Raw genomic sequence first — 54,607 nt, 5'->3', positions numbered from 1 at the left:
GCCATTGAGGCCAGCGGTGCCGGTCTGCGGCGCACCGCTGGACGCGGTTTCCACGTAGAGGTTGTCGCCCTTGGGCTGGAGGCCGGCGGGGTTGACGAAGTCGGCCAGCTGGATCGTGCCGATGTTCTGCGCGGCGGCCGAGCCCTGCACGGTGACGCTCACGGTGCCGTCGGTGCCGATGGTCACGGTGGAGGCATTGGCGGGAATAGTGATGGACGGCTCCAGCGGGTAACCGTCGTTGGTGACCATCTGGCCGTCCTGGTCGCGCTTGAGCGAGCCATCACGGGTGTAGCCGACCGTGCCGTCGGGCAAGGTCACCTGGAGGAAGCCGCGGCCGTCGATGCGCACGTCCAGCGGGTTGTCGGTCTGCTGCACGCCGCCCTGCTCGAACATCTTCTGGGTGCCCACCACGCGCACACCAGTGCCGATCATGAAGCCCGTGGGCGACTGCGTCTGCTCGGTGGTCTGGGCGCCGGCCTGTCCACGGTTCTGATAGGACAGGTCTTCGAACTCGGCGCGGGCGCGCTTGAAGCCCGTGGTGTTGGTGTTGGCCAGGTTGTTGGAGACGACGTCCATCTTCGTCTGCTGAGCGTCGAGGCCGGTCTTGGCGATCCAGAGGGACGTGAACATCGTTGACTCCTGCGCGTTGGCGCTCTACATACCGGTGACGGTTTTGCGTCGCCTGGTGGGGGTTAACCCACCTGTAGCAATTTCGATGCCGACTGGGCGTTTTCGTCCGCCGTCTTGATCGATCGGACCTGCATTTCGAATTCGCGGGACAGGGAAATCATCTTCACCAGCACGTCGGAGGGGTTGACGTTGCTGGATTCCAGGGTGCCGTTGACCACCTTGACGTTGGCGTCGGCCGGCGCCTGGGAGCCGTCTTTCATGTGCATCAGGCCGTCGCTGGCATAGGTCAGCTGGTCGTTGCCCGGGTTGACCAGCTTGATCCGGTCCGTGGTGGCCACCGTGGCCGGGCTTTCACCCAGCGGCACGACGGAAATCGTGCCGTCCGAGCCGATCTTCACGCTGGTGGACTGCGGGATGGTGATCGGGCCGCCGCCGCCGAGGACGGCATTGCCGCGCATGTCCGTCAACAATCCGTCGGCGTCCACGCGGAGGTTGCCCGCCCGCGTGTAGCCTTCAGTGCCGTCCGGGGTCTGCACGGCGATCCAGCCGTCGCCCTGCACCGAGATGTCGAGGTCGTTGCCGGTGTGCATCTGCTGGCCGGCCGTGGTGTCCCAGCCCGTGCCCTGGGCGACGCCGTTGATCCGCGTCTGCAGGCCGTCGCCCTTCACGGGCATGCTCTGGAACGCCGACAGCTCGGCCTTGAAGCCGGCCGTGTTGGCATTGGCCAGGTTGTGCGCCACTTCGGCCTGGGCCCGCATGATCTGCGAGGCCCCGGTCATGGCGACATAGACGGAACGATCCATGGCTTAGGCCCCCGCTTAGTTGCGGATGTTGATGATGGTCTGAGTCAACGTGTTGTCGGTCGAGATGACCTGGGCGTTGGCCTGGTAGTTGCGCTGCGCCTTGATCATGTTGACCAGCTGGGCGGTGAGGTCGGCCGTGTTGGACGCCTCGAGCGAGCCGGCCTGCACCGAGCCCACGTCACCGGAGCCCGCCACGCCGCGGATCGGCTGGCCGGAATCGACCGAGGCCACCCAGTTGGTGTCGTTCTGCTGGCGCAGGCCCTGGTTGTTGGCGAACGTGGCGATGGCCAGCTGGCCCATCGGCGTGGACACGCCGTTGGTGTAGACCGCCGAGACCGTGCCGTCCTTGGACACGTCGATCTTGGAGAACTTGCCGGCGGCGAAGCCGTCGTTGGTGATCGCCGAGGTGGAGTACGAGCTGCCGAACTGGGTGACCTTGGTCATGTCGACCGACAGGTTGATCGGCGCCGCGCCGGCGTTGGGCGTGGCCGCACCGAAGTTCAGCTTGCCGTTGGCCGGCGTGGTCAGCGAACCGCCCGAGCTGAAGGTCAACGGCTGCGCGGTACCGACCTGGGTGCCGTCCAGGGTCATGTAGGCGTTCCACGAGTTGGGCGTGGTCGCGTCCTTGACGTAATAGACGTTGGTGGTATGCGTCGCGCCCAGCGAGTCGTACGACTGGAAGGTCGACACATAGTTGTAGCTCTGGTCGTTCGTGGGATCGAAGGCAGCGGTCTTGACCGTGTCCGACGAGGACAGGTTGGCCGTCAGGCCCACGGTGCCGGATGCCTTGGCCGCGCTGGTACCCGTGGTGATCTTCAGGTCCTTCAGGGCACTGATGTCGAAGCCGCCGGTGGCGGTCGGCGGGTAGACCTGCAGGTTCTGGCCGGTGGCGTTGACGATGTTGCCGTTGTCGTCCGGATGGAAGTTGCCCGCGCGCGAGTACGAGTAGCCGGAGGCATCGCGCAGCGTGAAGAAGCCCGCGCCACTCAGGGCGAAATCGTACGAGTTGCCGGTCTGGGTGACATTGCCGTCGCCGAACTGCTGGGCGATGTTGGTCAGGCGAACGCCGCTGCCGGCCGCGGTGGCGGAGAGGTTTTCACCGGCCACCGAGTAGACCTGCGAGAACTCGGCGCGCGAGCCCTTGTAGCCGACGGTGTTGACGTTGGCGATGTTGTTGGCGGTGACTTCCAGGTCGGAAGACGCCGCGTTGATGCCGCTGAGGGCGATATCGAAAGGCATGGTGGGTATTCCTTGCTGGAGTTACAGGATTTGTGCGATCTGGCTGAGCAGGGCACCGCCGTAGCCGGCCACCTGCACGTAGGTACCGTCGGTGCCCGAAGCGCCGACGCCTTCCACCTTTCCGCGAACGAAGGTATTGATCGCGGTGCCGCCGGAAGTGGCGGACATCTGGTACACGCCGTCGGCCAGCTGCGTGCCGTCGTCGGATTTGCCGTCCCAGGCGAAGGTCTGCAGGCCGGCATCCGGCTGCCCCATCGGGATGTTGCGCACCACGTTGCCGGAGGCGTCCTTGATCTGGACGTTCACGTAGGTGCCGGAGCTGCCCACGTTGACCGCGCCGCTCATGGCGCTTCCCTCGAGCTTGGCCGCCGTGGAGGGCACCAGCGCATCCTTGCCGACCAGCGACGCCGCACGGACGAACTGGTCGCCGGTGAGGTTGGTGGACAGCGAATCGAACGAGCCCTGCAACTGCTGCGTGGCGGCCACCTGCGAGAACTGCGCCATCTGCGCGACCATCTGCGTGGAATCCATCGGCTTGGTCGGGTCCTGGTTGGTCATCTGGGTGACCATCAGCTTCAGGAAATCCGACTGGTTGAGGGTCTGCTCCTTCAGCTGGCTGGACGAGGACGCGGCGGAGGTGGACGCGGTCGAGGACGACGACGTGGAGGCAGTACCGGTAAGGGAATCGACCATGGGAGGGTGCCTTATTTGCCGAGGTCCAGCGTCTTCTGCATGAGCTGCTTGGCGCTGTTCATGACTTCGACGTTGTTCTGGTAGGAGCGCGACGCGGAGATCATGTTGACCAGCTCGTCGACCGGGTTGACGTTGCTTGAATAGACATAGCCGTTGGCGTCCGCGAGCGGATTGGCCGGCTCGTAGCGCGACTGCACGGGAGCCTGGCTTTCGGTGACGCCGAGCGTGCGCACGCCGCCGTTTTCCGTCTGCCCGTCCACCTGCTGCTGCACGGCGGCAAACGTGGGTTGCTTCGCGCGGTACGCGGTGGCCTCGCTGCCCGACAGGCTGTCGGCGTTGGCCATGTTGCTGGCGGTGGTATTGAGCCGGGCGGACTGGGCGGCCATGCCCGAACCGGCCACATCGAAGATCTTCAGCAGGCTCATGAGGCGGTCCCGGTGATGGCGAGGCGCATGGTGTGGATCTGCGCGTTGATGAAGCTGAGCGACGCCTGGTAATGGATGGCGTTGGCGGCGAACTGCGCCTGCTCGACCTGGGTGTCGACGGTGTTGCCGTCCATGGACGGCTGCGTCTCGGCGCGATAGGCCATCTTGTTGGCTTCGCCCAGCGCCACGGCGGGGTTGCCGCCGATGTGGCCGGACTCGGTCGCCGTCATCGGCAGCGTGGTGCCGTCGGTGGCACCCGTGGCGGCGCTCATGGCCTTCTTGAAGTCGAGGTCGCGAGCGAGGAAGCCCGGCGTATCGGCGTTGGCGAGGTTGGAGGAAATGACCTCGGCACGGCGCTGCCACAGGCCAAGGGCCTGGGCGTGTACGCCGAACAGCTTGTCGGATGAATCGATCATGGGCTTTCCCCTCGGTGATCCTGGCCCGAGGGGTTGAGCAAGACGCGTGCCACGCGGCAGGCTTCACGAAAAACGGCGCCGTAGCGCCGTTTTCGGGGTGATGCAGGGGAGCGACCAAGGGCTGCGCCGGAATTCCGACGCGGCGCGATGGCCTCCGTGTCAGGTCAACGTCAGGCCGGGAGCAGTTCCAGTACCGCCGTGGCCAGCACGTCCGGCTGGAACTTGGCGATGAAGCGGTCGGCACCCACGCGCTCGACCATCGCCTCGTTGAATACGCCGCTGAGCGAGCTGTGCAGCAGGACCTTGTAATGGCGCAGGCCCGGCTCCTCGCGGATGGCGCGGGTGAGCGCGTAACCGTCCATGAGCGGCATCTCGATGTCCGACACGACCAGCGCGACACGATCGGCCGCCGGGCCGGCCGCCAGCTCGCGCAGTTTCTCCAGGCCTTCCTTGCCGTCCTTCGCCACCACGCATTCCAGGTCCATCTTGCGGAACAGGTCGACGATCTGGGTGCGGGCGACCAGGGAATCGTCCACCACCAGCACGCGGCGGCTGCCGACCTGCTGTACGTGGGCGGCCTGCTGGACGCGTTCCGAGAGCTCCACGGCGCGAGGGTCCACGCTGGCCAGCACCTGCTCTACATCGACCACGGCAAGCAGGTCGCCGTCGAGGCGGGTCACCGCGTTCACCCGCGCCCCATAGCCCAGGGCCGGCGGCGGCGCGGCCATGTTCGAGCCGTCGATATGAACGATGCGATCCACGTCGGAGACGAGGAAGCCCTGCACGGAACGGTTGAACTCCGTGACGATCAGGTGCGCACTGGCGACGTCGGCCAGCGGCGGGTAGCCCATGGCCGCGGCCAGGTCGACCACCGGAATGGTCTGGCCGCGGTAGTCGAAGCTGCCCGAAACCAGCTCGTGCATGCTGGGCATGCGCTCCAGACGCGGGCGGCGCAGTACCTCGCGCACCTTGAACACGTTGATGCCGAACGCCTGGCGGTCGCCCAGGCGGAACAGCAGCATGGCCACGCGGTTGTGTCCGGCCAGGCGGGTAAAGGTTTCGACGGTGTCGAGCAGCGGGCGGGCCATGTCGTGCCTGGGCTTGCGAAAGGGGGTGTCGCGGAGCGTATCGGCGGCGGGGCGGTTTGCTTGAGCCGTGTGGGGCTTTGGAGCGAGAGCCTTGGCGTCTTGGAGCAGGAGCATGCTGGCTTCGGACAAGAGCCGGCGGGTAGCCCCCTCGGGGCCACGCCTGCGGCGACCCGTCAAGGAAGGGCCGCTCCGCGGCCGTATATCGATTGCCCTACGGGCCGGGTCGGGCTCCGAACGGGGATTTTCGATTCGCCATCCATGGCTCAGCGAAAATGGCCGGCCGTCCTGGCCGGCCCCGCTACGCGGCCTTGTCCGTTCGAACCCCTCGCCTGCGGCTACCGGCCCCGAGGGGGCTACCCGCCGGCTCTTCCCCAGACTGAGGCAGGTTGTTACGCGAGCGACCGCAGACGTGCAGGGTGTGGCGTCGCCGCTTCGTTGGCTTTTCGCGCACATCGTGCGCTCCTACCCCAGGGGTAGTGCCGGTTGTGGCATATGCAACGCCTGATCTGCCGTCCGGGTAGGAGCGCACGCACGTGCGCGAACCCTCAACGTATCTAAGGCGACCGATGCCATGCGCAACAGGCAGGCGAGCGTTCCCAGCAACGAAGCGAAACCTGGCTCTGTGCTCGCCCACACGCCACCTCAGTCGTCGAAAGAGCCGGCGGGTGCCACCCTCGGGGTCGGTAGCCGCAGGCGAGGGGTTCGAACGGACAAGGCCCGAAGGGGGCCGGCCAGGACGGCCGGCCGTTTCCGCTGAGACAGGAGGTCGAATCGGAAACCCCCGTTCGAAGCCCGACCCGGCCCGTAGGGCAATCAATAAACGGCCGCGGAGCGGCCCTTCCCTAGCGGGTCGCCGCAGGCGTGGCCCCGAGGGTGGCACCCGCCGGCTCTTGCTCCAAGACGCTAAGGGTCAAAGGTGGCACGCGGATTGCTTGGCTCAAGAACGACGGCTCCTGGACGATTACTAGGGGCGACCATCCGACCAAGCGAAAGCGAAATCATGACCCTCCTCTGGAGCCAGCACGTACGCCTCCTCGCCAACGCCGCCGCTACGGGCGACGCCGCACGAGTCAGCGCCCTCTCCGCCCAGTACCCGGCGGCCGCCAGCGCGCTCGGCGCCTTGCTCAGGCCTGCCGAGGTGCCGCGAACGCCGCCGGCCACCACCATCCAGGCGATCGAGCAGCAGGGCATGGTGCTGACCAACGCGCAGGCGCTGGGCGTCAGCCTGCAAGATCTGGTGGGCAACCTCGAGGGCGCACGCGACACCGCCGGTCGATTGACGGAGGCCAGCGCCAGGATTTCGACGGCGATCGACCACGCGCACGGCAGTGTCGCGGGCATGGCCGAGTCCGGTAACCAGGGCCAGGCCACCGCAGGCGACCTCGACGGCCAGCTGCGCCTGCTGCGTAGCGCCCTGTCGGGCATGAGCCGCAACCACGCCCAGTTCTCCGAATACTTCACGGCAATCCGCAAGCTGACCGCCGCGGTGCAGGACATCGCCCACCAGACCAACCTCGTGGCCCTCAATGCCGCCATCGAAGCGGCGCGTGCCGGTGAAGCCGGCCGCGGCTTTGCCGTCGTGGCCGACGAGGTGAAGCAGCTGGCCGAGAAGACCACGCAGGCCACCGCCGAGATCGACCAGGTTACGCAGACCGTCGGCGAGTTTTCCGGCCAGCTGGACGACGCCGTGCAGAACAGCCTGCGCCGGCTGGACCAGACCCAATCCGGTATCGCCGGGATGCAGGCCTCGCTGGGGCGCGTCGATGCCGCCGTGCGCGGTGCGCAGGGCAGCCTCGATGCCGCTCGCGAGGGCATGGGCGCACTGAACACTCGCGTCGCCGCCATCCAGACGTCGCAGACGTCGCTGGGTCGCATCGGTAACGAGGCACGTCGCCAGGCCGATGCCGGGGCGCGTGCCGCCGTGCTGGCGCATCGCCTCAGCCTCGCCCGCCTCGAGACCGATGGCGCCCTCGACGCCGCCGGACTCAGCCAGATGATCCGAGAAGCCTGCCAGGGCCTCCGCTATGCGGTGGAACTGGCGTCGCGCGACCCGGCCGGCCTCGATCGCCGCTGGCTGGATACCACGCCGCTGATGCGCTGCATCGACCAGCTCCGTGTGCGCCGCCCGGATGTATCGATCGATGGGATCCGCGGCGCCGGCGAGCGCTTCACCTCGATGGCCTCGCAGTTCGCCATCACGCTGGGCGAAGGTCGCCATGCCGACGCCAGCCACATGGTTGCCGGGCTCAACAAGGAACTGGATACCGTGATCCAGGGCCTGTCCGCTGCCCTCGCGGAGCGCGCTGCGTGATCCGTCGCGCCCTGCCCTGCGGGATCGCCCTGGCGACCCTGTGCGGCTGGCCGCTCGCCGCGGCGGCGGCGCAGTCGATCGACGCGGTGAGCCAGGCCGCGGTGACCTGGCTGCAGACCCACCGCGCGCTGCCCGGCACCCGCATGGTGCTGGAGGCCGCGCCGCTGGACAGCCGGCTGCGCCTGGCCGACTGCCCATCACCCCTGGATGCGTCCCTGCCGGGCAATCGCCCGTTGAACGCGCGCGTCAGTGTCACCGTGCGCTGCCCGATGCCGGGTGGCTGGACGGTGAGGGTGCCCGTGATGGTCAAGCTCTTCGCCCCGGTACTCGTCAGCAGCCATCCGCTGGCACGCGGCGACGGGCTGGGCGCTACCGATGTCCATACGGAAGAACGCGACGTCGCTACGCTGGCCTATGGCTATATCGCCGACCTGGAGCAGGCCGGTGGACGGGCCCTGGCGCGCCCGGTCAACGCCGGCACCGTGCTGACGCCGGGCATGCTGGCCGGCCGCCAGGCCGTACGCATCGGCGACGCCGTCAGTATGGAGGCCAGCGTCGAGGGCGTGGTCATCCGTGCCGAGGGCGTGGCCATGGGGGCCGGGGACACCGGCTCGCGGCTGAAGGTGCGCAACGCCTCGTCGGGCAAGGTGCTGGATGCCGTGGTGCGGGGCCCGGGCCTGGTCGCGGTGCTACCCTGAGCAAAAGCCCGACCGCGTCACATTTCCGACACCGCGCCAGTTAAAGTTCTCCGACGGACCGCCGATAAGGATCTTGAGGGACAACAGATCCGAGGAAAAACCATGACCAACACCATTAAGCCAGGTATTCCTAACCAGCAGCCGGCGGTGCAGCTCCGCACCCAGAACGCCGCCACGGGTTCGGCCGCCCCGACGCAGAACGCCAGCCCGGTTCGTCCGAGCGGTGACAGCGTCAGGATCACGGACTCGGCCAAGGCGCTGGATGCCGCCAGTCGCGGCGACGGCATCGACGCCAAGCGCGTCGACGAGATCCGCTCGCGTCTCGCCGAGGGCAGCTACAAGCCCGACGCCCAGGCCATCGCCAGCAAGTTTCTTGCGATGGAAGGCCAGATCGGAGGCGCCGGCAGCGCATGAGCCCGACGTCCGCCTCCGACTTCGACGTGGCGCTAGGCGCCGTCATGGGCGACCTCGCCCGTGACGTCGATGCGCTGCACGCCAGCCTGATCGATGAGCGCATGGCGCTCGACCAGGCGAACATGCCCGCGTTGGAAGTCGCCGGACGGACCAAGAGCCGCCTGCTGGACCACATCGAGAAACTCGATGTCGAGCGCCGCCAGATCAGCGACGCCGCCGGTATCGACAGCCTGCACGACCCCCGCTGGTCGCCGACCATCGAGCGCCTGCTCGAGTGCCGTCGGCTCAACGACGTCAACGGCCGCATCGTGGCACAGCGCATGGCCCATGTTCGCCAGGCCCTGGCCCTGCTGGCCGGCGATGCGCCCGGCGGCTCGACCTACGGCCCCACCGGCGCGACAAAAGTAAGACTCCGTTCCGGGATGCTGGCCCAGGCCTGACACCCCGGCACACGCGATACCGCGGGTTCACCACACGGCGTACGAGACAGTCATGGCAGCATCCCCCCAGCCGATAGCGGTGAACGACGATGGCATCCTGCCTATCGTCCGCGTGCCCATTCTGGACAAGAAGCAGTCGCTGTTCGCCTACGAGCTGATCTTCCCGCGGCCTGCCGGCACCGACATCGAGACGGCTGCCATCGCGCATACGCAGGCCACGCTCAGCGCCATCGCCGACGGCAGCCTCAAGCGCCTGGTGCGCGACAACCGCGCCTTCCTGCACATGTCGCGCTCGCTGCTGCTGGAGCATGCCGACATCCTGCGTCACAACGCGCGCCTGGGTGCCAGTATCGGCGCCGATGTGGGCAGCGACGACGCCCTGCTGACCAAGCTGCGTGAGCTGAAAAGCCACGGCTGCCTGTTCATGCTCGAGGATTTCAACCTCCCCGCCGACCCGGAACACCGTGCCGGCGTGGATGCCCTGCTGCGTATCGTCCAGTTCGCCAAGATCGCGGTGGACCACCGACACCCGGTGGCAGCGCGGGCGCACATGGACTACGTGCATGCGTTCGGCGTCAAGGTCATCGTCACCGGAGTCGACACCCACGAGAACTTCGTCGACTACGCCGAACAGGACGTCGACGGTTTCCAGGGCAAGTACCTGCTTCGTCCGGAGCGGGTGGACATGCCGCGACTGACGCCCAGCAAGCTGGGTGTGCTGCGCCTGATGGGCGCCTTGCAAGACCCGGAAAACGGCCCCGTCGAGATGGGCAAGATCGTCCGCGACGATGCCATCCTCAGCTACAAGCTGCTGGGCTGCGTCAACTCCGCCTACTTCGCCCTGCCCCGCCAGCTGAAATCGGTGGAACAGGCCGCCGTGTTCTTCGGCGTCAACCGCATGCGCAACTGGATCTTCACCATGGCCGTTTCGGGCATGGACGAGCGTCCGCCCGAGCTGCTGCGACTGGCCCTGGTGCGCGCGCACATGTGCGAAAAACTGGCCCGAAGCATCAAGCCCGAATTGCAGGAGATGGCCTTTACCGCCGGCCTGTTCTCGCTGCTGGATACCTTGATGAACGCGTCGATGGCCTATGTACTGGAGCACCTGCCCCTGGCCATCGAGATTCGCGAGGCGCTGCTGGACGGTACCGGGCCCTTTGCCACCATCCTCGACCAGGTGCGCCACTGGGAACAGGGCGAGGTGGAAAGCGAAGACGCGCTACGCGAGCAGCATGTGACCGCCATGGCCACCATGTATGTCGAGGCGACCAGCTGGGCGGATCACGTCTACGCGTTCGCGGACGGCTCGGCCACCGCCGAGGCCTGATCGCCGGCTCAGAGCGTCGCCGGCGCGATCACGTGGATGACGACGTACTGCCAGATCAGCATCGCCGCCATGGCGATAATCACCAGCAGGGTCAGCCCCGCACCGATGGCACGCCCCGCCGAGACGCCCGGGGTCTGCGAGAGCCCGATCGCATGCAGTACGCGGGCGATCACCAGCACGATGCCGAACACGTGCAACAGCATCGGCAGGGTCTGGTTGAGCTCCAGCACCAGCAGCAGGATCAAGGCCAGCGGCACGTACTCGGCGGCGTTGCCATGGGCGCGCGCCGCACACGCCACCGCGCGGTTGCCACCGTCGCCCAGGCCGATGCTGGTGCGTCGGCGCAGCCCTATCACCCGAATGGCGAGTCCCATCATCAGCAGCGCAATCAGCGCCGCATACAGTCCCGTGATACGCATGCCGTGTCTTCCTAGGTCAGTTCGGTACCGGTGAGGTTCGTTGCTGCACGCGCCAGATGGCCAGCCCCGCCCCCAGCACGGCGACGAGCAACCATACGCTGGCAGCCATCGCGTCGCCAGCCATCCACATCACACCGGCCACGGACGCGACGATGACGGCCCCGATACCGACGGCGAACAGCACGTCACGGCGCAGGCGGCTGGTGCAGGCGAGCAGCAGCGCACCCAGCGAGGCGGCAAGGAAGGCGGCCAGGCGCACCCAGGTCACGCCACCGGGCGCCTGCGGCAGCACGGGCATGACATCGAGCAGGCTGCGAACGCCTACCTGCACGTCGAACCCGGCGTCTCCCTCCCGTACCGGCGTGCCGGGGACCAGGGTGTCGCCATCGATGCGGGCCAGCACGGTCATCGATTGCACGGGCACGGCTTCCCAGGTGATGCGCAGGTCGCCCAGGCGTGGGTTATCGGGCCTGGCGCTGGTCACCAGCGCATGGCCGGCACGCTGGAAGGTGGCAGCGAAGTTGGCCGGCAGCTTCTTCTCGTCCGGCGTGACATCCACGCGACCGGGGAACGCCCGAAGGATGGGCGTGGACAGCCGGAAATGACCGAGCCTGACCTCGCCCGCCTCGAACTGGCGCCCCTGGATCGGGAAGGCGCCCGGGTTGACGTGCCCCGCGGGCTTGGCGAACGCCGAGGCGTCGATCGGGCGATCGACCCAATCCACCTCGTAGTGCGTGACGCCACCGACGGTGATCTCGCGCCACTGGTACATCTCCACATGGCGCACCAGCACAGTGGACTCGACGCGCACGTTGAAGTCAGGGTCGCGCGGTGCATCGATGATCTTCGGGACGCCGGTCACGCGGCTCAGCGCGCCGTATTGCCCTGCGGAGGGTCGCCCGTTCGCGCCCAGGTCGAGCACCGCCGGGCCACCATGGCGGGCGACGGCGGTGCCGTAATCCATGACACGCCGTTCGTTCCAGGCGATCAGACCCAGCCCGACCAGGAGCAACGCCGCACCGGCCAGCCGCGACGCCCAGGCCAAGCCGGTGTGTTTCATCGTGTGTCTGGACCGCATCCCGATTCCCGTATCGCACCCGCCTGGCTATCGACGCCGGCAAGTCTCTCCAGCATATCGGCCGCGAGGTAGCGGCCTTTATCGTCTTTTACAGGCGTGGCTGCGGCGCAGTGTTCGTCGTGAGTGAAAAACAGCTTCACCCCGCGCGCGATCTTGTCGTCGAGGAAGGCCTTCTTCTCGTCGATCAGTTTCTCGGGCCAGCGGTCGTAGCCCATCGTCACCGGCACGTGCACCCACGCCGTACCCGGGATCAGGTCGGCGCAGAAGGCCAGGCCGCCCACTTCGGCCAGCATCAGTCCCGGCGTGTGTCCTTCGGAAAACTCGAAGCGCACGGCCTCGCCCAGCGAGGTCGTAGCGCCCGGTTCCACCAGCTCGAGCCGGCCGCTCTCGTCGAGCAACCGCACGATGTCCGGAATGAACGAGGCACGATCGCGCGGATGCGGATCGATCGCACGGGCCCAGTGCGCGGCACCGACGAGGAAGCGCGCGTTGGGAAACAGCAGCCGTGCCGGCTCACCATCCGCCCAGGGCGCCAGCAGCCCGCCGGCATGATCGAAATGGAGGTGCGACAGCACCACCACGTCGATGTCCTCGTGGCGAAAGCCTGCCTCCGCCAGCGATTCCAGCAACACGTGCCGGTCTTCCATCACGCCATAACGCTCGCGCATGGCGGGCTCGAAGAACGCACCGATGCCCGTCTCGAACAACACGTTGCGGCCATCCAGCCCAGCCGCGAGCAGGCAGCGGCAAGCGAGGCGGATGCGGTTGTGCTCGTCGGGCTCGGCCCAGCGCGACCACAGCGCGCGAGGGGCGTTGCCGAACATGGCGCCGCCGTCCAGCTTCTGCGAATTGCCCATCAGCGACCACAGCTTCATGCGTGCTCCTATTGCACCTTGCCCAGGCCGGACGGACGCCGCGGATCGCTGGCGGCATCGAGCTTGCCGGTGCGGTGGTCCCAGGTCACCACGTTCATGAACCCCCACGGCGAGCGGTTCTTCAGCACATGGCCCATGTCGGTCAGTGTGTTCGTGGTGGCATCGTCGAACACACCGGCTTCCACGTCCACGCGATCGGGCAGGTACTGGTGGTGATAGCGCTTTTGCGCGGCAATCTCGGACGCGCTCTTGCCGTCGACGAAAGCGAGGATGCCTTCCAGCACCTGGGTGATGATGGTGGAGCCGCCGGGCGAGCCGATGACCGCCGTGCGGTCCGTGCCGAACACGAAGCTGGGCGACATCGACGAGAGCATGCGCTTGCCGGGGGCCGGTGCATTGGCCAGTGCGCCGCGCAGGCCGAATGCGTTCGGCTGTCCTGGCACCAGCGCGAAATCGTCCATCTCGTCGTTGAGCACCACACCGGTGCCGCCTGCGACGAAGGCCGAGCCGAACTCGAGATTGACGGTGAGCGTGGAGGCCACCATGTTGCCGTCGGCATCGATCACCGAGAAATGCGTGGTGTGCATGCCCGGCTCCGGCGCCATGGAGGTGGGCAGCAGGTCGGAGGGGGTGGCCTTGTCCGGGGAGATCGTCGCGCGCAGGCCGTCGGCGTAATACGGCGACAGCAGCATGTCGAGCGGCATCTTCACGAAGTCCGGATCGCCCAGGTACTCGTTGTGGTCACGGAACGCCCGGCGCATGGCCTCGATGGTGAGGTGCGTGGCGTGCGCCATGTCGAGCTTGGTCAGGTCGAAGCCGGAAAGGATGTTCAGCACCTCGGCGATGGCCACGCCGCCGGAGGACGGCGGCGGCGCCGTGACGATACGGAACCCCTTGTAGTTCACCGTGAGGGGCTGGCGCTCCTTGACCTTGTAGGCGTCCAGGTCGGCCGCTGTCCAGTTGCCACCCGCCGCACGCGACGACGACACCAGCAGCTTCGCGGTCTCGCCCTTGTAGAAGCCGTCGTGGCCCTTGGTGGCAAGGCGCTCGAGCGTGTTGGCGAGGTCGGGCTGGCGCAATGTCCAACCCGGCGACGGCACCGACCCGCCTGGCAGGTAGATCGCCGCGGAAGACGGGTAACGCGACAGCACCGCCTGGCGATCCTCGATGGCACCGAGGAAGCGCGCATCCGGCTGGAAGCCTTCCCGCGCGATGCGGATGGCCGGCGCCAGCGACGTGGACAACGGCAGCTTGCCGTAGTGTTCGGCCATCCACACCAGGCCGGCCGGCTCACCGGGAATGCCTGACGACAGCGGGCCGTTGGTCGAAGTGTCGCGGTTGGGCTTGCCGTCGGTACCGACGTAGGCCTTCATGTCCACGGCCTTGGGCGCGGCCTCGCGCGCATCGATGAACACGTCGCGGTTGTCCGACGCGCGATGCAGCAGCGCCATGAAGCCGCCGCCGATGCCGGAGCTCTGCTGCTCCACCACGGCCAGCGTAGCCGAGACCGCCACGGCAGCGTCGAAGGCGTTGCCACCCTTGCCCAGCACTTCGAAGCCGGCGTTGGTGGCGAGGAAATTGGCGCTGGCGATAGCCGCGTGACCGGGGCCGCGCGAGGCCGTGGCGGTGTCCCTGGCGGCGGACGTACCGGCACCGAGGACAAGGACGAGGCTCGCGACGAGCACGCGCCATGACGGAGCATGGACCATGGATGTTGTCTCCGGACAGGAAAATTCTCTGCCCACGAGGGTACCGCATGGCGCCCTGGCGGGTCTCAGGAAGCGGCCCTGGCCATCAGGTGTTCGTACTTAAGCCGCAGCTGGTCCTCGGTTTCCACGCGATCCGGGTCGTGGGGAATGCACTCCACCGGGCACACTTCCACGCACTGCGGGTTATCGAAGTGGCCGACGCATTCGGTGCAGAGGTCCGGGTCGATCACGTAGTACTGCTCGCCCAAGGAGATGGCCTTGTTGGGGCACACGGGCTCGCAGACGTCGCAGTTGACGCAGGTGTCGAGGATGATCAGGGACATGGTGGCATTTTACCCCCATAACGGAAGAAGGCGCCGCGGGTGCGGCGCCTTCTTCATCACGGACCGGTAGGCGGGCCGTTTTACATCTGCACGAAGCGGACGGTGGCACCGGTCGGGTTCAGGGCGTCGGTGACACGCTGCTGGTCGGCCTGGTCGCCGATGAACAGCACGATGACGTTCTTGAACGAGCCCGCATTGGCACCCTTGAACGCTTCGACGATCAGGTCGGCGGTCTTGGTCGACTCCGGGCCGCCGAACACCAGCATGTTGCCCGGCGTTACGCCGCGGGCCACGGTGCCCTGTACGTTCTCGAGCTGGCGGGCGCGGCCGTCCTGGCCGTTCTGGTCGTCACCGGCCGGCACGAAGTACGGGAACGGACGGTCGGCCGTCATGCCTTCCATGTTCTTGCGCACGATCTGGCCGAAGTACTGGCTCCAGGCCTTGGTATCGGTCGGGTTGGAAGGCTTGGCGACGGCGGCTTCCTGCTGCGTGGCTGCCTGGTCGGCGTCTTCCGACTTGTTGCAGGCGGAAAGGGCCAGGGCGGCGGTCAGGGCCACGGACGCGGCGAGGACGAACTTACGCATGATGATCACCTTTGGTTTCAAGAGTTGCGCCAGCGCTGGCGCATGGCCTGCTGCACCGCCGGATGCACGAAGCCGGAAATATCGCCACCCAGGCGACCGATTTCACGCACGAGCGAGGAGGAAATGAAGCTGTACTGCTCAGCCGGGGTCAGGAACAGCGTCTCGGCCTGGGGAATCAGGTGACGGTTCATGCTGGCCAGCTGGAATTCGTATTCGAAGTCGGACACGGCACGCAGCCCGCGCAGGATCACGCCGGCACCGATTTCCGTGACGAAGTGGGCCAGCAGGCAGTCGAAACCGCGCACCTCCACGTTCGGCAGGTCGGCCAGGGCCAGCCGCGCCAGGGCGATACGCTCGCCCAGGCTGAAGCCCGGGCCCTTGTTGCGGCTTTCCGCCACCGCGACCACGATGCGGTCGAACAGCGGGGCAGCACGCGACACCAGGTCGGCGTGACCGTTCGTGATGGGGTCGAACGTGCCGGGATAGACGGCAAGTCGCGGATTGGCCGGCGCAGGAGTCATGGACACTAAGGTCAGGGAAATCGCGGGCTAGCTTAACGGATCGGCCGGGGCGCGGCGATAGAGGGCGTAGGCGACTTCACCGGCATGGCCCTGGCGGTGCGGACGCCATGTGTCGGGCAACGTGAAGGAGGCCTCGCGCGGGGCCTCGACATAAATCCATGCCGTGGGGGTCAGCCAGCCGCCGGCCTCCAGCAGGGCCGCCGTATCCGCCCAGGCGGCCAGCGCGAACGGGGGGTCCAGGAACACCACGTCGAACGGGGTGGCCGGGCCCTTCAGCCGGCGAGCCACGTCGTCGCCGATCACCTCCCCCGCTGTCTTCAGGCGCGACAGGTTGTCCCGCAGCGCCGCGGCCAGACGCGTGTCGCGCTCGACGAAGGTCACCGCCGCCGCGCCGCGCGACAGGGCCTCGATGCCCAGCGCGCCCGTACCGGCGAAGGCATCCAGGCAGCGCGACCCGGCAAGCACAGGCTGCAGCCAGTTGAACAGGGTTTCGCGCACACGCTCGGCGGTAGGCCGCAGCCCGGGCAGTTCGGGGACGGCCAGGCGGGAGTTGCGCAGGGTTCCGCCGATGATGCGGATGCGGCCGGTGGCGGTCATCGCTCAGCGGCCAGTGTGGGCGGGAGTGCTAGCATTCGCCCATTGTCTTTGAATCCCTCGCGCAATGCTCAAGTTCTGGAAAAAGAAGCCCGCCGACCCCGCCCCGACGGACGCCCCGGCCACGGACGACCGAGTCGATCGCACCGCCGATCCGGCCGCTACCGACCTGGGCACCCTGGTCGCCGAGGCGCTGGCCGAGACGGTCGCGCCCGAGCCGGAAGCCCCCGAGGTAGAACCTGCGGCCGAGCCGGCCGTAGTGGTCGAGGCCGCACGCGAGGCCGATCCCGTACCGGAAACCGCCGCCAGGCGTAGCTGGCGCGATCGCCTCTCCGGCAGCGGCTTCGCCAAGAGCCTGGGCTCGCTGTTCGTGCGCCACCCCAAGCTCGACGACGACCTGCTCGACGAGCTGGAAACCGCCCTGATCACCGCCGACGTGGGCGTCGACGCCAGCACCCAGCTCGTCGAAGGCCTGCGCAAGCGCATGCACAAGCGCGAGTTCGCCGACGCGGGCGTCATGCTCAAGGCCCTGCGCGACGAGCTGGTCGCCCTGCTCAAGCCGGTGGAGCGCCCGCTGGACGTCTCCACCCACACGCCTTTCGTGATCCTCACCGTCGGCATCAACGGCGTGGGCAAGACCACCACCATCGGCAAGCTGGCGCGTCGCTACGTGGACGAGGGCCGCGGCGTGATGCTGGCTGCCGGCGACACCTTCCGCGCCGCCGCCGTCGAGCAGCTGAAAACATGGGGCGACCGCAACAAGGTGCCCGTGGTTTCGCAGGGCCAGGATGCTGACTCCGCCAGCGTCATCTTTGATGCCCTGCAGGCGGCGCGCTCGCGTGGCACGCAGGTGCTGATCGCCGACACCGCCGGGCGCCTGCATACGCAGGGCGGCCTGATGGACGAGCTGGGCAAGATCGTCCGCGTGATGAAGAAGCTGGATGGTGGCGCGCCGCACGAGGTGCTGATGGTGATCGACGGCACCACCGGCCAGAACGCGATCAGCCAGCTGCGCCAGTTCCGCGACACGGCGGGCGTCACCGGCCTGGTGGTGACCAAGCTGGACGGCACCGCCAAGGGCGGCGTCATGTTCGCGCTGGCCCGCGAGTTCGGCCTGCCGATCCGCTACGTCGGCCTCGGCGAAACCGCCACCGACCTGCGCGTGTTCGATGCGGCCGCCTTCGTCGACGGGTTGCTCCCGGCCAACCTCGGCGGCTGATGACAGGCATGGCGCAAAGGTCGACTTCGTGACCCGTCGACTGCGGATCGGCCTGCTCGCCGTTGCCGGCCTGCTTGTCGTTTTCCTGCTTGCCGCGCTGATCGCCATGTACGTGGTGCTGCAGCCCGAACGGTTCACCGCCATGCTGCAGTCGCGCGCGGAGGCCGCCGGGCTCGACCTCGGGCTGGCCAATCCGGCCAGCCCCACGCTGTGGCCGAAACCCGCTCTGGAACTGGAAGGCCTTACCCTGCGCGCACGCGGCTCCGGCACGCCATTGATCGTGGCATCGCGCGGCAAGCTGGTGCTGCCCTGGCGCACGCTGCTAGGCGGCGAAACCACGGTGTCGCGGCTGGAGCTGGAAGGCGCGCGCATCGACATGGATGCCGTGTCCGCCTACCTCGACACACTGCCGCCGCAGCCCTCGACGTCCGGTGCCTTCCTGCCGGGCATCGACGCAGGATTCAGTATTTCGCGCGGCACGCTGACCCGTGGCAATCGCCTGCTGATGTCCGATGTGGACATCGACGCGGGGCGCCTCGCCAACGGCCGCGCGTTCGATCTCACGCTGTCCGCCCTGATCGACGACCAGCACTATGCGATGACACTGAGTACGCGACCGCTCCTGGCCCAGGGCGTGCTTACCTTGGGCGAGTTGCAGCTGGACCTGTCCAGCGACGATCGTTTCGCCGCTTCCTTGCAGGGCTCCGCCACGTGGCGCGGCGGCGCCGACGTCGGCGCGTCGCTCGCCGGCCGCGCGACACGGCACGATGCACCGCCGCTGGACATCGTGCTGGGCATGACGCCGGCAAACCAGCAGGACCCGCTCTCCGTGGCGCTGAAGGTCGACAGCCCCACCGAGCATGTCGATGTGCGCGTGCCGCCGCTGACCCTGGCCCAATGGTGGGCTGGCATCAACGCCGGCGGCACGCCGACGCTGCCGCCCCTGCTGGGCACGGTGGACGCGCAAGCGGTGGATGCGGGCTCGGTGCACGTGAAGGGCTTGCGCATTCGTGCCACGGCGGACGACGCCTCGGCTCCCCCGGCATCGGCATCGGCATCGGCATCGGCATCGGCATCGACATCGGCGCCCGCCGGGACCGCCACGGCGCCGACACCTGCGTCCGCGCGCACCGCCACCGCAGCGAAGACAGGCTCCGCGCGATGAACCCCTTCGCCCGCGAGCTGCTGCGCTGGTACGACCATCACGGCCGCAAAGACCTGCCCTGGCAGCACCCGCGCGACGCCTACCGCGTGTGGCTATCGGAGATCATGCTGCAGCAGACGCAGGTGGTTACCGTGATCGGTTACTTCCAGCGCTTCGTGCAGCGCCTGCCTACCCTCGCCTCGCTGGCTGCCGCCGACGAAGACACCGTGCTCGCGCTGTGGTCCGGCCTGGGCTACTACCGTCGCGCGCGCTTCCTGCATCGTGCCGCGCAGTTATGCGTGGAGCGGCACGGCGGCGAACTGCCCCGCGACCTCGACGCACTGATAGCCCTGCCCGGCATCGGCCGCTCGACAGCGGGTGCGATCCTGGCGCAGGCCTACGGACTGCGGCACCCGATCCTGGACGGCAACGTCAAGCGCGTGCTCACCCGATACCACGGCATTGCCGGGCATCCCAGCGAAAGCGCCGTGGAAAAGCGCCTCTGGGTGCACGCGGACGAGCACACGCCCGCCGAGCGCACCGCCGACTACACGCAGGCGATCATGGACCTGGGCGCCACGCTGTGCATACGCAGCAAGCCGGCCTGCCTGCTGTGTCCACACGCCGCCACGTGCGTCGCCCATCGCGACGGCCTGACCGCTGTGCTGCCGACGGCCAAGCCCGGCAAGAAGATTCCCACCCGCGCCCTGGCAATGCTGCTGTTGCGCGATGCGCAAGGCCGCATCCTGCTGGAGAAGCGCGGCCCGCAAGGCGTGTGGTCCGGCTTGTGGAGCCTGCCCGAGGCGACCGACGCCGAGGCCGCGCCCGCCGCCGCGCTGCGTCTGGCACGCGTGGGCCAGCCCGACGCCCTGCCCGCCTTCACCCACGTGTTCAGCCACTACCGGCTGGACGTATCGCCCATCCTGTTCGACCATGCGGCCCCGCTGGCTGCCGTGGCCGATCGCGACGACCGCCGCTGGTGCTCGCCCGGTGAACTGGCCGCGCTGGGCCTGCCCGCCCCCGTTCGAACGCTGCTCGACAATCTTCCGGAGATATCCCCATGACCCGCATGGTCCACTGCGTCAAGCTCGGCCGCGACGCCGAAGGCCTCGACTTCGCCCCCTGGCCCGGCGACCTGGGCAAGCGCATCTACGAGGGCGTGTCCAAGGAAGCCTGGGCTCAGTGGCTGTCGCACCAGACCATGCTGATCAACGAGATGCGCCTGTCGCCGCTGGACCCGAAGACACGCGGGTTCCTCAGCGGGGAGATGGAGAAGTATTTCTTCGGCGGCGACGTGATCCAACCCGCCGGTTACGTGCCGCCCGAACAAGAGGCTTGACGCCGGGGCCCTCACCCGATTTAATACGCGGCTCCACACGCCGCGACGATCGTCGCAGGCACTCGTGGCTCGGTAGCTCAGTTGGTAGAGCAGGGGATTGAAAATCCCCGTGTCGGCGGTTCGATTCCGTCCCGAGCCACCATTTATTCATTGAAAAGGCCTCCCTTGCGGTGGCCTTTTTCATGCATGCATTTCTTCAAGCAGGCATCAGTGCTTCTGACGGTAAATGTGATTGCTATCGCGATTTCCGACTGATTGAGGCGCTTCTGCTCGCCCTTCGTCAAATGACCGTTGTGCTTGGCCTCGTCGACTTCCATTCAGCTTCGCTTCGAGGCGGGCGCCTCACACCGACAGCCTTTGCCAAACCGGGGCGACGAACACGGTGTCCGAGCAAACGCCGCCAATGAGCGGACAAGCTAAACCGTCCCTTATGCACGCTAAAATGCTCCGACAACTACAGGAGTTATCCATGGCATTGCGGCGGGTATTGGTCACAGGGGCCGGTGGCAGGATTGGCTCTGCTTTTTACATGTCGCAAGGCACCCGCTTCGATCTGCGGCTCGCGGATATCAATCCAGGCAGCCTGCCTGATTCGTCGGGAAAAGTGGTGCTCGACGTAACCGACTACGCTGCGTGCCTCAAGGCTTGCGAGGACATGGATACCGTGCTCCACCTGGCGGCCGATCCCAACCCCGATGCACCGTTCATGGAGTCGCTGCTGCCGATAAATATCGTCGGTACCTACAACATGTTGGCCGCGGCCCAGGCACAAGGCTGCAAGCGCTTCATCTTCGCAAGCAGTGCCCAAGCGATCGAGGGCTACCCGACGGATGTCCAGATCGATGAAGATGCACCGGCACGACCGGGCAACCTTTATGGCGCGAGCAAAGCTTTTGGGGAAGCCATGGCTTCGCTGCACTCGAACGATGGATCAATGACCACGGTCGCCGTGCGTATAGCAAACGTGGCCGACTTCAAGGCAGGTGAGACACATAGCGCAAGAGACGTGGCTGCGTTCGTCAGTTACAGAGACGTGGTTGCACTTCTTGCCCGTTGCATCGAGGCGGAATTACAGGGCTTCACCGTTGTGAACGGGGTTTCCGACAACCGTTACAAGCGTCTTTCCATCGAGAAGACGAAACGCGCGATCGGCTATGCCCCACGTGACGATGCATTCGAGATTCTCGGACTGTAGCGATCAGATCGTTTCCAGGTCGCGTGCATACACGGCATCACTCCCTTCCCACACTGCGCCAACAGACACGGCATCCCACCAAATGATCCCCGCATTTCCCCGATGGATCTGGCTATGGGCCATCAGCCTTCCCTTCGTGGCGGGTGCGGTCAACGCCTCGGCGCTTCTCGCCCTCCAGCACGGCGGCGTCACGCACCTCACCGGCGTCAGTACCGAGGCAGCCCTGGGCATGGCCAGTGCGGACGCCAACCTGCTGGGCCACGCCGGCCTGGTCATCGGCCTCTTCACCGCCGGGTGTGCGATCAGCGCATGGTGTATTCGGGCGGAGCGATGGCGGGCCAGCTACGCGGCAGCACTCATGCTGCTCTTCGAGGCCATGCTCCTGGGCGCCGCGGCCTGGTCCATCGACGTGTATCCCGCGCGTGCGGCATGGCTGTGCGCGTTGGCCATCGGCCTGCAAAACGGCACCACATCGTTCGTCACCGGCGCGGTGCTTCGCACGTCGCACCTGACGGGCATGTTCACCGACCTGGGCATCACGCTCGGCCAGTGGCTGCGCGGCGCAGCCACTGACGTCCGACGCGCCCAGATCAGTGTGCTGGTCATCACCTGCTTCATCGCCGGCGCGACGGCCGGGGCCGTCCTCCATGCAGGCCATCCACGGGCGGGGCTTTTCCTCCCGGCGTCCCTGGCCATCGTCAATGCAGCGATGACGATGTACTGGTGCCGCCGGTCGAGCCGACCCTACGCATAGCCAGCTCGCAAACCTCAGACCAGCTCGGCCAACGACGCCGGATCGAACGACTTCATCTTCTCGGTCTCTCCCGCACGCACCTTCGACACCCAATCCGGATCGGCAATCAACGCACGACCCACGGCGATCAGGTCGAACTCTTCCCGCTCCAGCCGCTCGGCAAGACGCTCCACGCCCACCGGCGACGACGTCTCGCCGCCGAACGAAGCCAGGAACTCACCGGAAAGCCCAACCGACCCGACCGAGATCGTCGCGGCGCCGGTGACCTTCTTCGCCCAGCCGGCGAAGTTGAGGCCGTTCTCGCCGTCGATCTCCGGAAACTCCGGGTCCCAGAACCGCCGCTGCGAGCAGTGCAGTACATCCACGCCCGCATCGACCAGCGGCGAAAGCCAGGCCTCCAGCTCGGCCGGTGTCGGCGCGAGACGGGCCTTGTAGTCCTGCTGCTTCCACTGGCTGACACGCAGGATCAGCGGCATGTCCGGACCGATGGCGGCGCGGACGGCGGCCACCACTTCACCGGCAAAGCGCGAACGCTCGGCCAGGGTTGCGCCGCCGTAGCGGTCGGTGCGCTGGTTGGAGCCCTGCCAGAAGAACTGGTCAATGAGGTAGCCGTGTGCACCGTGCAGCTCGACCACATCGAAACCCAGGGCCTTGGCACTCGCCGCCGCGCTGGCGAAGGCCGCCACGGTGTCGGCGATGTCTTCGTCGGTCATGGCCACGCCGTTGGCATCGCCCGGGCCGTTCAGGCCCGACGGGCTCTCCTTCGGCGCCGGCGGATTCCAGCCGGAGCGGCCGTGGGTGGCACCGGTGTGCCAGATCTGCGGGCCCATGCGGCCGCCGGCCGCGTGTACCTCGTCGATGACACTGCGCCAGCCGGCCAGGGCCGCCTCACCGAAGAACGAGGGGATGTCGCGCTCGTTACGCGATGCGGGACGATCGATCACCGTGCCTTCCGAGAGGATCAGGCCGACATCGCCGGCGGCGCGGCGACGGTAATAGGCGGCGTTCGCCTCGCCGGGCACGCCCTCGGGGGCGAACGTACGCGTCATGGGTGCCATGACGATGCGGTTCTTGAGGGTCAAGCCCTTGATGGTGAAGGGACGAAACAGCGTATCGACGGCGGCCTGGGACATGAGATTTTTCGCATTGAAGGATGCGCCGCATGGTATACGCGATATACTTGGCGTCAATAAGGCACTTGCAAGCGCTCAGGTATATCCATGGAAACCACCCTATCGCCCACGTGCAGTCCCGAGCGGTTTTCCGCCGGCTGTCCCAGCCGCCTGCTGTTCGAGCAGGTGACCGACAAGTGGTCGATGATGGTGCTCACCGTGCTGCACAGCGGCCCGCTACGCTTCAATGCGATCAAGCGCCAGCTGGAAGGGGTGACGCAGAAGGCCCTGACCCAGTGCCTGCGCCGGCTTGAGCGCAACGGTCTGCTGACACGGACGATCCTGCCGGCCGCGCCGATCGGCGTGGAGTACGCCCTGACCGATCTGGGCCGCTCGTTGCATCGGCCGTTCAAGGCGCTTTACGCGTGGATGCACCAGAACCTCGACGAGGTGGACGCTGCGCGTCAGCGCTACGACGCCAGATCGGGCGACACCTGAGCGAGCGGTGGATCAGGTCGTGACGTCCCGCCCTTGTTCCGCGATGCAACGCTGCAGGCTCTGCTCCAGCGCGCTCCCTTCGTCGATGTGCGCCTCGGGCACGGTGTCTTTCGCCAGCACGCGCCGGACATAACCCACGCGTGTTTCCATCGACGCGCGCAAGGCCTCACGTGCATCGTTGCCGCAGGGCGTACGCGGCTTCCAGGCGGCAAGCGCTTCGATACGCGGTGGCAGTGCCGCCAACCGCTCCGGCTGGACCGCGGCAGGCGCCGCGCGCAGTTGCTCCACGCGCGATGCCCAGTCGCTGGCGAAGGCGCGTAGATCGCGTACATCCGCGTCCTGGGCGACGGTATCCGCCTTGCGCACGCGATGCGACTCGGTGATGGCGAGGAAGGTGGTGGTGGCCGAGGCGATGAACGCCACCAGGATGACGATGATCGCCGTCCGCCGACCGTTCGAGCCGGAGGGCGTTGCGTTGCGGTCGGCTTCGGTCATGGCGGGATCCCGGATTCCATCGAATGGCGGACGGTCATTCTGCACCATCGGCCGTCGTGCGGTGGGCGGCGCGATGTCGCGTCGCTGCAAAAAGGCGGCTTCATGCCGTTACGGCGTTACGTCGCTATAGTCGGGCGATCCCTCCCCCAGAAGGACGCCGACCCGCATGCTTCGCTTTCGCCACTTCGCCCTGATCGCCGGCCTGGCCGCCGCCTTCGTCACGCCCGCCATGGCGGACGACCTGAAAGTCATGACGTTCAACGTACGCACGATGACCGGCAACGATGGACTGAACGACTGGCCGCACCGACGCGACCTGTTCGCCGATACCATCCGTCAGCTGCATCCGGACATCGTCGGCACGCAGGAGCTATACAAGGCACAGGGCGACGACACCGTGGCGCGGCTGCCGGAATACACCTGGTTCGGTCGCGACCGTTTCGGTGAGCACCGGGACGAGCACATGGGCATCTTCTACCGGAAGGATCGCCTGAAGGTGATCGAATCGGGTGACTTCTGGCTGTCCGACACGCCGGACAAGGTGGCCAGCATCACCTGGGGCAACGTGTTTCCGCGCATGGTCAACTGGGCGCTGTTCGAGCGGCTATCGGACCACAAGCGGTTCTACCTGCTGGACACGCATTTTCCGTACCGCGACCAGGACGAGGATGCCCGCTCACGCAGTGCGCACCAGATCGCCGCATGGACCGCGACGCTTCCCGCCCACGTACCGGTGATCCTCACGGGCGACTTCAACACGGGACCGGAGAGCGAGACGCACAAGGCGCTCACGGCCACGTTCAAGGACGCGTGGATCGCCGCGCCGACGCACACCGGCCCGGCGGAGACCTTCCACGACTTCACCGGCAAGGCGACCAAGCGGATCGACTGGATTCTCTACCGGGGCGTCGAAGCGACGTCCGCGCAGACGGTCACCACGTCGAAGAACGGGCGCTATCCCTCCGATCACTTCCCGGTGCAGGCTACGTTCGACCTGTAAAAGGGCCGATACGACCCGGCACCCTGGTTTTCCCCGGCCGTCATCGTTGCGCTCAGTGCCATACGCCGACCCTTGCCAAGCCGACAAGTCATGTAATAATGTAAGTTACATGAAACGTAACGACCGCCTTTCCGTCGCGCTCCACGTCCTGCTGCATATGGTCGAGCGCGATGGCGGCCCCATGACGTCGGCTGAAATGGCCGCCTGCGTCGACACCAACCCGGTCGTGATCCGGCGAACGTTCGCCGGCCTTCGCGAAGCCGGCATCGTGCGCTCCGACAAGGGACACGGCGGCGGTTGGCGGCTCGGGCGGCCGCCTAGCGAGATCACCCTCGCCGAGGTCCAGCAGGCCTTGGGCGAACGCATGGTCGCCCTTGCCGCCCATGAAGAATCACCAGGCTGCCTCGTGGAGCGCGCGGTGATCGCCGCGGTAGACGACGCGATGCGCGAGGCGGAGCGTGTTGTCGAAAGGCGCCTTGCCGCGCTCACCCTCGCCGATCTTGCGAGCGATGTCCGCAAGCTCGCCAGGGCTACCGGTCACTCACTGAAGGAAATGCCTCATGTCGTATGACGCCATCGTTGTCGGCGGCAGCTTCGCCGGCCAGGCCGCCGCCATCCAGCTCGCCCGCGCGCGTCGCCGTGTGCTGGTGATCGATGCGGCAAAGCCGCGCAACCGGTTCGCAAAGGCCGCGCATGGCATCGTCGGGCACGACGGCAAGTCACCGAGGGCGATCGTGCAGGAAGCCACTCGGCAATTGCTCAATTATCCCACCGCAGCTTTCATCGATGGTGCGGTGACCCGTGCACGCAAGCTGGACGACGGCTTTGAAGTCACGCTGGCCAATGGCGAGAGCGAAACGGGCAAGCGCCTTATCCTCGCTGGCGGCGTCACGGATGAACTCCCACCGATCGAAGGCCTCTGGGATCGCTGGGGCAGCACGGTGATCCATTGCCCGTATTGCCACGGCTTCGAAGTGGCGGGTCGTGAACTCGGGGTACTCGCCTCCAGCCCGATGTCCGCGCATCAGGCCGCCATGATTCCGGAGTGGGGTCCCACCACGTACTTCACGCAGGGCGAGTACGAACCGGACGCCGAACAACTCGAACGGTTCGGCGCGCGCGGCGTGCGGATCGAACGCAGCCCTATCGTCGGATTGCACGGCGATGCCCCCGGCCTGACAGGCGTGCTTCTTGCGGATGGACGACTCATTCCGATGGGGGCGCTGTTCGTCGCGCCGAAGGTGACGCCGTCCAGCCTCCTTTTCGAGCAACTCGGCTGCGCAACCGACGAAGGCCCGATGGGCATCTATATCCGCGTGGATGACTGGAAACAGACGTCCGTCACCGGCGTCTACGCGGCGGGCGACGTCGCCTCACCGATGCACAACGCCAGCTTCGCCATCGCCGCGGGCGTGGCGGCCGGCGTGGGCGCGCATCAGTCGTTGATGGCTTAAGCCGTCAGGACCCGATCGCTCAGGGCCGGGGCGCCATGGGTGCGGCAGGCGGCGTGGGTGCCGAGGGCTGCTGGGGCGCCGACGGGCTGCGCGGCGGAACGCCGGTGTATTGCGCCGAGGCCAGGCGCCAGCCATCCGCGCCCTTCACCACCGACGCGCCCAGCGTGAGGCGATGCTCCGTACCCTTCACCGTGAACACAACGGACGCCGTGACGAAGGCGGTATCGCCGTTTACACGGGACACCACGTCGCGCAAGGCGACGGGCGGCGCCGTGGTTTTCTTCTCGGGCGCATAGAAGCCCAGCACGGCATCGCGCTCGTCCACCTCACCGCGCGGCGACACCTCGACGAAACGCGGCAGCAGCACGTCGCGCAACGCCGCCACGTCGAATGCATGCTCGGCGGCGACGTAGCGGGATACGGCCGCCTCGGCCGTGACGGACGGGGCACCGGCCGCCGCAGACGTGGCGGCGCCGGCGCAAGCGAGCAAGGACGCGGACAGCAGGATGAGACGACGCGACATGGTGGGCCCCTGGTTTCCTGGATGGAGCCCCGATCATCGCGGTAGCACCGGGGCGCCGCATGGCCCGTTCGTCACGCGCCTCGCATCAGCCCGCTTTCTCCAGCGGGCGACGACGGTGATAACGCACCCGCCGCCGGAAACCGTCAGCGCTGCGCAGCGCCACGGTGCGCACCGCCGAGCGCGGCGCCGGGAACACCCATGCGGCCAACCGGATGCCCCAACGGTCGAAGGTTCGGTCGAACACCATGGCCGCGGCGATGACCACCGCGAAGGTCACCGGCACCGTGATCAGCGCGGCCACCACCGGATCGAGCGCGAACCGTCCCACCATCTGGATGAAGAACCACGCGGAGACGCTGAGCAGGATCGGCAGGTGGACGAGATAGAACGCGTACGAGATGCGCCCCATGAACTGGGCGGGGCGGCTCTGCAGCAGGCGATCCAGGCAGCCGCAGCGCACGATATAGAGCAGCAGCACGCCACCCAGCACGTTGAAGAAGGCCTTGCGCTCGTTGTCGGCCAGCGGAAGCACACGGGTCCAGTCGTACCACGGCGACGCGTCGAAGCCGCCGCAGATCACCACACCGATCGCCGCCAGCGCCAGCCACGTACGCGACCGGGTCAGTCGGGCCTCGCCGATATGGCTGCCGGCCAGGAACGCCGTGTAGTACGGCCAGTCGTGCGGGAAAAACCACGCCAGCAGCGCCACCGCGAAGACGAAGTTAAGCGGCGCGGCACGCCCCGGCAGCGTGAGCGACCGGTAGGCGAAGACGAACATCGACCCAAGCAATTCGATCTTCATCGTCCAAAGCGTGGGATTGAAGCGCGACCAGCCGCCGAGGATCGTGCCGTAGGTGCCGTCGCGCAGGGCCTCCATCAGGTCGGCCGGCTTCTTCCAGAAGTCCGCCAGCCAGTGCGAGCCCGAAAGCGCTCCCGCTTCCACGGCGTGACTCCAGCCCATGGCCATGACGAGCCAGGCGAACATCACCGAGCCGAAGATGGGTACGCCCAGGCGCAGGTAGCGGCGCGGCGCGCGCAGGCGGAACACCGTGGCGTCGCCGTTCTCGATGAACGACTTGGTCAGCACGTAGCCGCTCAGGACGAAGAAGATGCAGACGGCGAACTGCCCGTTCCAAAGCACCGACAGCGGCGGGAAGGCGATCACGTGGTCGACCACGCCCTGCATGGCGGCCGGCGTGGTCGTATCCGGGTAGATCCACGCGAAGCCACCGGGCAGGAAGGCCAGGAAAAGATGGCACAGCAGCACATTGACCGCGGCGAGGCCACGCAGGCCGTCGGCTGAGGTGTCTTTGGTCATCGTGCTTCCCGTGGAAAAACGGCCATGGAAGCAAGCTGCGCTTTGCCCTGCGGTGAACGCAGGGTTTTGCGTTCGGCTCCGCTTCGGGAAGATGAAGGGCGGGTGACGGCCGAGGTCCGGTCTTCGCTCCTGAGACCGCTTTCTGGCACCATCCTCCGGCTACGACGCGCGGACGCGCGCCTGCCGGACAGCCAAACCCATGAACCTGCAAGCCAATTACGAACAGATCCCGCTCAAGGACTACGCCGAGCGGGCCTATCTCGACTATTCCATGTACGTGGTGCTGGACCGCGCCCTGCCCTTCGTGGGCGATGGGTTGAAGCCGGTCCAGCGCCGCATCGTGTACGCCATGAGCGAGCTGGCGCTGGGCGCCACGGCCAAGCCGAAGAAGTCCGCCCGCACCATCGGTGACGTCATCGGCAAGTTCCACCCCCACGGCGACTCGGCCTGCTACGAGGCCATGGTGCTGATGGCCCAGCCCTTCTCCTACCGCTACCCGCTGGTGGACGGCCACGGCAACTTCGGTTCGCCCGACGACCCGAAGAGCTTCGCGGCCATGCGCTACACGGAGTCGCGCCTCACCCCCATCGCCGAGGTCATGCTGTCCGAGCTGGGCCACGGCACGGTGGACTGGGTACCGAACTTCGACGGCACGATGAACGAGCCCTCGTGGCTGCCTGCCCGCGTGCCGCACGTGCTGCTGAACGGCTCCATGGGCATCGCCGTGGGCATGGCCACCGATATCCCGCCGCACAACCTGCGCGAGGTGGCCAGCGCCTGCATCCGCCTGCTGGACGACCCGGACGCCACCATCGCGGACCTGTGCGAACACGTGCAGGGTCCGGACTACCCCACGGATGCCGAGATCATCACGCCGCGTCGCGAGCTGGCGGCGATGTACCAGAACGGGGTCGGCTCGGTCCGCGCGCGCGCCGTCTACGTGCGCGATGACGGCAACATCGTCATCACCGCCCTGCCCCACCAGGTCTCGCCGTCCAAGATCCTCGAGCAGATCGCCGCGCAGATGCGCGCGAAGAAGCTGCCGATGATCGAGGACCTGCGCGACGAGTCCGACCACGAAAACCCGATCCGCCTGGTGCTGGTGCCGCGCTCAAGCCGCGTGGACGCGGACGAGATGATGCAGCACCTGTTCGCCACGACGGACCTGGAAAAGAGCTTCCGCGTCAACATGAACATGATCGGCCTGGACGGGCGGCCGCAGGTGAAGGATCTGAAAATGATCCTGAGCGAGTGGCTGCGCTTCCGTACCGACACGGTCACGCGACGGCTCACCCACCGGCTGGGCCGGGTCGAGCGCCGCCTGCACATGCTCGAGGCCTTGCGCATCGCCTACCTCAACATCGACGAGGTGATCCGCATCGTCCGCACGGAGGAAGAACCCAAGCCCGTGCTGATGGCGCGCTTCCGCCTGGATGACGAGCAGGCCGACTACATCCTCGAAACCAAGCTGCGCCAGCTGGCCCGCCTGGAAGAGTTCAAGATCAACGAGGAACGCGACAAGCTGGAAGAAGAGCGCGCCCGCATCAACGTGCTGCTGAAGTCGCCGGCCAAGCTGAAAAGCCTGATCAAGGAAGAACTGCGTGGCGACGCCGAGAAATTCGGTGACGAGCGCCGCTCGCCGTTGATCGAGCGCAGCGTGGCGCAGGCGCTGGACGAAAGCGCGCTGGTCGCCTCCGAGCCGGTCACCGTGGTGCTCTCGCAGAAGGGCTGGGTACGCGCCGGCAAGGGCCACGAGATCGACGGCGAGGCCCTGTCCTACCGCGACGGCGACAGCCTGCTGGCGATCTCCCGCGCGCGCACCACGCAACAGGTGGCCTTCATCGACTCGACCGGCCGCGCCTATGCCACGGCGGCACACACGCTGCCCTCGGCTCGCGGCAACGGCGAACCGCTCACCGGACGGTTCAGCCCGCCGGCCGGCGCCCGCTTCGACGCCGTGGTGGCCGCGGACAACGACACCCGTATCGTGCTGGCCACGGATTTCGGCTACGGCTTCGTCACCCGCTTCGAGGCGCTGACCGGCCGGCAGAAGGCCGGCAAGCAGATCATCAGCCTCAGCGACGGCGCGCGCGTGCTCACGCCGACGATCACTGCCGATCCGTCGCGTGACCGCATCGTCGTGGTCACCGGCGAAGGCCACCTGCTGATGTTCTCGGTAGCCGAGCTGCCGGAACTGGACAAGGGCAAGGGCAACAAGCTGATCGAGATCCCCAAGGCCAAGCTGGCCTCGGGCGAGGAACGCGTGGTGGGCATCGCCGTGGTCGCCGAGGGCAAGGGCGAGGTCACCCTCTATGCGGGGCAGCGCAAGCTCACGCTGAAATGGGCCGACCTGGTCGAGTACGGCGGCAGCCGTGCCACGCGCGGTGGCGTGCTGCCGCGTGGCCTGCGTCGCGTGGAGCGGATCGAGACCACCGGCTGACCGGCCGGGCTAGATCCGCGTCACGCTCCACGACACCAGCCGCCCCTGCTCGTAAGGCATCACGCCATGGAACGGGCAGGGGTCGGCGTCGAACACCATCGGCAGGAAATGCCGGTCGCCTTCCCACATGGGCACGGTGTCCAGTTCGTCCAGCGCCACCCACTCCAGTGCGCCTTCCGGGTTGGATTCCAGGCACGTGCCGGTATACCGGTCGATGACGAAGATGAAGCCCAGCCAGTCCTCGCCGTTCTTGCCGAAGCCCGGCCAGTTGAGGGTGCCGCGCAGGCGCATGTCCACGCACTCGATGCCCGCTTCCTCGCGAATTTCGCGGCGCATGCAGGCGGCGATGTCCTCGCCCGGCTCCATCTTGCCGCCCAGGCCGTTGTACTTGCCCAGGTGCTGGTCGTCCTGGCGGGCGTTGCGGTGGATCAGGAGCACGCGGCGACCGTCCGGCGACAATACGTAACCGAGCGTGGCGACGATGGGCGTATAGGGCATGACGATGACGACACCGTGGAAAAGCCCGGGAGTTTACCCTCCCCCGCGCGAAGACGGCGATTCACCCCTTGCGTCGTCCCGGCGACCCGGCGACCATCCACCCATGCGCCGCCCGCCCCTTCCCCGTTTCGATCGCACGTTCCTGCTCCGCGCCCTCACCGCCATCCTGGTCACCGCGTCGGCCCTGGGCTGTGCGCCGGCCGCGGATGCCGTGGACGGGCAGGACATCGTCTTCGACAGCCAGTCGTATTTCGCCGTCACGGTGGATACCCGGCAGGAGGACATCGAGCTGCGCTGGCGCAATCCGGACACGGGGCAGCCGTTCGGCGGCATCGAGGCCTTGAAGACCTGGGCGGCAGGCAAGGGCCGGCCGCTGGCCTTCGCCACCAACGCAGGTATTTACGACCGCGAGTTCAAGCCGCTGGGCCTGTTCGTCGAGGACGGCAAGACGATCGTGCCGCTCAACCTGGTCCACGGCAACCCGCGCTCGGGCAATTTCTCGCTGCTGCCCAACGGCGTGTTCGCCGTGTACGACGATGGCAGCGTGGCCGTCACCTCCACCGAGGCGTTCCGCGACGCGGGGCGCAAGCCGCGCTTCGCCACCCAGTCCGGGCCGATGCTGGTGATCGACGGCGAGGTCAATCCGCAGTTCGACAACGGCTCGGACAGCATGAAGTGGCGCAGTGGCGTGTGCGCGAAATCCGCGCACGAGGCCGTGTTCGTGGTCAGTCGCGCGCCGGTCAACTTCCACAGCTTCGCCCGCCTGTTCCGCGACCAGCTGGGCTGCCGCGATGCGCTGTTCCTGGACGGCACCATCTCGCAGGCGTACACGCCTGACGACGGCTACGCCGGCGCACCGGCGTTCATGACCAAGCCCTATGCGGGCATCGTGGCGGTGTTTCCGAAGAAACGCTGAGCGCTACGCGAGCATCCGTTCGCAGATGGCCTCGTAGAGGTCGGGCAGGCGCTCCAGGTCGGCGATGGACACGCACTCGTCCACCTTGTGGATGGTCGCGTTCACCGGCCCCAGCTCGATCACCTCGGCGCCCATCGGCGCGATGAAGCGGCCGTCGCTGGTGCCGCCGCCGGTGCTCTGCTCCGGATCGATACCGCACAGGTCGCGGCATACCTCGACCACCACCTCGCGCAGGCGGCCTCCCGGCGTGGCCAGGAACGGATGGCCGGACAGGTGCCAGTCGACGGCGAAGTCCACCTCGTGTGCGCGGAGGATCGCCTCGGCGCGTTCGCGCAGGCCGTCCGCCGTGCTGGCGGTGGAGAAACGGAAATTGACCAGCGCCACCAGCTCACCGGGGATCACGTTGTTGGCACCCGTGCCCGCGTTGAGGTTGGACACCTGGAACGAGGTGGGCGGGAAATCCGCATTGCCTTCGTCCCAGCGTTCCGCCGCCAACGCCGCCAGCGCGGGCGCGAACGCATGGATCGGGTTCTTCGCTTTTTCCGGATAGGCCACATGGCCCTGCACGCCACGCACGGTCAGCGTGCCGGAGAGCGAGCCACGCCGGCCAACCCGGATCAGGTCGCCCAGGCGTTCCTTCGCCGACGGCTCGCCGACGACGCAGGCGTCGATGCGCTGGCCCACCGCCGCGAAGTAATCCACCACCTCGCGCACGCCGTGCAGCGCCACGCCTTCCTCGTCGCTGGTCAGCAGCAGGCCCAGCGTGCCGGCGTGATCCGGATGCGCGACGACATAGCGCTCCAGCGCCACGACCATGGCCGCGACCGAGCCCTTCATGTCCGCCGCACCGCGGCCGTAGAGCACGCCATCGCGCTCGGTGGGCTCGAACGGCGGCGAGACCCAGGCCGCTTCCGGCCCGCTGGGCACCACGTCGGTGTGCCCGAGGAACGCCAGTACCGGGCCGTCCTGGCCGTGGGTGGCCCACAGGTTGTCGACGTCGCCGAAGCGCAGGTGCTGGATGCGGAAGCCGACGGCGGCAAGGCGTCCGGCAATCAACGGCAGGCAGCCGGCGTCGTCGGGCGTGACCGAACGGCGGCGGATCAGGTCGCGGGTGAGGTCGAGGACGGCGGAGGTCATGGCGTGCCGAAACGCTTCTTGAAGGCGTTGTCGCTGAAGCCCACCGTGACCTCGTCGCCGTCGACGACGACAGGGCGCTTGATGAGTGCAGGGTACTCTTTCAGCAGCAGCGTCCACTCGGGATCGCTGCGCGGATCCTTGCGCTGCGGCAGTAGCGTGCGCCACGTGGTCGAAGCCTTGTTGACCAGTTTCTCCCAGCCGCCCAGGTGCTCCGCCCACGCCTTGAGCGTGGCGGGGGGCACCGGCTGCGCACGGTAATCGACGAACGCGTGCGGCACGTCGAACCGGGTCAGCCAGTTGCGGGCTTTCTTGCAGGTGTCGCACTGCGGCAGGCCGTAGACGGTGATCGCCATGGCTCAGTCCCCGCTGCGCAGCAGTTCGTTGATGCCGGTCTTGGAGCGCGTCTTCTCGTCCACCTGCTTGACGATGATGGCCGCGTACAGGCTGTGGCTGCCGTCCTTCGCCGGCAGGCTGCCGGAGACCACGACGCTGCCCGCCGGCACGCGACCGTAGGAAATCTCGCCCGTGGCGCGGTTGTAGATGCGGGTGGACTGGCCGAGGAACACGCCCATGCCGATCACCGAACCCTTCTCGACCACCACGCCCTCGACCACCTCGGAACGCGCGCCGATGAAGCAGTTGTCCTCGATGATGGTCGGATTGGCCTGCAGCGGTTCCAGCACGCCACCGATGCCCACGCCGCCGGAAAGATGCACGCCCGCACCGATCTGCGCGCACGAGCCCACCGTGGCCCAGGTGTCGACCATGGTGCCCGCGCCCACGAAGGCGCCGATGTTGGTGTAGCTGGGCATCAGCACCACGTCTTTCGCGATGTGCGCGCCACGTCGCACCAGCGCACCCGGCACCACGCGCGCGCCCAGCTGCGCGTACTCCGTGGCGTCGCCGTCGGTGAAGCGCAACGGCACCTTGTCGAACGCGCTGGACGGACCACCGTCCACCACCGTGTTGCCGTTGATGCGGAAGTACAGCAGCACGGCCTTCTTCAGCCACTGATTGACCTTCCAGCCGCCGTTGCCGTCCGGCTCCGCCACGCGGCGCTCACCGGACTCCAGCAGGCCCAGGACCTGCTCGACCGCCTCGCGCAGGTGGCCCTCGATGTCGTTCTGGGTCAGGTCGGCACGACGCTCGAAGGCATCGTCGATCAGGGATTCAAGCGTTTGCATCTGCATGTACGACAGTCCTGGGGTTTTCGAAACCGATATGGCGAAGCAGGCAAGCGCGCAGGATCTCCCGGCGCTCGGCGGAGAGGGAGGCGTTGCCGCGATCGGTCAGCTGGAAGAAATCCTCGACACGCTCACCGAACGTCGCAATACGCGCATCATGCACGCGCACCTCGGCTTCGGCCAGCGCCTGGGCCACGGCCGCCAGCAGGCCGGGGCGATCGGTGCACACCAGCGCCAGCTGCGTGCGCTCGCCCGCGTCGACGAACTCGATGCGCGGCGTCATCTGGAAATGCCGCAGGTGGCGCGAGAGGCTGCGCTTGGGCGGCCCCTGGCCGGCGGGCTGCTCCAGCGCACGACGCAGGCGCAGGCGCAGTTCTTCCGCGCGCTGCAGCGACGCCGGCGCCTGCGAATCCGATTCCAGCAGCAGGAAGGTATCCAGCGCCATGCCGGTGCTGGACACGAGCACGCGTGCCTCGACCACGGAGAAGCGCAGGCGGTCGAGCACGGCGGTGACCGTGGCGAACAGGCCGTCGCGATCGCTGGCGTAGATGAACAGCTCGGTGCTGCCGCGCACGGAAAACGGATGGACTTCCACCAGCGGCGTGACGCCGCGCGAGCGCAGGATGGCGGCGGTCTGCCAGGCGATCTGTTCCGGGCGATGGCGCAGGAAACTGCCGTCGGGAAATTCCGCCCAGACCTGGGCTACTTCATCCGCGGCCACGTGCTCGCCGACCAGGATGCCCAGCGCGCGCTCACGGCATTCGCGCACGCGCATGCCCGCATGCGACGGCGGGGTGAGGTCGCTGCGCAGCGCGAAGCGCGTGGCCGTATAGAGGTCTGCCAGCAGCCGATCCTTCCAGGCGTTCCACAGCTTCGGGCTGGTGCCGATGATGTCGGCAATGGTCAGCAGGTACAGGTGGTCGAGGTGTTCCCAGTCGCCCACCGTGGCGGCGAAGCGGTGCACCACGTCGGGATCGGTGATGTCCTGGCGCTGGGCGGTAGTGCTCATCAGCAAGTGGTGGCGGACCAGCCAGGCGACGAGATCGACATCGTCGTCGCCCAGGCCCAGGCGTGCGCAGAAGGCACGCGCGTCTTCCTCGCCCAGCACCGAGTGATCGCCGCCCCGGCCCTTGGCGATGTCGTGGAACAGCGCGGCCAACAGCATCAGTTCGGGTTTGTCGATGTGCGGCCAGATCTCGCAGCCGATGGGGAAGTCGCGCCGTGCGGCGGGGTCGGCGAAACGCGCCACGTTGCGCAGCACCCGCAGCGTGTGCTCATCCACGGTATAAACGTGGAAGAGGTCGTACTGCATGCGCCCGACCACCTTGCCGAAGGCCGGCAGCACGGCGGCCAGCAGGCCATGGCGGTTCATCCGCCACAAGGCCTCCACCGCCGGGGCGCCACGACGAAGCAGGGTGAGGAAGGCGCGCAGCACCTCGGGGTCGTCGGCCAGCGACTCGCCATGCGACGACGCCGCATGCTGGATACGCCGCATGGTGTCGGCGGTAAAGCCAGCGATGCCGGGCTCGTCCAGCCGCGCGATGAAGATCTCCACCAGCGCGGCCGGGCGATGCACGAACAGGTCCGGGTCGCGCACGGCGATGCGTGCCCCGTAGCGCACGTAGTCGCGCCCCACGTCCTCGGGCCGGGTCTGCGGATCGAGCATTTCCTCGAAGCGCTCCACCAGCTGCGTGCCGGAACGCTCGATCTGGGTGGCCGCGCGGTAGTAGCCCTGCATGAACTGCTCGACGCCCAGGTTTTTCGCGTGCTCGTCCTCGAAGCCCAGCTGGGTGGCCAGCGCGCGCTGGTAGTCGAACAGCAGGCGCTCCTCGGCGCGCCCCGCCTCCAGGTGCAGCGCATAGCGGTAGCGACGCAGGGTTTCTTCCGCGTCGGTCAGCCGGGTGGCCTCCACCGGCTCGAGCAGGCCTTCGGCCACCATGGCGTCGAAATCGGGGGCGTCCGCGAGGCGACGCCCCAGCCAGCGCAACGCGTCCAGGGTGCGCAGGCCGCCGGGGCCGTCCTTGAGGTTGGGTTCGAGGTTCTGCGCGGTGTCGTCGTAGCGGGCATGGCGCGCGTCACGCTCGGCCAGGCGTGCCGCCAGGTAGGCCCGCGGGGGCCAGAGCGCGGGGTCGTCCAGTATCCCGCGCAGCTCCTGGGCAAGGATGGGCCAGCCGGCCAGGCGCTTGGCGTCGAGCAGGCTGGTGAAGACGCTCGCCTCCGTCGCGGCCAGCTCGCGGCATTGCGCCACGGTGCGCACCGCGTGACCCGGCTTGAGGCCGATATCCCACAGGCAGCCGAAGAAGTTCTCCAACGCGCGATACAGCGCCGGCGAGCTTTCGCCTACCAGGGCCAGCAGGTCGACGTCCGACGCGGGAAACAGCATGCCGCGCCCGAACCCGCCCACGGCGAACAGGGCGGAGGCGGCGATGTCGCCCAGGCAGGCACCCCAGGCGTGCACCACGACGCGCTCGACGATCTCGGCGCGGCGGCGGGCCAGCGCCGAGGCGTCCTCGCCCTCGTTGAAGGCGACGGTGAGGGCGCGATCCACATCGCCCATCAACTGGCGGAGCGCACGGCGTGCTTCGGGCGACACGCCCGAGCGGGGCACCACGGCGGGCAGGCGCGGAAGCGGCGGAAGCGTCACGGCGAAGCCCTCGATGGCTGTGGCAGGGAACGGACAGCGGCCGGGCGGCCGCGTCGATGGAACGTCAGGCGGCGTCCGGCCAGGGCGTGAGGATCTCGAAACCGGTATCGGTCACGGCCACGGTGTGCTCCCACTGGGCGGACAGCGAGTGGTCCTTGGTGACCACCGTCCAGCCGTCGGGCAGCGACTTGGTCTGCGGCTTGCCGGCGTTGATCATCGGTTCGATGGTGAAGGTCATGCCGGGCTTCAGCTCCAGGCCCGTGCCGTTGCGCCCGTAATGCAGCACCTGCGGCTCGTCGTGGTAGACCTTGCCGATGCCGTGGCCGCAGTACTCGCGCACCACCGAGAAACCGGCGGCCTCCGCGTGCTTCTGGATGGCGGCGCCGACATCGCCCAGGGTGGCACCCGGCCTGACCGCCTCGATGCCCTTCATCATGGCCTCGAAGGTGGTATCGACCAGGCGGCGCGCGAGGACGCTGGGCGTGCCCACGAAATACATGCGGCTGGTGTCGCCGTGCCAGCCGTCCTTGATGACCGTGACATCGATATTGACGATGTCGCCGTCCTTGAGGACCTTGGTCTCCGTGGGAATGCCGTGGCAGATCACGTGGTTGACCGAGGTGCACACGGTCTTCGGAAAGCCCCGGTAGCCCACGTTGGCGGGCACGGCCTTCTGCACGTTCACGATGTGGTCGTGGGCCAGGCGGTCCAGGTGCTCGGTGGTGACGCCGGGCTTGACGTGCGGCACCAGCATGGCCAGCACCTCGGCGGCCAGACGGCCGGCCTCGCGCATCAGCTGGATCTCTTCGGGGGTCTTGGGTACGACGGGCATGGCGGCTCTCTCTTGGTTCTTTGCCCTGCAGGGGAACGGGCCTGCCTGCGGAAATGGCGGCGCCCCCACCGGAATTCCACCCGATCTTGCGGCAGGGCGGCCCCGGAGGCTACAATTAGCGAGTTTTGCTGTCCGGCGAAGCCACGCGAACGTGGCCACGGCGGCGATACGAACCGCGATTGTAACCGGTCGCACCCAACGCCACACACGCATCGGCACCGCCTTCGGGGTGCCTGGTTCGAAAGAACCGGGTCGAAGCCGGGGATGCGTGGAGGTCCCAACCCCCTCAGAACCGCTCGATGCGGTTCGCCCAGGAGTCATTCCATGGCACAAGTCACCATGCGCGAAATGCTGGAAGCCGGCGTTCACTTCGGCCACCAGACCCGTTACTGGAACCCCAAGATGGCGCCGTACATCTTCGGTGCCCGCGGCAAGATCCACATCATCAACCTCGAGAAGACGCTCCCGCTCTTCACCGACGCGATGAACTTCCTCTCGGGCCTGGCCCAGAAGGGCGGCACCATCCTCTTCGTCGGCACCAAGCGCTCCGCCCGTGAGTCGCTGGCCGAAGAAGCCGCGCGCGCCGGCCAGCCGTTCGTCACCGCCCGCTGGCTCGGTGGCATGCTGACCAACTTCCGTACGGTCAAGCAGTCGGTCGCCCGCCTGAAGGAACTGGAAGCCGCCGAAACCGACGGTTCGTTCGAGAAGCTGGTCAAGCACGAAGTGCTGGCCCGTCGCCGCGAGCGCGACAAGCTGCAGAACTCGCTGGGCGGCATCAAGGACATGAACCGCCTGCCGGACGCCCTGTTCATCGTCGACATCGGTCACGAAGACATCGCCGTCCAGGAAGCCCGCAAGCTCGGCATCCCGGTGGTCGCCGTCGTCGATACCAACTACGACCCGGCCCTCGTCGACTACGCCATCCCGGGTAACGACGACGCCATCCGCGCCATCCAGCTCTACGCCCGCGCCGCCGCCGACTCCATCCTGGAAGGCAAGGCCGCCTCGCCGAACGCCGCTCGTGGCGATGCCAACGAGTTCGTCGAGATGGACGAGGAAGGCAACCCGGTCGCGAAGGACAGCGCCCCGCGTGGCGACCGTCGTGGCGCGCCGGACAAGAAGGGTGCCCCGCGTCGCGAAGGTGGCCGTGACGGCGGCCGTGACGGTGGTCGTGGTCGCGCGTAAGCGCCCCACCCCGTCACCGCTCCATCGTCCCATCCGGCGCCGCGGCACACCCGCCGCGGCGCCCATCAAACCTTTGAGGAACTACCATGGCTGAGATTTCCGCCAAGCTCGTCAATGAACTGCGTCAGCGTTCCGGCGTCGGCATGATGGAGTGCAAGAAGGCGCTCGTCGAAAACAATGGCGACATCGAAGTGGCGATGGAATGGCTGCGCAAGAACGGCATGGCCAAGGCTGACAAGAAGGCCGACCGCGTTGCCGCCGAGGGCCTGATCGCCGTCGCGCAGAAGCCCGGCGTCGCCACCCTGGTCGAAGTCAACAGCGAAACCGACTTCTCCTCGCGCAACGAGCAGTTCATCCAGTTCACCAAGGACGTCGCCAACGTCGCCCTCGAGTCCGGCATCGACGACATCGCCGCGCTCAAGGCCGCCAAGCTCGGCGACACCACGGTCGAGGAAGGCGCCAAGGCGCTCACCCTCACCATCGGCGAGAAGTTCGACGTGCGCCGCATGGCCAAGGTCGAAACCCAGGACATCATCGGCGCGTATTCGCACAGCGGCCGCATCGGTGTACTGGTGGCGCTCAAGGGCGGCTCGGAAGAGCTGGCCAAGGGCATCGCCATGCACGTCGCCGCGATGAACCCCAAGTTCGTCAAGGTCGAAGACGTCCCGGCCGATTTCCTCGCGAAGGAAAAGGAAATCGAGCTCTCCAAGATGACCGACAAGGACAAGGCCAAGCCGGCCGACATCCTCGACAAGATCGTCTCGGGCAAGGTCAACAAGATCCTCGCCGAAGTGACCCTCGTCGGCCAGCCGTACGTGCTGGACGGTGACGTCACGGTCGCCGAAGCCCTCAAGAAGGCCGGTGCCGAGATCATCTCGGTGCAGCGCCTGGCTGTCGGCGAAGGCATCGAGAAGGTCGTCGACGACTTCGCCGCCGAAGTCATGAAGCAGGCGGGTCTGGCGTAAGCCAGCTCTTCTGGCAGTACCTGAAAGAGCCGCGAGCGATCGCGGCTCTTTTTTGTTTGGGCCGCCTGTGATGGCTCGCCTTCGGCATCGCGCTGGGCCTTGGGCTGTGGAGCAAGAGCCGGCGGGTGCCACCCTCGGGGCCACGCCTGCGGCGACCCGCTAGGGAAAGGCCGCTCCGCGACCGTTTATCTATTCCCCTACGGGGCGGGTCGGGCTCCGAACGGGGGTTTCCGATTCGCCATCCATGGCTCAGCGGAAACGGCCGGCCGTCCTGGCCGGCCCCCTTCGGGCCTTTTCCGTTCGAAGCCCTCGCCTGCGGCTACCGGCCCCGAGGGTGGCACCCGCCGGCTCTTTCGACGACTGAGCTTGCGTGTGGGGAGAGCGAAGAGCTGGGGTTCGCTTCGTGGCTGGGAACGCTCGCTTGCCTGCTTTGCATCGCATCGGTCGCCTTAGGTGTGTCGAGGGTTCGCGCACGTGCGTGCGCTCCTACCCCCCAGACGGCAGACCACGCGTTGGATACGCCACGACCTGTACTACCCGTGGGGTAGGAGCCCACGATGTGGGCGAAAAGCCAACGAAGCGGCGACGCCATATCCTGACCGCTCCTCGCTCACCATCACTCGCTGCTCGCCCAACACGCCACCTCAACGTTCGGAAGAGCCGGCGGGTAGCCCCCTCGGGGCCGGTAGCCGCAGGCGAGGGCTTCGAACGGAAAAAGCCCGAAGGGGGCCGGCCAGGACGGCCGGCCGTTTCCGCTGAGACAGGATGTCGAATCGGAAACCTCCGTTCGAAGCCCGACCCGGCCCGTAGGGCAATAGATAAACGGCCGCGGAGCGGCCCTTCCTTAGCGGGTCGCCGCAGGCGTGGCCCCGAGAGGGCTACCCGCCGGCTCTTGCTCGAACGCCCCAAGGCTCAAGTCCCAACGCGATGCCGAAGGCGAGCCCTCGGTAGAACCAAATCACATGGCCAAGCGACGAACCCAAAAAACGTGACATCGCACCACGGATTCACATAGCTGTAACAACTGTGCACGCGCTAAACTAAGCCTGTTTTGCCCCTTACAAACTGGAGATACCCGATGAGCACCCCGCTGAAACACCGCCGCATCCTGCTCAAACTCTCCGGTGAAGCCCTCATGGGAGCCGAGGACTACGGCATCGATCCGAAGGTGATTGAGCGCCTGGCCAAGGAAATCCTCGAGGTACGCGATGCCGGTGTAGAGGTGGGCGTCGTGATCGGCGGCGGCAACATCTTCCGTGGCGCCGGCCTGGCCGCCGCGGGCATGGACCGCGTCACCGGCGACCACATGGGCATGCTCGCCACCGTGATGAACGCGCTGGCCATGCAGGATGCCATCGAGAAACTGGGCGGCGAAGCCCGCACCATGAGCGCCATCAAGATCAACGAGGTATGCGAGGACTTCATCCGCCGGCGCGCCATCCGCCACCTGGAAAAAGGCCGCGTGGCCCTGTTCGCCGCCGGCATCGGCAACCCGTTCTTCACCACCGACTCCGCCGCCGCACTGCGCGCCGTGGAAGTGGGCGCCGACCTGCTGCTCAAGGCGACCAAGGTGGACGGCATCTACTCGGCCGATCCCAAGCGCGATCCCACCGCCCAGCGCTACGACCACCTCACCTACAACCAGGTGATCGAGCGACGCCTCGAGGTCATGGACACCGCCGCCATCGCCCTGTGCCGCGAGAACAAGCTGCCCCTGCGCATCTACGACATGACCCAGCCCGGCAACCTCATGCGCATCATGAAGGGCGAGCCGGTGGGTACCCTCGTCAACGCCGGCTGACCCCAGCCGAGCCCGGCGCCGGAAGCGGCGCCGACCTTCCCTGGCGCAGTGCGGCACGGCCTCCGGCGCGCTCGCTGCTATACTCGCCTGCTGACTCGTTCCACCGGAAAACGGCCCATGATCAACGACATCAAGAAAGATGCTGAGACCCGCATGGGCAAGAGCATCGACTCCCTCAAGCACGACCTGAAGACGATCCGCACCGGCCGCGCCAATGCGTCGATCCTCGACAACATCGTAGTGCCGTATTACGGCTCGCCCACGCCGCTGTCGCAGGTTGCCAACATCAGCACGCCCGATGCCCGCTCGCTGTCGGTCAAGCCGTTCGACAAGGCGATGGTCGGCCCGATCGAGAAGGCCATCATGGCCTCCGACCTCGGCATCACGCCCACCACCATGGGCATGGACATCCGCCTCAACTTCCCGCCGCCGACGGAGGAGCGCCGCAAGGAACTCGCCAAGAGCGTGGCCAAGGAAGGCGAAGCCGCCAAGATCGCCATCCGCAATGTCCGCCGCGACGCCGTGCAGCACATCGGCAAGCTGCTCAAGGACAAGGAAATTACCGAGGACGACCAGAAGCGTGCCGACGACGACGTCCAGAAACTCACGGACAAGTTCGTCAAGGAAGTGGACGACGTGGTCAAGGAAAAGGAAAAGGAGCTGATGGCGCTCTGACGCGCCATCGGCCCGACACCATGGCAGCCAGGCCCGAAGGCCGGGTCCCCCGCCACCTCGCCATCGTCATGGATGGCAACGGACGCTGGGCCCGGCAGCGCCTGCGACCGCGCACGTTCGGCCACCATGCCGGGCAGAAGGCCGTTCGCCAGGCGGTGGAGTTCTGCCTGCGGCGCGGCATCGCGTCGCTCACGCTGTTCGCCTTCTCCAGCGAGAACTGGCAGCGCCCGGCCACCGAGGTCTCTGCGCTGATGGAGCTGTTCCTGAAGGCGATCGACCGCGAAGTGGACGAGCTGCACGGCAACGGCGTGCGCGTGCGCTTCGTCGGCGACCTTGACGGCTTCGAGGCGGAGCTGCGCCAGCGCATGCTCGGCGCCATGCAACGCACGGATGCCAACACCGCACTGACGCTCAACGTGGCGGTCAATTACGGCGGGCGCTGGGACATCGCCAACGCGGCGCGCCTGGCCGCGGAAGCGGCTGCGCGGGGCGAATTCGCCATCGGCGACATCGACGAAACCCGCCTGGCCGCGTACACCTGCCTGGCCGACCAGCCGCCGCTGGACCTGTTCATCCGCACCGGCGGCGAGCGGCGCGTCAGCAACTTCCTGCTCTGGCAGATCGCCTATGCCGAGCTCTATTTCACCGACACCCTGTGGCCTGACGTCGACGAAGCCTGCCTGGATCAGGCCCTCGACGACTATGCCCGCCGCGAGCGCCGCTACGGCCGCACCGGCGAACAGGTCGCCACGGGCTGACGCCGGAACCCCATGCTGAAACAACGCGTTACCACCGCATTGATCCTGCTCCCGCTGGTCCTTGCGATGATCCTCCTGCCGCCGACGGTGTATTTCGCCGCGGCCATCGGTGTGGTCTTCGTCGGCGCCGCGTGGGAGTGGAGCCTGCTGGCCGGTTGCCGCACGCCGCTGGGCCGCGGCATCGTGGTGGCCGGTGCGGCCGCCATCCTGCTGGCGGTACTGCTGATCGCCACGCCGGGCCTGCTGATGGCGCTCACCCTGGCCGGCGTGATCTGGTGGATCGGCTGCTGCTTCTGGCTGCGGCACTTCACCTTCGCCGCCGCGCCCAATTCGGAAAACCGCCTACTCAAGATCGGCACCGGCGTGCTGGTCATCGTGCCCACCTTCGCCGCGGCCATGGCGCTGCACGCCTCGGACCACGGCAACTGGTGGACACTGCTCGCGCTCGTGGTGGTCTGGGCCGCCGATACGGGCGCCTACTTCACCGGCCGCCAGTTCGGCCGGCGCAAGCTCGCCCCACGGATCAGCCCGGGGAAGACCTGGGCCGGTGTCTACGGTGCCCTGGTCGGCGGCAGCGCGTTCGCGGTGTTCGGCGGCTGGCTGCTCGGCGTGAACGATGCGCCCCACCTGGTCGGACTGGGCGTGCTCGGCCTGCTCACCGTGGCGGTGGCCATCGTCGGCGACCTCTTCGAAAGCCTCATGAAGCGGCACGCCGAGGTCAAGGATTCGGGCCAGCTGTTCCCCGGGCACGGTGGCCTGCTGGATCGCTTGGACAGCGTGTTCGCCGCCCTGCCGATCTTCGTGGCCGGCAAGCTGCTGCTGGGCCTTTGAGCCATGGCCGTCCGTAACGTCGCCGTACTTGGCGCCACGGGCTCCATCGGGGGCAGCACCCTCGACGTGATCGCCCGCCATCCGGATCGCTTTCGCGCCACCGTGCTGGTGGCCAACCGCGGCACCGAAGCCCTGGCTGCGCTCTGCGCACGTTTCCGCCCGGCACTGGCGATCGTCGCCGACCCGTCCATGGAAGCGGACCTTGCCCGTCGCCTGGCCGCGGCGGGGGTGCGCTGCGATATCGCCTCCGGTGCGCAGGCGGTCAGCGCCGCCGCGGCCGGGCCGCTGTGCGACACCGTGGTCGCGGCCATCGTCGGTGCGGCGGGGCTGGATTCCGCGCTGGCCGCGGCGCATGCCGGCAAGCGGCTGTTGCTGGCCAACAAGGAAGCGATCGTGATGGGTGGCGCGCTGCTGCTGGAGGCCCTGCGCGTGGGCGGCAGCGAGCTGATTCCCGTCGATTCCGAGCACAACGCGATCTTCCAGTGCCTCCCTGGCGGTCGCCCCGATCTTGCCCGGGTCGGCGTGCGCCGGCTGGTCCTCACCGCCTCCGGTGGGCCGTTCCGCGGCCTTACGCGGGCCGACCTGGGCACGATCACCCCCGATCAGGCCTGCGCGCACCCCAAATGGTCGATGGGTCGCAAGATCTCGGTCGATTCGGCCACGCTGATGAACAAGGGCCTGGAGGTGATCGAGGCGCATCACCTCTTCGCCGCTCCCGTGGATGCCATCGATGTGGTGGTGCACCCGCAGAGCCTGATCCACTCGATGGTCGACTACCTCGACGGCTCGATGCTGGCCCAGTTGGGCAACCCCGACATGCGCACCGCCATTGCCTGCGCGCTGGCCTACCCGGAGCGCATCGAGGCCGGCGTGGCGCCCCTCGACCTCGCCGCGCACGCCCGCCTCGACTTCGAGAAACCCGATACCGACACCTTCCGCTGCCTGGCCCTGGCCTTCGACGCCCTGCGCGCCGGGGGCGACGCCACCGCCATCCTCAATGCCGCCAACGAGGTCGCCGTGGAGGCTTTCCTCGCCGGCACGCTGCCCTTCCTGGGCATTGCGGAGGTCGTCGAGCGGGTTCTTGAGGAACTGCCGGCCAAACCCGTGGTCGATGTCCAGACGCTCGTTGAGCGTGATGGGGAAGCGCGACGGGCCGCCCGGGGCGTGCTCCACCGCGCTTACTGCTAAACTCGCTCCACTCCAACGTTTTTTCTTCGAGACCCACCCCTCCTGATGAGTCCCTTCCTCGGTTCCGTGTTCTGGCTGCTGGTCACGCTTGGCGTGCTGGTGACCTTCCACGAATTTGGCCACTACTGGGTCGCGCGCCGCTGTGGCGTCCGCGTGCTCCGCTTCTCGGTGGGCTTCGGCCGGCCGCTGTGGCGTCGCGTGGCGAAGGACGGCACCGAATACCAGATCGCGGCCATTCCGCTGGGCGGCTACGTCAAGATGCTGGACGCCCGCGAGGGCGAGGTGGATCCCGCCGACCGCGGGCAGGAGTTCACCGGCAAGTCGGTGTGGAAGCGGATCGCCATCGTCGCCGCCGGTCCCGCCTTCAACCTCATTTTTACCGTCGTCGCCTTCTGGGCGATGTACATGATCGGCAAGCCCGATGTCGCGCCCATCGTGGCCGCCGACAAGGGCAGCATCGCCGAGCAGGCGGGCATCCGCCCGGGTGACCGCCTCCTGGCCATGAATGGCGAGGCCGTCGGCACCTGGAGCGACGCCACCGACCGCCTGGTCGACAGCCTGCTGGGCAACGAGCCCCTGCCCGTGCATGTGCAGGGCACCGATGGCACCCAGCGTAACGTGGTGCTGCCGATCCAGAACCTCACCGACAACGGCGACCTGGTCAAGCGGATCACGCAGCTGGGCCTGGGGCTGCAGTCGCCGCCCGTGGTCGGCGAAGTGGTGCCGGGCGATCCGGCGTTCGCCGCCGGCATCCGCACGGGCGACCGCATCGTCAGCGTCAACGGCAAGCCCGTGGCCGACTTCCCGGCGTTCACCAAGCTGGTACCGGAACAGGCCGCCGTGTCGCCGAAGCTGGCCGTGGGCATCCAGCGGGATGGCCAGACCCGCATCGTCGATGTCACCGCCCGCATGAAATCCGAGCAGGGCCAGCCCACCCGCTGGCTGATCGGTGTCGGCCGCCAGCCGCTGGAAGAAGCCACCCTGCGCTACGGCCCGGTTCGCGCCTTCAGCGAATCGCTGCGCGCCACCTGGGCAGGCACCACCTCCACCTTCAACCTGATCGGCAAGATGCTGTCGGGGCAGGCTTCCACCAAGAACCTGTCCGGCGTGATCGGCATCGCCCAGGTCGCCAACGATTCGGCCAGCCGCGGGCTGGGCTGGTTCCTGAATTTCCTCGCCCTGGTGTCGCTCAGCCTGGCGATCTTGAACCTCCTGCCCATCCCGGTCTTGGACGGTGGACACCTGCTGTATTACCTTATCGAGTTGGTCAAGGGCAGCCCGGTCAGCGAGCGCACCATGATCGCCGGCCAATATGTAGGCATCGCCCTTCTGTTCACCATGATGGGGCTGGCGTTCTTCAACGACATCCAGCGACTGCTTGTTTCGTAAACGTATCACCCAGGTCACGGGCGCTCACTGCTCCCGCAACCGAACGACGCCGGGCATGAGTCCGGCGCGTGCTCCTCTTCGGTCGCCGGCCTCGTCCGCCGTCGACTGGAATTAACCCAACGGAATCGACGATGAAGCGTATCGCCGCCCTGATCCTGCTCGCCTCCCTGTCCGCCAATGCGCTTGCCGCTTTCGAGCCGTTCGTCGTTTCCGACATCCGCATCGATGGCCTTACGCGTATCGCGCAAGGCACGGTGCTGAGCTACCTGCCGATCGAAAAGGGCGAGACCCTGAGCGACGACAAGGCACAGGCCGCCATCCGCGCCCTGTACCAGACCAAATTCTTCAGCGACGTCGAACTCGACCGTCAGGGCGACATCCTGGTGATCAAGGTCGTCGAGCGTCCGGCCATCGCCAAGCTCACGCTCCGCGGCAACAAGGACATCAAGGAAGACGACCTGCGCAAGGGCCTGAAGGAAATCGGCCTGGCCGAAGGCGAGACCTTCGACCGCCTGTCGCTCGACCGCGTCCAGCAGGAGCTGATCCGCCAGTACTACAACCGCGGCAAGTACAACGTCTCGGTCGATCCCCACGTGACGCAGCTCGACCGCAATCGCGTGGCCATCGACATCGAGATCCGCGAAGGCAAGGCGGCGAAGATCAAGGAGATCAACGTCGTCGGCAACAAGGCCTTCAGCGACAAGGCCATCCGCGAAGGCTTCGAGTCCAACACCAGCAACTGGCTGTCGTGGTACTCCAAGGACGACCAGTACTCGCGTGAAAAGCTCTCGGGTGACCTCGAGAAGCTCAGCAACTACTACATGAACCGCGGCTACGCCGACTTCGGCATCGATTCCACGCAGGTGGCGATCAGCCCGGACAAGCGCGCGATGTACGTCGATGCCTCGGTGAAGGAAGGCGAGGTCTATACCGTCTCCGACGTCAAGCTGCTCGGCGAGCTGATCCTGCCGGAAGAAACCCTGCGCAAGCTGGTTTTCATCCATAAGGGCGACACCTTCAACCGCGGCGCGATCGAAGCCAGCGACGATGCGATCAAGGGCATCCTCGCCAACATCGGCTATGCCTTCGCCAAGGTCACCCCGATTCCCAAGCTCGACAAGGACAAGCGCACCGCCGACCTCACGCTCTTCATCGAGCCGGGCAAGCGCGTGTACGTCCGTCGCGTGGTCTTCCAGGGCAACACCCGTACGGAGGACGAGGTGCTGCGTCGTGAAATGCGCCAGCTGGAAGGCTCCTGGTACTCGCAGGGCGCCATCGACCGCTCGAAGACGCGCCTGCAGCGCCTGGGCTACTTCAAGACCGTCGATATCGACAAGGCCCTCGTGCCGGGCACCGTCGACCAGGTGGACCTGACCGCCAAGGTCGAGGAACAGTCGGCCGGCTCGCTGATGTTCGGCGTCGGCTACTCGCAGTACTCGGGCATCATCCTGTCGGCGTCCGTGTCGCAGAACAACTTCCTGGGCACCGGCGACCGCTTCTCGGTCGGCGCGGAAACCAGCACGTACTACAAGCGCGTCAACGCCAGCTACACCAATCCGTACCTCACGGATTCCGGCATCCAGCTGGGCTACAACCTCGGTTACAGCAAGCTGGATTACGGCGATACCGACCTGGCGAACTACACGTACAGCACCAAGTCGTTCGAGACGACGCTGTCCTTCCCGATCACCGACTTCGACTCGGTGTCGACCAGCCTGGGCGTCAGCTCCAACCTGATCAACACGTCGTTCTATACGCCGCGTGAGCTGGTCGGGTACCAGAACGCCCTGGGCAACAAGACGATCCACTCGTGGACGTCCAGCCTCGGCTACACCCACGACACCCGTAACAGCTACTGGGCGCCCACCCGCGGCGGCCAGTTCACGGCGTCGGTCTCCGGCGCGCTGCCCGGCTCCACGGTGCAGTACTACAAGCTGTTCGGCGAAGCCAACCACTACTGGCCTATCGGCAAGGGCTTCGTGCTCTACCTCGACGGTCAGGTGGGCTACGGCAAGACCTACGGCACCACGTACAGCAACACCGTCTACCAGACCAATGCCGACGGCACGCTCGCGAAGGATGCCAGCGGCAACCCGATCGTCACCTACCAGAAGGGCGACAAGGTCGACTTCCCGTTCTGGGAGAACTACTACGCCGGCGGCGTCCGCGACGTTCGCGGCTTCCAGGACAATACGCTGGGTCCCCGCCTGTGCGACGGCGGCAGCGTGTCGGGCACGCCGGATGCCAAGGGCAAGTGCTCGGGCGGCTACTACAGCTACGGCCAGCCGGTCGGTGGCGCGTTCAAGGTGCTGGGCACGGCGCAGATGTTCCTGCCGCTGCCCTTCCTCAAGGACGTGAACACCGCCCGCGTGTCGTGGTTCGTCGACGTCGGCAACGTGTACAAGAACTACGGCGCGTTCGACGCCAGCGAGCTGCGTGCCTCCACTGGCCTTTCCCTGCAGTGGCAGGCGCCGATCGGCCCGCTGATCATCAACTTCGCCGTGCCGTTCCGGAAGAAGGACGCCGACAGCCGCTTCGTCGAGCGCATCCAGTTCACTTTCGGCAACACGTTCTAAGACAAAAACGCACCTACGCACCACATACAATCAGGGGGTGGCCGCCAAAAGCGCCACCCCTTTTTTTTGGGAGCCTCCCTTGAGCGGCAATCCGCACTACACCCTGGCCGAGCTGGCCGAGCGTTTCGAACTGGAGGCGCACGGCGACCCCACCACCACGGTGGACGGCGTCGGCACGCTGGCCGCCGCCACGCCCAGCCAGTTCACTTTCCTCTCCAACCCGAAATACACCTCCCAGCTGGCCGAGTCGCAGGCGGGCATCGTGGTGCTCGGCGCGGAGCAGCTGCCGTTGCGCAACGGCGCCGCGCTGGTGGCGAAAGACCCCTACGTGGCCTACGCCCGCATTGCCGCGCTGTTCGAACGGCATCCGGCCGCCCCGCGCGGCATCCACCCCAGCGCCGTCGTGGCACCGTCCGCCCGCGTACATCCCACGGCCTCCGTGGGGCCCTGCTGCGTCATCGAGGACAACGCGGTCATCGAGGAAAACGTCATCCTCGGCCCGCACTGCACCATCGGACCGGGTTGCGTGGTCGGTACCGGCTCCCGCCTGGTCGCCCGGGTCACCCTGGTGATCCGCGTGACGCTGGGCAAGCGCGTCCTCGTGCACCCGGGCGCGGTAATCGGCTCCGACGGGTTCGGCCTGGCCTTCGACCGCGACCACTGGATCAAGCTTCCCCAGCTGGGCGGCGTGCGCATCGGCGACGACTGCGAGATCGGCAGCAACACCACGATCGACCGCGGCGCGCTGGAAGACACCGTGCTGGAAGAAGACGTGCGCCTGGACAACCAGATCCAGATCGCCCACAACGTCCATATCGGCGCCCATACCGCCATGGCCGGTTGCTCGGCCGTGGCCGGCAGCGCGAAGATCGGCCGTTACTGCCTCATCGGCGGCAACGCCGGCGTGCTCGGCCACCTCGAACTGGCCGACCGGGTTACCATCACGGCGAAGAGCCTGGTCACCTCGTCGATCAGGGAAGCCGGTGAATACTCCTCCGGTAGCCCGCTGCAGGAAAACCGCCAGTGGCGGCGCAATGCGGCGCGCATGAAACACCTCGATGAATACGCGCGCCGCCTGTCGGCGCTGGAAAAGGACAAAGGGCAATGACCGAACCGAAAGCCGCCGTGACGCTTCCCGTGGACGTGGAGCAGATCCAGCGACTGCTGCCGCACCGCTACCCGTTCCTGCTGGTCGACCGCGTCATCGAGATCGAGCCGGGCAAGTCCATCGCGGCGATCAAGAACGTCACGATCAACGAGCCGTTCTTCCAGGGGCATTTCCCCGGACATCCGGTCATGCCGGGCGTGCTCATCGTCGAGGCCATGGCCCAGACGGCCGGCCTGCTGACCCAGATCACCAGCAAGATGGACGGCCATAGCGGCAGCCCGCTGTTCTACCTGGTCAAGGTGGACAACGCGCGCTTCTCGGCGGTGGTCGCACCGGGCGACCAGCTGCGCCTGGAGGTGTCGCTCAAGCGGCTGATCCGCGGCATGGGCCTGTTCGAGGCGCGCGCGCTGGTGGACGGCAAGGTAGTGGCCTGCTGCGAGCTGATGTGCGCGGCAAGGAGCGACAAATGATCCATCCCTCCGCGCAGATCGATCCATCGGCGCGCATCGCGGACAACGTCAGCATCGGCGCCTTCAGCGTCATCGGTGCGGACGTGGTCATCGGCGAGGGAACCACCGTCGGTCCGCATGTGGTGATCGAGGGCCCCACGGTCATCGGCCGCGACAACCGCATCTCGCAGTTCGCCTCCATCGGTGGCGCCCCGCAGGACAAGAAGTGGCAGGGCGAGCGCACCGAGGTGATCATCGGCGATCGTAACCTCATCCGCGAGTTCGTCACGATCAACCGCGGCACGGGCGACGGCGGCGGCATCACGCGCATCGGCAACGACAACTGGCTGCTGGCCTACGTGCACATCGCGCACGACTGCCAGGTCGGCAACCACGTGGTGTTCTCCAACTACTCGGCGCTGGCCGGCCATGCGGAGATCGGCGACTGGACCATCATGTCCGGCTACTCCGGCGTGCACCAGTTCTGCAAGGTGGGCGCGCATGCGTTCATCGGCATGGGCTGCCTGGTGGGCTCCGACGTGCCGCCCTTCGTCATGATGGCCAACGAGACCCGTGGCCGCCCGCGCGGCATCAACAGCGAGGGCCTCAAGCGCCGGGGATTCGACACCGCGCGCATCGCCGCGATCAAGCGTGCCTACCGCACGCTGTACATGGCCGGCCTGCCGCTGGCCGAGGCGCGCGAGCAACTGCTCTCGCAGGCCGAGGTCAGCGACGACGTGCGCCAGATGCTCGAATTCCTCGATCGCAGCGAGCGCTCGCTCGCCCGGTAACACCCGCCGGCGCCAGGGGGCGTCGGCACTTCGCCAGGTCGGCTACCGACCGAGGGAGACCTTTACATCATGCAGCAGCCCCCCTCCTCCGCCGACGCGCCCGTCATCGCCCTCATCGCCGGCGAAGACTCCGGCGACCAGCTCGGCGCCGACCTGATCGACGCGCTCCGCACCCGTTACCCTACGGCCCGCTTCGTCGGCATCGGCGGACGGCGCATGCTCGGGCGCGGCTTCGACTCCTGGTACGACATCCGCGCGCTGTCGGTCATGGGCTTCAGCGAAGTGGTCAGGCACCTGCCCCGGCTGCTTCGCCTCCGTAAGGCACTGCTGCGCAAACTGCTCGACCTGCGCCCGGACGTGGTGGTCGGCATCGACGCACCCGACTTCAACCTCGGCGTCGAGCGCAAGCTCAAGGCCGCCGGCCTGCGCACGGTGCATTACGTCAGCCCGTCGGTCTGGGCCTGGCGCGAGAAGCGTGCCGAGAAAATCGGCCGTTCCGCGGATCGCGTGCTCTGCCTGTTCCCCATGGAGCCACCGATCTACGCGAAGCACGGCATCGACGCACGCTTCGTCGGTCACCCGCTCGCCGATCGTTTTCCCATGGTCTCGGACCGCGCCGGCCCGCGCGACGCCCTCGGCCTGCCTCACGACGTGCCCGTACTGGCCGTGCTGCCGGGTAGCCGGCCGAGCGAGATCGAGCGCGTGGGCGCCATATTCATCGCCGCCGCGCGCCGCGTGGCCGAGGCAATGCCCACCCTGCGCATCGTGGTGCCTTCCGCCAACGAGCGGGTGCATGCGCAGTTGCGCGCGCTGCTGGCCGACTTCCCTGGCGTGGCGCCGGTCCTCACCGACGGCCAGGCGCACGAGGCCATGCTCGCGGCCGATGCGGTGCTGCTGGCCTCGGGTACAGCCACACTCGAAGCCATGCTGGCGAAGCGACCGATGGTGGTGGGCTATCGCGTCTCGCCCACCAGCTACCGCATCGCGATGGCCCTGCGCATGCTCAAGACCGACGTCTATGCCCTGCCCAACATCCTCGCCCGCGCCTGCGGATTGGGCAAAAAGCGCCTGGTGCCGGAATTCATGCAGGACGACTGCACGCCCGACAACCTGGCCCGCGCCACGCTGGAACTGCTCGGCGACAGCGAACGCCGCGGTGCCATCGTCGCGGCGTTCGAGTTCCTGCACCAGGAACTGCGCGGCGGCCTGGACGGCCGTGCCGCCGACCACGCGGCCGACGCGATCGCCGGGCTCATGCGCCCGGCGGACTTGCCCGCCGGCGCCGTGGCGCATTAGGCTTTTCGGCATGCCCCGCAAGCGCAACGTCAGCTCCCAGCTCGCCCCCGACCTCGTCGTGGCCGGTGTCGACGAGGCAGGCCGCGGGCCGCTCGCGGGTCCGGTGGTGGTGGCCGCGGTCATCCTCGACCGCACCCGCCCGATCCGCGGCCTCAACGACTCCAAGCAGCTGACCGAAAGCGTCCGCGAGAAACTCTACGGCCGCATCGTGGAACGGGCGATCGCCTGGAGCGTGATCTTCGTCGAGCGCGAGGAAATCGACCGGATCAATATCTTCCAGGCGACGATGACCGGCATGACCCGGTCACTGCTGGGCCTTGCGCACGTGCCGCACATCGCCCTGATCGACGGCAACCGCCTGCCGCGCACCTTGCCCTGCGAGGGCCGCGCGGTGATCGGCGGCGACGCAACCGAGCCGGCCATCAGCGCCGCCTCGATCCTGGCCAAGGTCAGCCGCGATCGCCACATGCATGCCCTGGATGCCCTGCACCCCGGCTACGGCTTCGCCCGCCACAAGGGCTACGGCGTCCCCGAGCACCTCGACGCCCTCGCCCGCCTCGGGCCCTGCGACGCCCACCGCCGCAGTTTCGCCCCGGTGCGGCGGTGGCTCGAGCCTGAGCCTGCCTTGGAGCCGATGGCGGATTTGTTTGCTGTGGAGCAAGAGCCGGCGGGTGCCACCCTCGTGGCCACGCCTACGGCGACCCGCTAGGGAAGGGCCGCTCCGCGGCCGTTTATCTATTCCCCTACGGGGCGGGTCGGGCTTCGAACGGGGGTTTCCGATTCGCCATCCATGGCTCAGCGGAAACGGCCGGCCATCCTGGCCGGCCCCGCTTCGCGGCCTTGTCCGTTCGAAGCCCTCGCCTGCGGCTACCGGCCCCGAGGGTGGCACCCGCCGGCTCTTTCGACGACTGAGGTGCGTGTGGGGAAAGCTAAGAGCTGGGTTTCGCTTCGATCGCCTTAGGTGTCGAGGGTTCGCGCACGTGCGTGCGCTCCTACCTCAGCCGGCAGATCACGCATTGGATATTCCGCAACGTGCCCTACCCCTTGGGTAGGAGCCCACGATGTGGGCGAAAAGCCAACAAAGCGGCGACGCCATACCCTGATTGCTATCTTTCCCCGCCACACGCTGCTCGCCCAACACGCCACCTCAGTTTGGGGAAGAGTCGGCGGGTAGCCCCCTTGGGGCCGGTAGCCGCAGGCGAGGGCTTCGCACGGACAAGGCCGCGTAGCGGGGCCGGCCAGGACGGCCGGCCATTTTCGCTGAGCCATGGATGGCGAATCGAAAATCCCCGTGCGAAGCCCGACC

The 54,607-nt window shown here is 67.3% G+C and carries 57 protein-coding genes and 1 tRNA gene (1 of these 58 cut by a window edge); 32 read left to right on the top strand and 26 right to left on the bottom strand.

The annotated features are described in order from the left end of the window. The 7 genes from flgG to ACVKN3_RS11490 all read right to left on the bottom strand — a co-directional run. Positions 1 to 630, bottom strand: the 5' portion of a protein-coding gene (gene flgG / locus ACVKN3_RS11520) for a flagellar basal-body rod protein FlgG (protein WP_036137032.1). Its footprint begins 156 nt before the window's first position; 630 of the gene's 786 nt are visible here — the first part of the coding sequence; the start codon lies at positions 628 to 630; its stop codon lies off the left edge, out of view. A gap of 62 nt (positions 631 to 692) precedes the next feature. Beyond that, the gene (gene flgF, locus ACVKN3_RS11515; RefSeq protein ID WP_036137034.1) at positions 693 to 1,433 is read right to left on the bottom strand and encodes a flagellar basal-body rod protein FlgF; all 741 of its coding nucleotides are present in this window, start codon (positions 1,431 to 1,433) and stop codon (positions 693 to 695) included. Between the two features lie 15 nt (positions 1,434 to 1,448). After that, complete coding sequence (flgE, locus tag ACVKN3_RS11510) at positions 1,449 to 2,672, bottom strand: flagellar hook protein FlgE (RefSeq protein WP_354517262.1); 1,224 nt, start codon at positions 2,670 to 2,672, stop codon at positions 1,449 to 1,451. Positions 2,673 to 2,693: 21 nt separating this feature from the next. Next, complete coding sequence (locus ACVKN3_RS11505) at positions 2,694 to 3,365, bottom strand: flagellar hook assembly protein FlgD (RefSeq protein ID WP_354517264.1); 672 nt, start codon at positions 3,363 to 3,365, stop codon at positions 2,694 to 2,696. An 11-nt stretch (positions 3,366 to 3,376) separates the two neighbouring features. Continuing rightward, on the bottom strand, positions 3,377 to 3,790 hold the full coding sequence (flgC, locus tag ACVKN3_RS11500; protein WP_036137042.1) for a flagellar basal body rod protein FlgC: 414 nt from the start codon (positions 3,788 to 3,790) through the stop codon (positions 3,377 to 3,379). After that, entirely contained in the window at positions 3,787 to 4,206 is a 420-nt protein-coding gene (gene flgB / locus ACVKN3_RS11495; RefSeq protein WP_285406206.1) for a flagellar basal body rod protein FlgB, read from the bottom strand. Before flgB ends, flgC begins: the two co-directional genes overlap by 4 nt. A gap of 170 nt (positions 4,207 to 4,376) precedes the next feature. Then, positions 4,377 to 5,294: a chemotaxis protein gene (locus ACVKN3_RS11490; protein WP_285406208.1), complete on the bottom strand. Its 918-nt coding sequence runs from the start codon at positions 5,292 to 5,294 to the stop codon at positions 4,377 to 4,379. A gap of 1,000 nt (positions 5,295 to 6,294) precedes the next feature. Here ACVKN3_RS11490 and ACVKN3_RS11485 point away from each other — a divergent pair. The 5 genes from ACVKN3_RS11485 (at position 6,295) to ACVKN3_RS11465 (ending at position 10,484) form a co-directional block, all read left to right on the top strand. Next, positions 6,295 to 7,605: a methyl-accepting chemotaxis protein gene (locus ACVKN3_RS11485; protein WP_036137050.1), complete on the top strand. Its 1,311-nt coding sequence runs from the start codon at positions 6,295 to 6,297 to the stop codon at positions 7,603 to 7,605. Further along, a complete protein-coding gene (gene flgA, locus ACVKN3_RS11480; protein ID WP_354517267.1) occupies positions 7,602 to 8,303 on the top strand; it encodes a flagellar basal body P-ring formation chaperone FlgA in 702 nt (233 codons plus the stop codon). Before ACVKN3_RS11485 ends, flgA begins: the two co-directional genes overlap by 4 nt. Positions 8,304 to 8,405: 102 nt before the next feature. Then, entirely contained in the window at positions 8,406 to 8,717 is a 312-nt protein-coding gene (gene flgM, locus ACVKN3_RS11475; protein ID WP_354517269.1) for a flagellar biosynthesis anti-sigma factor FlgM, read from the top strand. Continuing rightward, the gene (locus ACVKN3_RS11470) at positions 8,714 to 9,157 is read left to right on the top strand and encodes a flagella synthesis protein FlgN (RefSeq protein ID WP_354517271.1); all 444 of its coding nucleotides are present in this window, start codon (positions 8,714 to 8,716) and stop codon (positions 9,155 to 9,157) included. Before flgM ends, ACVKN3_RS11470 begins: the two co-directional genes overlap by 4 nt. A 52-nt stretch (positions 9,158 to 9,209) precedes the next feature. Beyond that, the gene (locus tag ACVKN3_RS11465) at positions 9,210 to 10,484 is read left to right on the top strand and encodes an EAL and HDOD domain-containing protein (RefSeq protein WP_285407009.1); all 1,275 of its coding nucleotides are present in this window, start codon (positions 9,210 to 9,212) and stop codon (positions 10,482 to 10,484) included. A gap of 8 nt (positions 10,485 to 10,492) precedes the next feature. On the opposite strand, the gene ACVKN3_RS11460 is transcribed toward ACVKN3_RS11465, so the two are convergent. From ACVKN3_RS11460 to rsmD, 8 genes are all read right to left on the bottom strand, one after another. Next, positions 10,493 to 10,903 (bottom strand): MAPEG family protein, encoded by a 411-nt coding sequence (locus ACVKN3_RS11460; RefSeq protein WP_354517274.1) that lies wholly within the window; start codon positions 10,901 to 10,903, stop codon positions 10,493 to 10,495. Positions 10,904 to 10,919: 16 nt separating this feature from the next. Continuing rightward, positions 10,920 to 11,981 carry a TMEM43 family protein gene (locus ACVKN3_RS11455; protein WP_354517276.1) on the bottom strand — a complete coding sequence of 354 codons (1,062 nt, stop codon included), beginning with the start codon at positions 11,979 to 11,981 and terminating at the stop codon, positions 10,920 to 10,922. Further along, positions 11,960 to 12,856 (bottom strand): MBL fold metallo-hydrolase, encoded by an 897-nt coding sequence (locus ACVKN3_RS11450; protein ID WP_354517278.1) that lies wholly within the window; start codon positions 12,854 to 12,856, stop codon positions 11,960 to 11,962. The genes ACVKN3_RS11455 and ACVKN3_RS11450 overlap by 22 nt, the downstream gene beginning before the upstream one ends. A gap of 8 nt (positions 12,857 to 12,864) precedes the next feature. Continuing rightward, entirely contained in the window at positions 12,865 to 14,565 is a 1,701-nt protein-coding gene (ggt, locus tag ACVKN3_RS11445; protein ID WP_354517280.1) for a gamma-glutamyltransferase, read from the bottom strand. A gap of 65 nt (positions 14,566 to 14,630) precedes the next feature. Further along, complete coding sequence (locus ACVKN3_RS11440) at positions 14,631 to 14,888, bottom strand: YfhL family 4Fe-4S dicluster ferredoxin (protein ID WP_036137077.1); 258 nt, start codon at positions 14,886 to 14,888, stop codon at positions 14,631 to 14,633. Between the two features lie 80 nt (positions 14,889 to 14,968). After that, positions 14,969 to 15,472, bottom strand: a complete 504-nt coding sequence (locus ACVKN3_RS11435; RefSeq protein ID WP_354517283.1) for a hypothetical protein — start codon at positions 15,470 to 15,472, stop codon at positions 14,969 to 14,971. Positions 15,473 to 15,489: 17 nt separating this feature from the next. After that, a complete protein-coding gene (gene coaD, locus ACVKN3_RS11430) occupies positions 15,490 to 15,993 on the bottom strand; it encodes a pantetheine-phosphate adenylyltransferase (RefSeq protein WP_036137081.1) in 504 nt (167 codons plus the stop codon). Between the two features lie 27 nt (positions 15,994 to 16,020). Further along, a complete protein-coding gene (gene rsmD, locus ACVKN3_RS11425) occupies positions 16,021 to 16,590 on the bottom strand; it encodes a 16S rRNA (guanine(966)-N(2))-methyltransferase RsmD (protein ID WP_354517285.1) in 570 nt (189 codons plus the stop codon). A 64-nt stretch (positions 16,591 to 16,654) separates the two neighbouring features. Here rsmD and ftsY point away from each other — a divergent pair, with 64 nt between their 5' ends. The 5 genes from ftsY to ACVKN3_RS11400 all read left to right on the top strand — a co-directional run bounded on the left by ftsY (position 16,655) and on the right by ACVKN3_RS11400 (position 20,431). Next, a complete protein-coding gene (gene ftsY, locus ACVKN3_RS11420) occupies positions 16,655 to 17,806 on the top strand; it encodes a signal recognition particle-docking protein FtsY (protein WP_354517287.1) in 1,152 nt (383 codons plus the stop codon). A gap of 28 nt (positions 17,807 to 17,834) precedes the next feature. Beyond that, positions 17,835 to 18,971 (top strand): AsmA family protein, encoded by a 1,137-nt coding sequence (locus ACVKN3_RS11415; protein WP_354517289.1) that lies wholly within the window; start codon positions 17,835 to 17,837, stop codon positions 18,969 to 18,971. Then, on the top strand, positions 18,968 to 20,014 hold the full coding sequence (gene mutY, locus ACVKN3_RS11410) for an A/G-specific adenine glycosylase (protein WP_354517291.1): 1,047 nt from the start codon (positions 18,968 to 18,970) through the stop codon (positions 20,012 to 20,014). The genes ACVKN3_RS11415 and mutY overlap by 4 nt, the downstream gene beginning before the upstream one ends. Next, positions 20,011 to 20,289, top strand: coding sequence for an oxidative damage protection protein (locus ACVKN3_RS11405; protein WP_285406982.1), 279 nt, complete (start codon positions 20,011 to 20,013; stop codon positions 20,287 to 20,289). Before mutY ends, ACVKN3_RS11405 begins: the two co-directional genes overlap by 4 nt. A 66-nt stretch (positions 20,290 to 20,355) precedes the next feature. Next, positions 20,356 to 20,431 (top strand) — tRNA-Phe (locus tag ACVKN3_RS11400). A gap of 1 nt (position 20,432) precedes the next feature. Here ACVKN3_RS11400 and ACVKN3_RS11395 read toward each other — a convergent pair. After that, positions 20,433 to 20,606 (bottom strand): hypothetical protein, encoded by a 174-nt coding sequence (locus tag ACVKN3_RS11395; RefSeq protein WP_185754184.1) that lies wholly within the window; start codon positions 20,604 to 20,606, stop codon positions 20,433 to 20,435. 152 nt (positions 20,607 to 20,758) lie between these two features. Between ACVKN3_RS11395 and ACVKN3_RS11390 the strand changes: the two genes are divergently transcribed. Then, positions 20,759 to 21,484: an NAD-dependent epimerase/dehydratase family protein gene (locus ACVKN3_RS11390; RefSeq protein WP_036137089.1), complete on the top strand. Its 726-nt coding sequence runs from the start codon at positions 20,759 to 20,761 to the stop codon at positions 21,482 to 21,484. An 82-nt stretch (positions 21,485 to 21,566) separates the two neighbouring features. Further along, positions 21,567 to 22,238 (top strand): YoaK family protein, encoded by a 672-nt coding sequence (locus tag ACVKN3_RS11385; protein WP_354517294.1) that lies wholly within the window; start codon positions 21,567 to 21,569, stop codon positions 22,236 to 22,238. A 14-nt stretch (positions 22,239 to 22,252) separates the two neighbouring features. Here ACVKN3_RS11385 and ACVKN3_RS11380 read toward each other — a convergent pair whose 3' ends face one another. Beyond that, positions 22,253 to 23,371, bottom strand: coding sequence for an NADH:flavin oxidoreductase (locus tag ACVKN3_RS11380; protein WP_354517296.1), 1,119 nt, complete (start codon positions 23,369 to 23,371; stop codon positions 22,253 to 22,255). A gap of 87 nt (positions 23,372 to 23,458) precedes the next feature. Here ACVKN3_RS11380 and ACVKN3_RS11375 point away from each other — a divergent pair, with 87 nt between their 5' ends. Then, positions 23,459 to 23,848 carry a winged helix-turn-helix transcriptional regulator gene (locus ACVKN3_RS11375; protein WP_285406969.1) on the top strand — a complete coding sequence of 130 codons (390 nt, stop codon included), beginning with the start codon at positions 23,459 to 23,461 and terminating at the stop codon, positions 23,846 to 23,848. 12 nt (positions 23,849 to 23,860) lie between these two features. Here the strand turns inward: ACVKN3_RS11375 and ACVKN3_RS11370 are convergent, their stop codons facing one another. Beyond that, positions 23,861 to 24,343: a hypothetical protein gene (locus ACVKN3_RS11370; RefSeq protein ID WP_354517298.1), complete on the bottom strand. Its 483-nt coding sequence runs from the start codon at positions 24,341 to 24,343 to the stop codon at positions 23,861 to 23,863. Between the two features lie 166 nt (positions 24,344 to 24,509). Between ACVKN3_RS11370 and ACVKN3_RS11365 the strand changes: the two genes are divergently transcribed. The 3 genes from ACVKN3_RS11365 to ACVKN3_RS11355 all read left to right on the top strand — a co-directional run bounded on the left by ACVKN3_RS11365 (position 24,510) and on the right by ACVKN3_RS11355 (position 26,797). Further along, positions 24,510 to 25,343 carry an endonuclease/exonuclease/phosphatase family protein gene (locus ACVKN3_RS11365; protein ID WP_354517300.1) on the top strand — a complete coding sequence of 278 codons (834 nt, stop codon included), beginning with the start codon at positions 24,510 to 24,512 and terminating at the stop codon, positions 25,341 to 25,343. Between the two features lie 109 nt (positions 25,344 to 25,452). After that, positions 25,453 to 25,914: an Rrf2 family transcriptional regulator gene (locus tag ACVKN3_RS11360; protein ID WP_354517302.1), complete on the top strand. Its 462-nt coding sequence runs from the start codon at positions 25,453 to 25,455 to the stop codon at positions 25,912 to 25,914. Next, positions 25,904 to 26,797, top strand: coding sequence for an NAD(P)/FAD-dependent oxidoreductase (locus ACVKN3_RS11355; RefSeq protein WP_354517304.1), 894 nt, complete (start codon positions 25,904 to 25,906; stop codon positions 26,795 to 26,797). Before ACVKN3_RS11360 ends, ACVKN3_RS11355 begins: the two co-directional genes overlap by 11 nt. A 19-nt stretch (positions 26,798 to 26,816) precedes the next feature. Here ACVKN3_RS11355 and ACVKN3_RS11350 read toward each other — a convergent pair whose 3' ends face one another. Continuing rightward, positions 26,817 to 27,320, bottom strand: a complete 504-nt coding sequence (locus ACVKN3_RS11350) for a nuclear transport factor 2 family protein (protein WP_354517306.1) — start codon at positions 27,318 to 27,320, stop codon at positions 26,817 to 26,819. Positions 27,321 to 27,405: 85 nt separating this feature from the next. Continuing rightward, positions 27,406 to 28,638 carry an acyltransferase family protein gene (locus ACVKN3_RS11345; RefSeq protein WP_354517308.1) on the bottom strand — a complete coding sequence of 411 codons (1,233 nt, stop codon included), beginning with the start codon at positions 28,636 to 28,638 and terminating at the stop codon, positions 27,406 to 27,408. A gap of 199 nt (positions 28,639 to 28,837) precedes the next feature. Here ACVKN3_RS11345 and parC point away from each other — a divergent pair, with 199 nt between their 5' ends. Next, positions 28,838 to 31,078 (top strand): DNA topoisomerase IV subunit A, encoded by a 2,241-nt coding sequence (gene parC / locus ACVKN3_RS11340; RefSeq protein WP_354517310.1) that lies wholly within the window; start codon positions 28,838 to 28,840, stop codon positions 31,076 to 31,078. Positions 31,079 to 31,087: 9 nt separating this feature from the next. Here the strand turns inward: parC and ACVKN3_RS11335 are convergent, their stop codons facing one another. After that, entirely contained in the window at positions 31,088 to 31,576 is a 489-nt protein-coding gene (locus tag ACVKN3_RS11335; protein WP_354517312.1) for an NUDIX hydrolase, read from the bottom strand. A gap of 103 nt (positions 31,577 to 31,679) precedes the next feature. On the opposite strand from ACVKN3_RS11335, the gene ACVKN3_RS11330 reads away from it, so the two are divergent. Continuing rightward, a complete protein-coding gene (locus tag ACVKN3_RS11330; RefSeq protein WP_354517314.1) occupies positions 31,680 to 32,492 on the top strand; it encodes a phosphodiester glycosidase family protein in 813 nt (270 codons plus the stop codon). Positions 32,493 to 32,495: 3 nt separating this feature from the next. On the opposite strand, the gene dapE is transcribed toward ACVKN3_RS11330, so the two are convergent. From dapE to map, 5 genes are all read right to left on the bottom strand, one after another. After that, a complete protein-coding gene (gene dapE / locus ACVKN3_RS11325; protein ID WP_354517316.1) occupies positions 32,496 to 33,629 on the bottom strand; it encodes a succinyl-diaminopimelate desuccinylase in 1,134 nt (377 codons plus the stop codon). Continuing rightward, complete coding sequence (locus ACVKN3_RS11320; RefSeq protein WP_285406948.1) at positions 33,626 to 33,982, bottom strand: Spx/MgsR family RNA polymerase-binding regulatory protein; 357 nt, start codon at positions 33,980 to 33,982, stop codon at positions 33,626 to 33,628. Before ACVKN3_RS11320 ends, dapE begins: the two co-directional genes overlap by 4 nt. A 3-nt stretch (positions 33,983 to 33,985) precedes the next feature. Beyond that, entirely contained in the window at positions 33,986 to 34,813 is an 828-nt protein-coding gene (gene dapD / locus ACVKN3_RS11315; protein WP_354517320.1) for a 2,3,4,5-tetrahydropyridine-2,6-dicarboxylate N-succinyltransferase, read from the bottom strand. Continuing rightward, the gene (gene glnD / locus ACVKN3_RS11310; RefSeq protein WP_354517322.1) at positions 34,800 to 37,370 is read right to left on the bottom strand and encodes a [protein-PII] uridylyltransferase; all 2,571 of its coding nucleotides are present in this window, start codon (positions 37,368 to 37,370) and stop codon (positions 34,800 to 34,802) included. Before glnD ends, dapD begins: the two co-directional genes overlap by 14 nt. A gap of 151 nt (positions 37,371 to 37,521) precedes the next feature. Further along, complete coding sequence (gene map, locus ACVKN3_RS11305) at positions 37,522 to 38,289, bottom strand: type I methionyl aminopeptidase (protein ID WP_036137111.1); 768 nt, start codon at positions 38,287 to 38,289, stop codon at positions 37,522 to 37,524. Between the two features lie 324 nt (positions 38,290 to 38,613). Between map and rpsB the strand changes: the two genes are divergently transcribed. The 14 genes from rpsB to rnhB all read left to right on the top strand — a co-directional run bounded on the left by rpsB (position 38,614) and on the right by rnhB (position 54,010). Beyond that, a complete protein-coding gene (gene rpsB, locus ACVKN3_RS11300; protein WP_036137114.1) occupies positions 38,614 to 39,474 on the top strand; it encodes a 30S ribosomal protein S2 in 861 nt (286 codons plus the stop codon). 86 nt (positions 39,475 to 39,560) lie between these two features. After that, positions 39,561 to 40,439, top strand: coding sequence for a translation elongation factor Ts (gene tsf / locus ACVKN3_RS11295; protein WP_036137116.1), 879 nt, complete (start codon positions 39,561 to 39,563; stop codon positions 40,437 to 40,439). A gap of 1,078 nt (positions 40,440 to 41,517) precedes the next feature. Further along, on the top strand, positions 41,518 to 42,240 hold the full coding sequence (pyrH, locus tag ACVKN3_RS11290) for a UMP kinase (protein WP_285407091.1): 723 nt from the start codon (positions 41,518 to 41,520) through the stop codon (positions 42,238 to 42,240). Positions 42,241 to 42,357: 117 nt separating this feature from the next. Continuing rightward, complete coding sequence (frr, locus tag ACVKN3_RS11285) at positions 42,358 to 42,915, top strand: ribosome recycling factor (protein ID WP_036137124.1); 558 nt, start codon at positions 42,358 to 42,360, stop codon at positions 42,913 to 42,915. Positions 42,916 to 42,935: 20 nt separating this feature from the next. Continuing rightward, complete coding sequence (gene uppS / locus ACVKN3_RS11280; protein WP_354517491.1) at positions 42,936 to 43,673, top strand: polyprenyl diphosphate synthase; 738 nt, start codon at positions 42,936 to 42,938, stop codon at positions 43,671 to 43,673. A gap of 12 nt (positions 43,674 to 43,685) precedes the next feature. Then, positions 43,686 to 44,504, top strand: a complete 819-nt coding sequence (locus tag ACVKN3_RS11275) for a phosphatidate cytidylyltransferase (RefSeq protein ID WP_036137129.1) — start codon at positions 43,686 to 43,688, stop codon at positions 44,502 to 44,504. A gap of 3 nt (positions 44,505 to 44,507) precedes the next feature. After that, complete coding sequence (locus ACVKN3_RS11270; protein WP_354517494.1) at positions 44,508 to 45,692, top strand: 1-deoxy-D-xylulose-5-phosphate reductoisomerase; 1,185 nt, start codon at positions 44,508 to 44,510, stop codon at positions 45,690 to 45,692. A gap of 45 nt (positions 45,693 to 45,737) precedes the next feature. After that, entirely contained in the window at positions 45,738 to 47,081 is a 1,344-nt protein-coding gene (gene rseP, locus ACVKN3_RS11265; protein WP_036137134.1) for an RIP metalloprotease RseP, read from the top strand. A 131-nt stretch (positions 47,082 to 47,212) separates the two neighbouring features. After that, entirely contained in the window at positions 47,213 to 49,657 is a 2,445-nt protein-coding gene (gene bamA / locus ACVKN3_RS11260) for an outer membrane protein assembly factor BamA (RefSeq protein ID WP_285407085.1), read from the top strand. Between the two features lie 79 nt (positions 49,658 to 49,736). Beyond that, on the top strand, positions 49,737 to 50,765 hold the full coding sequence (gene lpxD / locus ACVKN3_RS11255; protein ID WP_354517497.1) for a UDP-3-O-(3-hydroxymyristoyl)glucosamine N-acyltransferase: 1,029 nt from the start codon (positions 49,737 to 49,739) through the stop codon (positions 50,763 to 50,765). Further along, positions 50,762 to 51,235: a 3-hydroxyacyl-ACP dehydratase FabZ gene (fabZ, locus tag ACVKN3_RS11250; RefSeq protein WP_285407082.1), complete on the top strand. Its 474-nt coding sequence runs from the start codon at positions 50,762 to 50,764 to the stop codon at positions 51,233 to 51,235. The genes lpxD and fabZ overlap by 4 nt, the downstream gene beginning before the upstream one ends. After that, a complete protein-coding gene (lpxA, locus tag ACVKN3_RS11245) occupies positions 51,232 to 52,005 on the top strand; it encodes an acyl-ACP--UDP-N-acetylglucosamine O-acyltransferase (protein WP_036137144.1) in 774 nt (257 codons plus the stop codon). Before fabZ ends, lpxA begins: the two co-directional genes overlap by 4 nt. Before the next feature lie 69 nt (positions 52,006 to 52,074). Next, entirely contained in the window at positions 52,075 to 53,301 is a 1,227-nt protein-coding gene (lpxB, locus tag ACVKN3_RS11240) for a lipid-A-disaccharide synthase (protein WP_285407079.1), read from the top strand. A gap of 10 nt (positions 53,302 to 53,311) precedes the next feature. Then, positions 53,312 to 54,010 (top strand): ribonuclease HII, encoded by a 699-nt coding sequence (rnhB, locus tag ACVKN3_RS11235; protein WP_285407078.1) that lies wholly within the window; start codon positions 53,312 to 53,314, stop codon positions 54,008 to 54,010. Positions 54,011 to 54,607 lie beyond the last annotated feature (597 nt).

The sequence above is a fragment of the Luteibacter sp. PvP120 genome (assembly GCF_054055715.1).
This window is presented reverse-complemented; position numbering and strand designations above follow the sequence as displayed.

Excerpts from the sequence above, each read along its gene's own strand:
- flgF (WP_036137034.1), bottom strand. The coding sequence starts at position 1,433 with ATGGATCGTTCCGTCTATGTCGCCATGACCGGGGCCTCGCAGATCATG.
- flgE (WP_354517262.1), bottom strand. The coding sequence starts at position 2,672 with ATGCCTTTCGATATCGCCCTCAGCGGCATCAACGCGGCGTCTTCCGAC.
- ACVKN3_RS11505 (WP_354517264.1), bottom strand. The coding sequence starts at position 3,365 with ATGGTCGATTCCCTTACCGGTACTGCCTCCACGTCGTCGTCCTCGACC.
- flgC (WP_036137042.1), bottom strand. The coding sequence starts at position 3,790 with ATGAGCCTGCTGAAGATCTTCGATGTGGCCGGTTCGGGCATGGCCGCC.
- flgB (WP_285406206.1), bottom strand. The coding sequence starts at position 4,206 with ATGATCGATTCATCCGACAAGCTGTTCGGCGTACACGCCCAGGCCCTT.
- ACVKN3_RS11490 (WP_285406208.1), bottom strand. The coding sequence starts at position 5,294 with ATGGCCCGCCCGCTGCTCGACACCGTCGAAACCTTTACCCGCCTGGCC.
- ACVKN3_RS11485 (WP_036137050.1), top strand. The coding sequence starts at position 6,295 with ATGACCCTCCTCTGGAGCCAGCACGTACGCCTCCTCGCCAACGCCGCC.
- flgM (WP_354517269.1), top strand. The coding sequence starts at position 8,406 with ATGACCAACACCATTAAGCCAGGTATTCCTAACCAGCAGCCGGCGGTG.
- ACVKN3_RS11470 (WP_354517271.1), top strand. The coding sequence starts at position 8,714 with ATGAGCCCGACGTCCGCCTCCGACTTCGACGTGGCGCTAGGCGCCGTC.
- ACVKN3_RS11465 (WP_285407009.1), top strand. The coding sequence starts at position 9,210 with ATGGCAGCATCCCCCCAGCCGATAGCGGTGAACGACGATGGCATCCTG.
- ACVKN3_RS11460 (WP_354517274.1), bottom strand. The coding sequence starts at position 10,903 with ATGCGTATCACGGGACTGTATGCGGCGCTGATTGCGCTGCTGATGATG.
- ACVKN3_RS11455 (WP_354517276.1), bottom strand. The coding sequence starts at position 11,981 with ATGCGGTCCAGACACACGATGAAACACACCGGCTTGGCCTGGGCGTCG.
- ACVKN3_RS11450 (WP_354517278.1), bottom strand. The coding sequence starts at position 12,856 with ATGAAGCTGTGGTCGCTGATGGGCAATTCGCAGAAGCTGGACGGCGGC.
- ggt (WP_354517280.1), bottom strand. The coding sequence starts at position 14,565 with ATGGTCCATGCTCCGTCATGGCGCGTGCTCGTCGCGAGCCTCGTCCTT.
- ACVKN3_RS11440 (WP_036137077.1), bottom strand. The coding sequence starts at position 14,888 with ATGTCCCTGATCATCCTCGACACCTGCGTCAACTGCGACGTCTGCGAG.
- ACVKN3_RS11435 (WP_354517283.1), bottom strand. The coding sequence starts at position 15,472 with ATGCGTAAGTTCGTCCTCGCCGCGTCCGTGGCCCTGACCGCCGCCCTG.
- coaD (WP_036137081.1), bottom strand. The coding sequence starts at position 15,993 with ATGACTCCTGCGCCGGCCAATCCGCGACTTGCCGTCTATCCCGGCACG.
- rsmD (WP_354517285.1), bottom strand. The coding sequence starts at position 16,590 with ATGACCGCCACCGGCCGCATCCGCATCATCGGCGGAACCCTGCGCAAC.
- ftsY (WP_354517287.1), top strand. The coding sequence starts at position 16,655 with ATGCTCAAGTTCTGGAAAAAGAAGCCCGCCGACCCCGCCCCGACGGAC.
- mutY (WP_354517291.1), top strand. The coding sequence starts at position 18,968 with ATGAACCCCTTCGCCCGCGAGCTGCTGCGCTGGTACGACCATCACGGC.
- ACVKN3_RS11405 (WP_285406982.1), top strand. The coding sequence starts at position 20,011 with ATGACCCGCATGGTCCACTGCGTCAAGCTCGGCCGCGACGCCGAAGGC.
- ACVKN3_RS11395 (WP_185754184.1), bottom strand. The coding sequence starts at position 20,606 with ATGGAAGTCGACGAGGCCAAGCACAACGGTCATTTGACGAAGGGCGAG.
- ACVKN3_RS11390 (WP_036137089.1), top strand. The coding sequence starts at position 20,759 with ATGGCATTGCGGCGGGTATTGGTCACAGGGGCCGGTGGCAGGATTGGC.
- ACVKN3_RS11385 (WP_354517294.1), top strand. The coding sequence starts at position 21,567 with ATGATCCCCGCATTTCCCCGATGGATCTGGCTATGGGCCATCAGCCTT.
- ACVKN3_RS11380 (WP_354517296.1), bottom strand. The coding sequence starts at position 23,371 with ATGTCCCAGGCCGCCGTCGATACGCTGTTTCGTCCCTTCACCATCAAG.
- ACVKN3_RS11375 (WP_285406969.1), top strand. The coding sequence starts at position 23,459 with ATGGAAACCACCCTATCGCCCACGTGCAGTCCCGAGCGGTTTTCCGCC.
- ACVKN3_RS11370 (WP_354517298.1), bottom strand. The coding sequence starts at position 24,343 with ATGACCGAAGCCGACCGCAACGCAACGCCCTCCGGCTCGAACGGTCGG.
- ACVKN3_RS11365 (WP_354517300.1), top strand. The coding sequence starts at position 24,510 with ATGCTTCGCTTTCGCCACTTCGCCCTGATCGCCGGCCTGGCCGCCGCC.
- ACVKN3_RS11360 (WP_354517302.1), top strand. The coding sequence starts at position 25,453 with ATGAAACGTAACGACCGCCTTTCCGTCGCGCTCCACGTCCTGCTGCAT.
- ACVKN3_RS11355 (WP_354517304.1), top strand. The coding sequence starts at position 25,904 with ATGTCGTATGACGCCATCGTTGTCGGCGGCAGCTTCGCCGGCCAGGCC.
- ACVKN3_RS11350 (WP_354517306.1), bottom strand. The coding sequence starts at position 27,320 with ATGTCGCGTCGTCTCATCCTGCTGTCCGCGTCCTTGCTCGCTTGCGCC.
- ACVKN3_RS11345 (WP_354517308.1), bottom strand. The coding sequence starts at position 28,638 with ATGACCAAAGACACCTCAGCCGACGGCCTGCGTGGCCTCGCCGCGGTC.
- parC (WP_354517310.1), top strand. The coding sequence starts at position 28,838 with ATGAACCTGCAAGCCAATTACGAACAGATCCCGCTCAAGGACTACGCC.
- ACVKN3_RS11335 (WP_354517312.1), bottom strand. The coding sequence starts at position 31,576 with ATGCCCTATACGCCCATCGTCGCCACGCTCGGTTACGTATTGTCGCCG.
- ACVKN3_RS11330 (WP_354517314.1), top strand. The coding sequence starts at position 31,680 with ATGCGCCGCCCGCCCCTTCCCCGTTTCGATCGCACGTTCCTGCTCCGC.
- dapE (WP_354517316.1), bottom strand. The coding sequence starts at position 33,629 with ATGACCTCCGCCGTCCTCGACCTCACCCGCGACCTGATCCGCCGCCGT.
- ACVKN3_RS11320 (WP_285406948.1), bottom strand. The coding sequence starts at position 33,982 with ATGGCGATCACCGTCTACGGCCTGCCGCAGTGCGACACCTGCAAGAAA.
- dapD (WP_354517320.1), bottom strand. The coding sequence starts at position 34,813 with ATGCAAACGCTTGAATCCCTGATCGACGATGCCTTCGAGCGTCGTGCC.
- glnD (WP_354517322.1), bottom strand. The coding sequence starts at position 37,370 with ATGGGCGATGTGGATCGCGCCCTCACCGTCGCCTTCAACGAGGGCGAG.
- map (WP_036137111.1), bottom strand. The coding sequence starts at position 38,289 with ATGCCCGTCGTACCCAAGACCCCCGAAGAGATCCAGCTGATGCGCGAG.
- rpsB (WP_036137114.1), top strand. The coding sequence starts at position 38,614 with ATGGCACAAGTCACCATGCGCGAAATGCTGGAAGCCGGCGTTCACTTC.
- tsf (WP_036137116.1), top strand. The coding sequence starts at position 39,561 with ATGGCTGAGATTTCCGCCAAGCTCGTCAATGAACTGCGTCAGCGTTCC.
- pyrH (WP_285407091.1), top strand. The coding sequence starts at position 41,518 with ATGAGCACCCCGCTGAAACACCGCCGCATCCTGCTCAAACTCTCCGGT.
- frr (WP_036137124.1), top strand. The coding sequence starts at position 42,358 with ATGATCAACGACATCAAGAAAGATGCTGAGACCCGCATGGGCAAGAGC.
- uppS (WP_354517491.1), top strand. The coding sequence starts at position 42,936 with ATGGCAGCCAGGCCCGAAGGCCGGGTCCCCCGCCACCTCGCCATCGTC.
- ACVKN3_RS11275 (WP_036137129.1), top strand. The coding sequence starts at position 43,686 with ATGCTGAAACAACGCGTTACCACCGCATTGATCCTGCTCCCGCTGGTC.
- ACVKN3_RS11270 (WP_354517494.1), top strand. The coding sequence starts at position 44,508 with ATGGCCGTCCGTAACGTCGCCGTACTTGGCGCCACGGGCTCCATCGGG.
- rseP (WP_036137134.1), top strand. The coding sequence starts at position 45,738 with ATGAGTCCCTTCCTCGGTTCCGTGTTCTGGCTGCTGGTCACGCTTGGC.
- bamA (WP_285407085.1), top strand. The coding sequence starts at position 47,213 with ATGAAGCGTATCGCCGCCCTGATCCTGCTCGCCTCCCTGTCCGCCAAT.
- fabZ (WP_285407082.1), top strand. The coding sequence starts at position 50,762 with ATGACCGAACCGAAAGCCGCCGTGACGCTTCCCGTGGACGTGGAGCAG.
- lpxA (WP_036137144.1), top strand. The coding sequence starts at position 51,232 with ATGATCCATCCCTCCGCGCAGATCGATCCATCGGCGCGCATCGCGGAC.
- lpxB (WP_285407079.1), top strand. The coding sequence starts at position 52,075 with ATGCAGCAGCCCCCCTCCTCCGCCGACGCGCCCGTCATCGCCCTCATC.
- rnhB (WP_285407078.1), top strand. The coding sequence starts at position 53,312 with ATGCCCCGCAAGCGCAACGTCAGCTCCCAGCTCGCCCCCGACCTCGTC.